This is a genomic window from Pelomonas aquatica (genome assembly GCF_026712205.1).
Classification (GTDB): domain Bacteria; phylum Pseudomonadota; class Gammaproteobacteria; order Burkholderiales; family Burkholderiaceae_C; genus Pelomonas; species Pelomonas aquatica.
The window spans coordinates 222535-269008 of record NZ_JAPPUW010000005.1 but is presented as its reverse complement, the minus strand read 5'-3'; the positions used below and the strand labels follow the sequence as shown (position 1 = coordinate 269008).

Genomic DNA, 46474 nt, shown 5'->3' with positions numbered 1-46474 from the left:
CCGCCGAGGCCAGGCCCGGCGCGCGCCTGCTGGAGCTGCAGGTCGGCCCGCTGAACGACCCCGGCCTGGCCGATAACCTCATCGAGCTGTTCAAGGAGATCACCGACCTCGGCACCATCGAACCGCTGGACGCCGGCCAGAGCTCCGACGGCATGCGCCGCTTCAAGGTGCTGACCAGCAGCGCCGACAACGACCTGCTGGACCTGTTCACCTTCCACGTCGCCCGCGACCAGGTCAAGCTCATACCGCTCGGCCCGGGCTTCGGCTTCTATGAAGGCGCCCCCGGCGCACCGCCGGCCGAGGCGCCCTCGGCCGACCCCGGCTACGGCTTCTTCGACGACGCGCCGGGCGTGCCCGTCGACGCCGCCCCGGCGCACGCGCCGGCGGCCGAGGCCAAGCCGGCGGCGGCCATCGTGCCGGCCCGTCCCGCCGCGCCCGCCAAGACCGATGCCAAGCCCGCCGGCGGCGGCATGGACCAGACCACGCTGCGCGTGTCCATCGAGAAGGTCGACCAGCTCATCAACCTCGTCGGCGAGCTCGTCATCACGCAGGCCATGCTGGCCCAGAACAGCCGCGAGCTGGACCCGGCGCTCTACCAGCAGCTCACCAGCGGCCTGGCCGACCTGGAACGCAACACGCGCGACCTGCAAGAGTCCGTCATGTCGATCCGGATGATTCCGATGTCGACCGTGTTCAACCGCTTCCCGCGCATGCTGCGCGACCTGGCCGCCAAGCTCGGCAAGAAGGTCGAGCTGGTCACGCAGGGCGAGGCCACCGAGCTGGACAAGAGCCTGGTCGAGAAGATCACCGACCCGCTGACCCACCTGGTGCGCAACAGCTGCGACCACGGCATCGAGATGCCCGAGGACCGCGTCGCCCGCGGCAAGTCCGAGCAGGGCACCATCACGCTGATCGCCTCCCACCAGGGCGGCAGCATCGTCATCGAGGTGCGCGACGACGGCCGCGGCCTGAACCGCGACAAGCTCATCAGGAAGGCCCGCGAGAAGGGCATCGACGCGCCGGACAGCATGACCGACGCCGAATGCTGGAACCTGATCTTCGCGCCCGGCTTCTCCACCGCCGAGCAGGTCACCGACGTGTCCGGCCGCGGCGTCGGCATGGACGTGGTCAAGAAGAACATCACCTCGCTCGGCGGCACGGTCGAGATCGATTCCGCCGAGGGCTATGGCATGAAGGTGTCCGTGCGCCTGCCGCTGACGCTGGCCATCATGGACGGCATGAGCGTGGGCGTTGGCGACGAGTGCTACATCCTGCCGCTGTCCTCGGTCGTCGAGTCCTTCCAGGTGCAGTCCAACACCATCAAGACCGTCGCCGGCTCCGGCCGCGTCGTCGAGGTGCGCGACGAGTACATGCCCGTCATCGAGCTCGAGAAGGTCTTCGACGTGCCGCGCTTCGACTTCGAGCATGTGTCCTCCATCATGGTCGTCGTCGAGGCCGAGGGCGGCCGCGTCGCGCTGCTCGTCGACGAGCTGCTCGGCCAGCAGCAGGTCGTCGTGAAGAACCTCGAGGCCAACTACCGCAAGGTCAACGACGTGTCCGGCGCCACCATCATGGGCGACGGCCGCGTGGCCCTGATCCTGGACGTCGGCAGCCTCGTGCGCCGCTCCCGCCACTAACCCATCACACAGCAAGGAGAGGTCTGCATGGAAGCCAGCAACGTCCCCGCCCTGCGCCAGCAAGGCGCCGTCGCCACCACCAAGGCCCACGGCCCCAAGAGCGGCGAGTACCTGACCTTTCGCCTCGGTTCCGAGGAGTACGGCATCGACATCCTGAAGGTGCAGGAGATTCGCTCCTACGAGGCGCCCACGCGCATCGCCAACGCGCCGGACTTCATCAAGGGCGTCGTCAACCTGCGCGGCGTCATCGTCCCCATCGTCGACCTGCGGCTGAAACTGGGCTGCCCGAGCGCCGAGTACAACGGCTTCACGGTCGTCATCGTGCTGAACGTGAAGAACCGCGTCGTCGGCGCGGTGGTCGATTCGGTGTCCGACGTGCTGGAACTGAACCGTGACGCGATCAAGCCCGCGCCCGAACTGAGCGCGGCCTCCGTAGACACGAGCTTCATCACCGGCATCGGCTCGGTCGGCGAGCGCATGCTGATCCTGATGGACATCGAGGGGCTGATGAGCAGCGCCGAGATGGGCCTGATGGATGCGGCCATCGCCGCCTGAGCGCGTGGCCCTGAACCCCTGACGCACCCTCGCCACGCAGCGAGGCATGCGGAGCCCTGCCCGACTAGGCTTCTGGAGAACTGCATGAGTCAACCCGTCCACTCCATCGCCCGCCAGGTCTCGATGACCGGCGCCATCGCGGTCGCGGCCGTGCTGCTGGGGGTCAGCCTCATCGTCGGCACGCTGCTCAAACGCTCAGCCAACGAACAGGTGCAGACCTGGGTGGGCGACAAGGCCTCCTCCCTGGTCGATGCGATGCAGGCCATGGACGAGGTCGCCGCCAAGCAGATCGAGCGCAGCTTCGGCTCCTTCCGGCAGGACTTCGGCCCGAGCTTCACGCTCGACGAGGCCACCGGCGACCTGCGCGACTGGGGCCCCAAGCTCAACGGCAATTTCACCCAGGTCGACAAGTTCGCGGCCGTCAACGGCGGGGTGGCCACCGTCTTCGTCGCCAAGGGCGACGACTTCGAATGCATCACCACGTCGCTGAAGAACGAGAAGGGCGAGCGGGTGATGGGCACGATGCTGGGCAAGGCCCACCCGGCCTATGTCGCGGCCGTGGCCGGCAAGCCCTACACGGGCCGCGCGCTGCTGTTCGGCCGCGCCTACATGACGCACTACGAGCCGATCAAGAGCGACGCCGGCAAGGTCGTCGGCATCCTCTTCGTCGGCTTCGACCTCGATGCCTTCGAGCAGGCCATGGACCGCATGGCCGGCAGCGCCAAGTTCTTCGAGCATGGCGGCACCTACATCGTCGCGATGTCCAAGGACGCGTCCAAGGCCCTGCTCGCGGCTCACCCGACGGCCAAGGGCAAGCTGCTCGCCAACGTCGCGCCCGGCTTCGAGAAGGTGCTGGCCGGGCAGGCCGGCAGCGAGGCCGTGCTGGACGACGTGCCCGACGTGCTCGGCAACGGCAGGAGCGACAACTTCGCCGTCGCCCGCAAGAGCGAGAAGACCGGCTACTGGGTCGTCGCCCAGGTCTCGCGCGGCGAAGCTCAGGCCGCCGGCCGCACGACGCTGTGGTTCTTCTGGGGCGCCCTGGCGTTGACGGCCGTGGGCCTGGGCTTCGGCCTGATGTGGATGATGCGGCGCTGGGTCGCCCGGCCACTGGCCTCGCTGCAAAAGGCCGTGGGCGCCATCGCCGACGGCGACCTCAGCCAGTCGGTCGGCAGCAGCCGCAACGACGAGATCGGCTCGCTGATCCAGGACACCGAGAGCATGCGCCAGCGCCTGGCCGCCACCATCGGCACGGTGCGCAATTCCGTCGACAGCATCGGCACCGCCAGCACCGAGATCGCCACCGGCAATCTCGACCTGAGCCAGCGCACCGAGCAGACCGCCAGCAATCTGCAGAACGCGGCCTCGTCGATGAGCGAGCTGACCGGCACCGTGCGCCAGACGGCCGACTCGGCCCGCACGGCCAACCAGCTCGTGCAGTCCGCCGTGTCGGCGGCCACGCGGGGCGGCGAGGTCGTCGGTCAGGTCGTCACGACGATGGACGAGATCAACGCGGCCAGCAAGAAGATCGCCGACATCATCGGCACCATCGACGGCATCGCCTTCCAGACCAACATCCTCGCGCTGAATGCGGCGGTGGAGGCGGCACGCGCCGGCGAGCAGGGCCGCGGCTTCGCGGTCGTGGCCGGCGAGGTGCGCTCCCTCGCGGGCCGCAGCGCCGAGGCGGCCAAGGAGATCAAGGCCCTGATCGGCAACAGCGTGGAGCGCGTCGAGAACGGCGCCCGCCTCGTGCAGACGGCCGGCACGACCATGGGCGAGATCGTCTCCAGCGTGCAGCGCGTGCAGGACATCATCGGCGAGATCAGCTCGGCCGCCACCGAGCAGAGCGAGGGCATCGCGTCGGTCAACACCTCGGTCGTGCAGCTGGACCAGATGACGCAGCAGAACGCGGCCCTCGTCGAGCAGTCCGCCGCCGCCGCCGAAAGCCTCAAGGAGCAGGCGCAGCGCTTGGTCGAGGCGGTGGCCGTGTTCCGTGTCGCGGGCAGCGAGCCTCACCGCGTGGCGGCACCGCGGCCCGCCGCGCCGGCGCCGGTCGTCGCCAAGGCCGCGCCGCCCAAGCCTGCCGTTGCCGCCGCGGCCAGGCCCGCAACTCCGACCGCTGGCCGCAAGCCCGCAGCAGCGCCAGTCAAGGCGAAGACCAAGCCGCCCGCGGTCGCCGCGCCGGCACCGCGCGCCAGCGCCCCGGCCGCGCCCCGCCCTGCGCCGCCGGCACCCGCGCCCGCCGACGACGGCGACTGGGAAACCTTCTGAGCGGCCTTCACGAGGCCCGGAAAGCAAAACGGGCGGCCCATGGGCCGCCCGCTTCTTCTTCCTAACCCAGCGGTCAGACGCGCTCGGCCACCCAGCCCACGACGCTGTTCAGCGCCGCGGCGACGCCGGCCGGCTGCGTGCCGCCCGCCATGGCCATGTCGGGCTTGCCGCCGCCCTTGCCGCCGACCTGCGTGGCGACGAAGTTGACCAGCTCGCCGGCCTTGACCCGGCCCACGCTGTCGGCCGTCACGCCGGCGGCGAGCTGCACCTTGTCGCCGTCCACGGCCGCCAGCACGATGGCCGCCGTCTTCAGCTTGTCCTTGAGCTTGTCCATGGTCTCGCGCAGCGTCTTGGCGTCGGCGCCTTCGAGCCTGGCGGCCAGCACCTTGATGCCCTTCACGTCCACGGCCTGGGCCAGCAGCTCGTCGCCCTGGGCCGAGGCCAGCTTGCTCTTGGCGGCGGCCAGTTCCTTCTCCAGCTGGCGGACCTGGTCGAGCACCGCGTGCAGGCGCGCGCCCAGCTCGTGCGGCGAGGTCTTCAGCGTCATCGCGGCGCCCTGCATCGCCGTCTCCAGCGACTGCAGATAGGCCAGCGCGTTGTCGCCCGTGACGGCCTCGACGCGGCGGATGCCGGCCGCGACACCACTCTCGGCGACGATCTTGAACAGGCCGATGTCGCCGGTCGCCTTCACATGCGTGCCGCCGCAGAGTTCCTTGGACGAGCCGATGCTCAGCACGCGCACGGTCTCGCCGTACTTCTCGCCGAACAGCATCATCGCGCCCGACTTCTGCGCATCGTCCAGCGCCATGACCTGGGCCGAGGCGCCGGCATTGGCCAGGATCTCGGCGTTGACGAGGCTCTCGACTTCGCGGATTTCCTCGGCCGTCATCGGCGCGTTGTGCGCGAAGTCGAAGCGGGTGCGCTCAGGCGTAACCAGCGAGCCCTTCTGCTGCACATGGGCGCCCAGCACCTCGCGCAGGGCCTTGTGCATCAGGTGGGTGGCGCTGTGGTTGCGCACGGTCCTGGCGCGGCGCTCGGCATCGACACGGGCGACGAAGACATCGCCGACCAAGACCCGGCCTTCGACGACCTGGCCGTGGTGGCCGAACACGTCGGCCTGGATCTTCAGCGTGTCCGCGACGACGACGCGCGTCGTGCCGTTGCGCAGCTCACCGGCATCGCCGACCTGGCCGCCGCTCTCGGCATAGAAGGGGGTGTGGTCGAGCACGATGACGGCGTCGTCGCCGGCCTGGGCCGCGTCGACCTGGGCGCCGTCGACATAGATCGCGGTGACCTTGCTGGTTTCGCAGACGAGGTGCTCGTAGCCGTGGAAGGCCGTCGGCGCGCCGCTGTAGGCCAGGCCCTGGGCCATCTTGAACTTGCCGGCGGCGCGGGCGCGGGCCTTCTGCTCTTCCAGCAGCTCGTTGAAGCGGGCCTCGTCCACCGTCACGCCGCGCTCGCGGCAGACGTCGGCGGTCAGGTCGACCGGGAAGCCGTAGGTGTCGTGCAGCTTGAAGGCGGTGTCGCCGTCGACGTTGCCGCCATCCTTTCCAACATTAGCCAGCGCGGCTTCGAGGATTTCCATGCCCGTGGCGATGGTCTGGAAGAAGCGCTCTTCCTCCTGCTTCAGTACATCGGTCACGCGCTTCTCGGACTGGCGCAGCTCGGGGTAGGCGTCGCCCATCTCGGCGGACAGGGCCGCCACCAGCTTGTGGAAGAAGGGGGTGCGGGCGCCCAGCTTGTAGCCATGGCGGATGGCGCGGCGGGCGATGCGGCGCAGCACATAGCCGCGGCCGGCATTGCCGGGGATGACGCCGTCCACCACCGTGAAGGAGCAGGCGCGGATGTGGTCGGCGATGACCTTCAGGCTCGGGCTGTCCTTGTCGCAGTCACCGCCGCCGGCCGCCTCGTCCACGGCCTTCTTGGCCGCGGCGAGCAGGTTCACGAAGGTGTCGATCTCGTAGTTGGAGTGCACATGCTGCAGCACCGCGGCCAGGCGTTCCAGGCCCATGCCGGTGTCCACGCTGGGCTTGGGCAGCTTGTGCATGACGCCGTCTTCGGTGCGGTTGAACTGCATGAAGACGTTGTTCCAGATCTCGATGTAGCGGTCGCCGTCCTGCTCGGCCGAGCCCGGGGGGCCGCCGGCCACGTCGGGGCCGTGGTCGTAGAAGATCTCGGTGCAGGGGCCGCAGGGGCCGGTGTCGCCCATCATCCAGAAGTTGTCGGACATGTAGCGCGCACCCTTGTTGTCGTCGATGCGCACGATGCGCTCGGCGGGCACGCCCACCACCTTGTTCCAGATCTCGTAGGCCTCGTCGTCTTCCTGGTAGACGGTGACCCAGAGCTTTTCCTTGGGCAGGCCGAAGTTGACCGTCAGCAGCTCCCAGGCATAGCTGATGGCGTCCTTCTTGAAATAGTCGCCGAAGCTGAAGTTGCCCAGCATCTCGAAGAAGGTGTGGTGGCGCGCCGTATAGCCGACGTTGTCCAGGTCGTTGTGCTTGCCGCCGGCGCGGATGCACTTCTGGCTGGTCGTCGCACGCGTGTAGGGGCGCTTGTCGAAGCCCAGGAACACGTCCTTGAACTGGTTCATGCCCGCGTTGGTGAACAGCAGCGTCGGGTCGTCGCCCGGCACGACGGGGCTGGAGGCGACGATCTGGTGCCCTTTCGACTCGAAGAACTTCAGAAAGGTCTGGCGGATCTCGGCGGCTTTCATTCCGGGGGCTTCCTGAGAAATTGACGAAATGGTCAGTGACAAAGAGGCGCGATTGTAGAGAGCGGGCCTTGCCCGCCGGGGGGTAGAGTGCCGGCCATACCTTCTGGAGATCCCCGAATGGACGCGAATTCCCCCCTGGCGGCGCTGGACGACGCCGGCCTGCTGCGCACCCAGGCCCTGATCAACGGCGAGTGGGTCGCCGGCCCCGGCAGCTTCGCCGTGACCGACCCCGCCACCGGCCGCGAACTGGCCCAGGTGCCCAACCTCGGCCGCGCCGAGACCGAGGCGGCCATCGCCGCCGCCGCCAACGCGCTGAACGCCTGGCGTTCCAAGCCCGCCAAGGAGCGCGCCGCCGTGCTGCTGCGCTGGCAGCAGCTGCTCGTCAAGCATGCCGACGACCTGGCCCGTCTGATGACGGCCGAGCAGGGCAAGCCGCTGGCCGAGGCGCGCGGCGAGGTGATCTACGGCGCGAGCTTCCTCGACTGGTTCGCCGAGGAGGGCAAGCGGGTCTATGGCGAGACCATCCCGACGACCGACCCGACCAAGCGCTACCTCGTCGTCAAGCAGGCCATGGGCGTCTGCGCGGCCATCACGCCGTGGAACTTCCCGCTGGCCATGATCACGCGCAAGGTCGCGCCGGCGCTGGCCGCGGGCTGCACCGTCATCATCAAGCCGGCCGAGGCCACGCCGCTGACCGCGCTGGCCGCGGCCGAGCTGGCGCAGCGCGCCGGCATGCCGTCCGGCGTGCTGAACGTGCTGACGGCGGACGCACAGCAGTCCATCGAGATCGGCCAGTTGCTGTGCGACAGCGACGTCGTCAGGCACCTGTCCTTCACCGGCTCCACCGAGGTCGGCCGCATCCTGATGCGCCAGTGCGCGCCGACGGTCAAGAAGCTCAGCCTGGAGCTGGGCGGCAATGCGCCCTTCATCGTCTTCGACGATGCCGACCTGGACTCCGCCGTGGACGGCGCGGTCGCCAGCAAATACCGCAACGCCGGCCAGACCTGCGTCTGCGCCAACCGCATCTATGTGCAGGCGGGCGTCTACGACGCCTTCCTGGAGAAGTTCGCGGCCAGGGTCAAGACGCTGAAGACGGGCAACGGCTTCGAGGCCGGCATCAACGTCGGCCCGCTGATCGACGACCAGGCCCTGCAGAAGGTCGAGACCCATGTGGCCGACGCGATCGCGCTGGGCGCCAAGCTGCTGACCGGCGGCAAGCGCATCGAGGGCGGCGGCGGCCACTTCTTCGAGCCCACGCTGCTGGCCGACGCGACGCCGCAGATGCTGTGCTCGCGCGAGGAGACCTTCGGCCCGGTGGCGCCGGTGTTCAGGTTCCAGACGGAAGAGGACGCCATCCGCCTCGCCAACGCGACCGAGTTCGGCCTGGCCAGCTATTTCTACAGCCGCGACATCGGCCGCATCTTCCGCGTCGGCGAGGCGCTGGAATACGGCATGGTCGGCATCAACACCGGCCTGATCTCGACGGCCGAGGTGCCCTTCGGCGGCGTCAAGCAATCCGGCCTGGGCCGCGAGGGCGGGCGCCAGGGCATCGAGGACTATGTCGAGGTCAAATACCTCTGCCTGGGTGACATCCACCGGTAGCAGGCCGCGGAAACGAAAAAACCGCGAGGCAGCTTCTGGCTGCGCTCGCGGTTGCGACACCGCCCCTCGGGCCTTTGTGCAGGCCCGAGGGTCATGCCCCCGATGGCTTACTCGAAATCTGCGCTGAAGGTCAGCGTGCTCAGGCGCGGGGCACCGAGGTAGTAGGAGGGGATGGACGTGCCCGGCGAATAGGTCACACCCGCGGCATTGGTGTAGGGGGTTGCGGCCAGCACCGTGCCCGACGACGGGTTGCGGTACTTGGTGTTGCCGAGGTTGCTGACGTTGAAGCGCAGCAACGCATTCTTCAACAGACCCAGGTTGCCCACCCTGTAACCCGCGTCCACGTCGGCCGTCGTGTAGGCCGGCGCGGCCTCGTCGTTCATCAGCGTGGCGTACTGGGAGCCCGAATACTTGCCCTTGACACGGACGTAGAACGGGCCTTGTTCGTACTGCAATGCCAGGCCAGCCAGGTAGCGCGGCGTGAGGGTGAACTGCTTGCCGGACGTCGGCAACGTGACCGTCGAGGTGACCTGCAGGTCGTCCTTGACCTTGCTCTTCTGCAACGTCAGCGAACCGTAGGCCGAGAAGCCACCGAACACGCCGCTGGCAGCTTCGAACTCCAGGCCACGCACGTTCACCTTGCCGGCGTTCATGTAGACGTTGACCAGAGTGTTGGGATCGAAGGCATTGGCCTGGCGATCCTTGAAGTCCGAGTTGAACGCAGTGACGCTGAACGACACGGCCGGCGACTGGAAGCGATAGCCCAGGTCGGTCATGACCGCGGTCTCGGCCTTGATTTCCGTCCAGGGCGTGATGACGCCGTTGACGAAGCGCAGGTTGCTGCCCGTGAACGCGAAGTTCGGCGGCGCGCGGAAGTTCTTCGCCACGTTCGTGAAGACCTGTTGGCGCCGGTCCAGGTTGAAGCGCACGCCGACCTGCGGCAGCAGTTCACTGAACGAGCGCTTGATCTGGTAGTCCTGGCTGACGCTGGTGTAGGTCGTCGCGGTGGGCGACGTGTAGGACCGCGTGAGGCCTTCGCTGGCGTAGTTGGTCACATCGCGGCTGACGTGCGGTGCGCGCACGCCCAGGGACAGCAAGCCGCGATCATCGGCAAAGCCGATCTGGTCGTTGAAGTAGGCCTGATACGACGTGCTGACGGTCTTCCAGTCACGGCCTTCGTAGCAGCTGCCGTTGGCGCGCTTGACGCAGCCCGACTGCAGCCACATGTCTGCCGGCGTGCCGTCGTCATTCAGCTGCACGGCCGGCTGGGTCTGGCGGTGCTGGGCACGCTCGTACCAGATGCCGAACTTCAGGTAGTGGCTGCCCAGCGTCGTGCTCAACTCGGCCGTCACGCCAGGACGCTGGGTCCTGGTCACGCTGGCGCGCGCCACCCGCACCGTGTCCAACTTGTCGCCGTCGCCGTTGATGTCGACTGCACCACCCACCAGGCTGTTGCCCGCAGTCCCGCCGCTGATGGGCTTGGTGCCCGTCTCGTCCAGCAGGGCCTCCGACCAGCCGCCGTTGCCGAAACCGTACCAGAAGTAGGGCTGCACCTTCAGATAAGTGTCCTGGGCGACTTTGAAGGAGCCCGAAACCGATGCGATCACGTTCTCGAACGGGTTCAGCGAGGTTTTGTAGAAGATCGGGCTCATCGCCGTTTCCGTCTGCGCGGTGCCGTTGACCGGCGCCAGACGCGGCTTGAAGGTGGTTGCGAAATCGGAGCCATAGCCGTTCGCGTTCAGCTGCGGCAGGGTCAGCGAATAGATGTTGTTGTTGATGGCACGGTTGTAGAGCACCGAGCCCAGCAGACGGTTCTCTTCGGACAGGTCCAGCGCGAAGCCGAAGTCGATGTGGTCCTTCTTCGCCTTGCCCTCGCCCTTCCATTTGTCGGCTGTGGTGTGCGAATAGCTCAGGAACACCTTGGCCATGTTGTTGGCGAAACGGCCCGAATCCGCGCGCAGATAGGTGCGCGTCATGTTCAGGCCGCCCAGGGTCTGCGAGACGCGCAGGCGGCGCGTGTCATTGGGATCACAGGTGATGATGCTGATGCTGCCACCGGAGGCGCCACCGCTGGGGGTTTCGAGTTCGGTAGACCCCTGGGCCACGGAGGTCGTGCAGACGTTTTCCGTGTCGATGAATTCCTGCGGATAGACCGCGAAGTTGCCCGAGTCGTTGACCGGAACGCCGTTCACGGTGAAGCCAAGCTGGTCCGAGTTGAAGCCGCGCACGGACAGGCCGCCGCCGAACAGGCCGGTACCGTCATAGCTGTAGGTATTGACGCCCGGCAGCAACGCGATGGCCTGGTAGGAGTTGCCGGTGGCACGGTCCTTCTCGATGGAAGCCTTGGTGACCGTGCTGCGGCCCTTGACCGAATCGTCATTGATCATCAGGCCCGAACCCAGCTTGCCGCCGGAGCCGACGACGGTGATCGTGCCCAGACGCACCTTGTCGTCCTGGGCGCGCGGCGCAGCCTGATCCTTGTCGGTGTCGGCGGCCGGCGCGGTCTGCGCATGCACGGCCGGCGCGGCCAGGGCTGCCACGGCGACACTCAGCGCCGTGCGGGCAAAGCGGGCCAATTGCTGTTCAGTCATCCCAATCACTCCTGTTGTTCGCGCGCTGCCGCGCGGCTGATGTCGAAATCGTCAAAAAACGTCACGTGACGTGTTGGCTGTCGTACTGCTCGGCGTCCAAAAAATAAACGGCCGCAACCGTGACGGAATTGTCATGACTTTCCGTGACAAAACTTTACGGGTAAGTCAGAAGCAGATTTTTTGCCCTTGACCAACGGGAAGAGGCACCCCGATGGTGCGTCGCGTACCCGCCGACAGCCCCGGTTTTCGGCCCTGGATCGCCTTGTCATCTCCTCGTAAAGCGGCTCCGGGCGCGCCAAATGCGTGCGGGCTGCGCCATCGCTGCGGACCATGCGATGCCGCTTCGTGGCTGTCGCGGATTCACGACAAACTCGCGCAATATCGCCACTTCTAAGATCGGCGCCCCGCCCGAGTCCACTCCGCCATGGCCTTTCCGTCCCCCTTCCGTTTCGGCGCCGGCATCGCCTTCGCCGCCCTGCTCGCCAGCTGCGCGACGCCGCCGCCCGCCGCCACGGCCGAGCTGACGCTGTTCTCCATCAACGACTTCCACGGCAACATCCAGCCCGCCCAGCCGACGCCGGCCATGCCGCGCGTCGCCGATCCGGCCACGGGCGAGGTCAAGGCCCAGCCGGCGGGCGGCATCGCCTATCTGGCCTCCGCGCTGGCCGAGCTGCGCGCCAGGCATCCCGACTCCCTGGTCGTCGCCGGCGGCGACCTGATCGGCGCGTCGCCGCTGATCTCCGGCCTGCTGCGCGACGAGCCGACGCTGGCGGCCCTGTCGCGGCTCGACATCAGCGCCAGCGCCCTGGGCAACCACGAGCTCGACGCCGGCCTGCCGGAGCTGCTGCGCAAGGCGCGCGGCGAATGCGGCCCGACCGAGTGCCTGTGGCCCGGCTTCAAGGGCCCCGGCTTCCCCTATCTCGGCGCCAATGTGCTGGACGCCGCCACCGGCCAGCCCCTGCTGCCCACCCACGTCATCAAGCAGGCCGCCGGCTTCAAGGTCGCCATCGCCGGCGTGGCCACGCGGGACACGCCGCAGGTCATCGTCGCGAAGGCCATCCAGGGCATCCGCTTCGCGGACGAGGCCGACACGCTGAACGCGCTGGTGCCCCGGCTCAAGGCCGAGGGCGCCCAGGTGCTCGTCACGGTCATGCACGAAGGCGGCGTGCAGGGCCCCGGCGGCGCGGCCAACGACCCGAGCCATGCCTGCCCGACGCTGGGCGGCCGCGTGCTGGACATCGCCCGCCGCCTGGACCCGGCCTACGCCATCATCATCGGCGGCCACACCCACCAGGCCTACACCTGCAAGATCGCCGGCCGCCTGGTCGTGCAGGCCGGCAGCTACGGCGGCTGGATCACCGAGAGCCGCCTCAGGCTCGACGCCGCTGGCCGGGTGCTGGACGCCCAGGCCGTCAACCATCCGGTGCTGCAGTCGGTCTACGCGCCCAACCCGGCGCTGGCGGCCCTGGTGGCCCAGGCCGCCGCACTGACCGCCGCGCAACGCAACAAGCCCGTCGCCACGCTGCAGCGCGGCGCCACGCGCCATGCCAAGCCGCCCCATGGCGACTCATCGCTGGGCAACCTGATCGCCGACAGCCAGCTCGCGTTCGCGCGCAAGCAGGGCCCGGCCGACATCGCCTTCATGAACCCGGGCGGCATCCGCGCCGACCTGACGGTGGAGGCCGGCAAGCCGACGACGATGAGCGACCTGATCGCCATCCAGCCCTTTGGCAACGACATCGTCGCGCTGACGCTGACCGGCCAGCAGCTCTGGGACATCCTGCAGCGCCAGCTGCCCCAGGGCGGTGCCGAGCCGCGCCTGCTGCAGGCCTCGTCGACGCTGCGCTACCACTGGCGCATCGGCGCCGACGGCCATGCCGAACTCGGCGAGATCCTGGTCGACGGCCAGCCGCTGAACCGCACGCGCGACTACCGCGTCGTCGTCAACAACTTCCTGGCCGAGGGCGGCGACGCCCAGGCCGGCTTCAAGCACGGCCGAGACCGCGCCCTGCTGGGCACGGACATCGACGCCCTCGTCGACCTGTTGAGCGCCAACCCCGATGCGCCGCAGCAGGCCGCGCCCGGCCGCATCGTGCGTGACCCGCCGTGACTAGGGCAAACCTGTAACTGCTTGCAGCGACCCGGCCGCAGCCGCCCGATGGGGCCGCCCTAGACTCGAAGCCGCCCGGTACCGCAGGCCGGGCGCCAGCGGGTCGGGGGAGCGATGGCGGCTTGGGACATGCAAGGCAGCGCGGATGCCGGGCACCCACCCGGGCCGTCCGGCACGAGCATCTCGGCCAGCCCGCTGATGCGCGAGGTCATGGCCCACCTGCCCTGCGGGCTGGCCGTCTTCGATGCCGAGCGCCGCCTCGTCGTCCACAACGCCGAGTTCGAGCGGCTGCTCAAGCTGCCGGCCTCGCTGTTCGAAGAGCCGCCGCTGCGCTTCGACGACCTCGTCGGCTTCCTGGCCATGCGCGGCGACTTCGGCCCGGGCGACGCCGGCCGCAGCGCCGCCGAGGCCGTGCTGGCCCTGGGCCGCGACCCGCGCGCCGAGCGCCTGGAAACCTGCCGCGTCGGCGAGCTCCCCATCGAGATCCGCACCGCACCGTTGCCGGCATCGGCATCGGTGCCGGGCGGCCTGGTGCTGACCTGCCTGGACCTCGCGCCCCAGGCCCAGGCCCGGCTGGCCGCCGAGCGCGCTTCGCAGGCCAAGACGCACTTCCTGGCCCATATGAGCCACGAGATCCGCACGCCGATGAACGCCGTGCTCGGCATGCTGCGCCTGCTGCAGAAGACGCCGCTGGACGCCCGCCAGCGCGACTACGCCGTCAAGGCCGAGGGCGCCGCGCGCGGGCTGCTCGGCCTGCTCAACGACGTCCTCGACTTCTCCAAGATCGAGGCCGGCCGCCTCGGCCTGGACCCCCACCCGACGCGGCTGGACGAACTGCTGCGCGACCTCTCCGTCATCCTCGCCGCCAACCTCGACAAGCGCGAGCTCGAACTGCTCTTCGACCTCGACCCGCAGCTGCCGCCCGTCGTCATCGCCGACGCGCTGCGCCTGCAGCAGGTGCTCGTCAACCTCGCCGGCAACGCGATCAAGTTCACCGAGGCCGGCGAAGTCGTGCTCGGCATCCGGCGCGCCGCGCAGAGCGCCTCCAGCGTGACGCTGGACTTCTCGGTGCGCGACACCGGCATCGGCATCGCGCCCGAGCAGCAGCAGCGCATCTTCTCCGGCTTCGCCCAGGCCGAGGCCTCGACCGCGCGGCGCTTCGGCGGTACCGGCCTGGGCCTGGCCATCAGTCGCCGCCTGGTGCGGCTGATGGGCGGCGACATCCATGTCGACAGCGCGCCCGGCCGCGGCAGCCGCTTCGGCTTCACGCTGAGCTTCGCGCTGCCCGAGGTCCAGGCCGAGCCGGTGCCGCGCCAGGCCCTGCGCGCCCTCGTCATCGACGACCACGCCGAGGCCCGCCGCGTCATCGGCGCCCTGGCCGGGTCGCTGGGTTGGCAGGTCAGCCTCGCCGCCGGCGGCGCGCAGGCGCTGGAACTCGCCGAAGGCCAGCCGCCCGAGGTCGTGCTGCTCGACTGGGTCATGCCCGGCATGGACGGCTGGCAGACCGCCGTGCGGCTGCGCCAGCGCCTCGGCGCCGGGCCGCTGCTGCTGATGGTCACCGGCCACGACCGCGAGCAGCTGGCCCGGCGCAGCGCCAGCGAGCAGGCCCTGCTGGATGGCTTCCTCGTCAAGCCCGTCACCGCGACGATGCTGGCCCAGGCCGTGGCCGCCGCCGCCCAGGCGCGCGGCCGCGGCGACGACGCCCCCGAACCCGCGCCGCAGCGCCTCGCGGGCCTGCAACTGCTGCTCGTCGAGGACAACCCCGGCAACCAGCAGGTCACGCGTGAGCTGCTCGAACTCGAAGGCGCCGCCGTCACGCTGGCCGGCGACGGCCAGCAGGCCCTGACCCTGCTGGCCCAGACCCGCGGCCGGCGCGGCTTCGACGCCGTGCTGATGGACGTGCAGATGCCGGTGATGGACGGCATGACCGCGACGCGGCTGATCCGCCGCCAGCTCGGCCTGGCGCTGCCCATCGTCGCGATGACCGCCGGCACGCTGTCGACCGAGCGCCAGGCCTGCCTGGACGCCGGCATGGACGAGCACCTCGGCAAGCCCTTCGACCCCGACGGCCTGGTCGCCGTGCTCAGGCGCCGCTGCGGCGAACCCCAGGGCCTGGCCGCAGCGCCGGCCCGGCCCGCGCTGCCGCCGGCCCTGCTGGCCGACGCCGGCCGCGCCGGCATCGCGCTGGCCGAGGCGCTGGCGCGCATGTCGGGCCGCGTCGAGCTGTTCGAACGCACGCTGGCCGCGCTGCACGAGCAGGACCGCAGGCTCGGCACCGTCCTCGTCGAAGGCGGCAGCGCCGCGGCGCAGGGCCTGCACGGCTTCCGCGGCCTCGCCGCGATGCTCGGCGCCGGCGGCAGCGCCGCACTGGCCGCCGAGGGCGAGCACGCCGGCCAGCCCGACGACGACTGGCGGCACCGCTTCCTGGAGCGCCGCCGCGCCGACCTGGCCGCGCTCGACCGCCTGGCCGCCGACCTCGCCGCCCACGAGAGCCTGCCCGCAGCCCCGCCGCCCGAGGCGCCCGCGGGCAGCCTCGCGGCAAGGCTGGACCAGCTCATCGAGCTGCTGGACGGCGCCGACCTCGAAGCCCTGGACCGTCACGCCGCGCTGCGCGACCAACTGCCCCAACCCCGGGCCACCGCCCTCGATACCGCGATGGCCGCGCTCGACTTCGGCGCCGCGCTGGCGCTGTGCCGCGAACTGCGCGCCCTGCTGGAGCCCCTGCCATGATTTCCATGCCCCTGAGCCGCCAGGCCCCGCCGGGCCGCCGGCCGCGCCTGCTGCTGGTTGACGACCAGCCCGCCAACATCCAGGCCCTGCACCGCGTCTTCGCGGGCGACTGCCAGGTGCTGATGGCCACCGACGGCGCGCGAGCGCTGCAGCTCTGCCGCGAGCGCCAGCCCGACCTCGTGCTGCTGGACGTACAGATGCCCGGCATGGACGGCCACGAACTCTGTGCCGAGCTCAAGGCCGACCCGCTGCTGCGCGGCATCGCCGTCATCTTCGTCACCGCGCAGCACCACCCCGACGACGAGACCCGCGGCCTGGACGCCGGCGCCGCCGACTTCATCACCAAGCCCTTCAACCCCGCCGTCGTGCGCGCCCGCGTGCGCACGCAGCTGACGCTCAAGCACCAGTCCGACCTGCTGCGCGAGCTGGCCTTCGTCGACGGCCTGACCGGCGTGCACAACCGCCGCCACTTCGACGAGCGCTTCCTGTCCGAGACGCGGCGCGCCCAGCGCACGCGCTCGCCGCTGGCCGTCGTGCTCGCCGACGTCGACCACTTCAAGCGCTACAACGACGCCCTCGGCCACCTCGCCGGCGACGACTGCCTGCGCCGCGTGGCCGCCGCGCTGCGCGCCTGCCTGCGCCGCCCCACCGACCTGCTGGCGCGCTACGGCGGCGAGGAATTCATCTGCCTGCTGCCCGACACCGACCTGGCCGGCGCCATCGGCGTGGCCCAGCAGATGGAGGACGGCCTGCGCGCCCTGGCCCTGCCCCACCCGGGCATAGCCGGCATCGTCACCGTCAGCCTGGGCGTGTCGGCCGCCGCGCAGGGCCAGGGCCTGGTGGAGGCGGCGGACAAGGCGCTCTACCTCGCCAAGGCGGCGGGCCGCGGGCGGGTGAGCTGGGTGGAGGGCTGAAAAAGGAAACGGCCCGAGACGAGGTCAGGGGCCGTTTGAAGTCTGGAGCGGGCGATGGGAATCGAACCCACGTCATGAGCTTGGGAAGCTCAGGTCCTACCATTGAACGACGCCCGCGCTGGAGGCGGATTATGACCCGGCTCGCCGGCGCCACAGAAGCTGTAGGACAAGGCCGCGACATCGCGGCAACGGCGGGCTCGCAGCGCCGGCCCGCCCTAGCATGCCGGCCATCGCAACCGCCCCCAGCAGGAGACCGACATGACCCAAGTCCGGCGCACCCTCATTTCCCTCGTCACCGCATCCCTCGTCTTCAGCGGCATGGCCCAGGCCGCGCCGACGGCGCTGATCAGCACCGAGCAGGCCGCCGCCGCGCTGCAGCCTGCCGCGCGCAGCGCCGCCCATGCGCGGCTGCAGGCCGCGCTGGACCGCGCCGACCTGGCCGCCATGCTGCAGTCGCGAGGCGTGTCGACCGACGAGATGCGCGCCCGCGTCGATGCGCTGACCGACGCCGAAGCCCAGCAGATGCTGCAGCAGATCGACGCGGCACCGGCCGGCGGCGATGTCGTCGGCGTGCTGTTCACCATCTTCATCATCCTGCTGGTGACCGACATCCTGGGCCTGACCAAGGTCTTCCCGTTCACGCGCTCGATGCGTTGACCACCGCCCGCCTGCTCATCGCCTGCGCGGCGCTGCTGCTGGGCGGTTGCGCGACGCTCGCCACGCCGCCGCAGACGGCGGCGCTGCTGGCCGCGCCGCCGTCTGGCTTGCCGCCGCGGGCCGAGCGGGCGGACGTGCCCTTCTTCGCGCAGACGCGCGACCACTGCGGCCCGGCCGCGCTCGCCACCGCGCTGGCCGACGTGCAGCTGCCGGCCGACCCCGACCGACTGGCCGACGCCGTCTTCCTGCCGTCGCGGGCCGGCAGCCTGCAACTGGAGATGCTGGGCGGCGCGCGCCGCCAGGGCGCCGTCGCGACGCGGCTGCCGCGCGAGCTGGAGGCCCTGCTGCGCGAGGTCGCGGCGGGCCACGCCGTCGTCGTGCTGCAGAACCTCGGCCTGGACTGGCTGCCGCGCTGGCATTACGCCGTCGTCGTCGGCTACGACCTGGCCGCGCGCGAGCTGATCCTGCGCAGCGGCACGACCGCGCGCGAGACGCTGCCGCTGCGCACCTTCGAATACACCTGGGCGCGCGGCGGCCGCTGGGCCATCACGGTGCTGCCGCCGGAGCGCCTGCCGGCCACGGCGACCGAGGACGATGCCCAGGAAGCCGCCGTCGGCTTCGAGCGCGCCGCGCCGCCGGCCCGCGCGGCCCTGGCCTACCGCACGCTGCTGGCGCGCTGGCCGGGCAATCTGCTGGCCGGCATCGGCCTGGGCAACACGCTGAACGCCGCCGGCGATGCGGCCGGCGCGCGCGCGGCCTTCGAGGCCGTGGCCGGGCGCCACGACAGCGCGGTGGCCTGGATCAATCTCGCCCGGCTGCGCCTGGACGCGGGCGATCGCGCCGGCGCCCGCGCGGCGGCCGAGCGCGCCGTGCGGCGCGCCGAAACGGCCGAGCCGGCCTGGCGCGATGCGGCAGGCGCCACACTTGCGGCGACAAACGCTCCTTAGCGCCTGACGGCCGCGGCTACAGTCGCGCGCATGGAGTCCGCAGCCGTTTCGCGTCCACCCGCCACGCTGTCGATTGCGTGGCGCCAGCTGTTGCGGGACTGGCGGGCCGGCGAGCTGCGCCTGCTGATGCTGGCCGTGGCGCTGGCCGTCGCGGCGCTGTGCGCGGTGGCCTTCCTGTCCGACCGGCTCGACCAGGGCCTGCGGCGCGACGCGGCCCAACTGCTCGGCGGCGATGCCGTCGTCGCCAGCGACCAGCCCACGCCGCCGACCCTCGTCGGCCTGGCCGCCGAGCTGAAGCTGACCGGCGCGCGCAGCGCCAGCTTCGCGAGCATGGCGCGCGCCGACGACGCCCAGGGCGGCGAGAGCCGGCTCGTCGCGGTCAAGGCGGTCGGCAGCGGCTACCCCTTGCGCGGCCAGATCACGCTGCACCAGGCCCTGCCCGGCCGCGGCGGCGCGCCGGCGCGCGGTGAGGTCTGGGCCGACCCGGCCGTGGCCGACGGCCTGGGCCTGAAGCTCGGCGATGCGCTGCTGCTCGGCGACGCCCGCTTCACGCTGGCCGCCCTCATCGAGACCGAGCCCGACCGCGGCGCCGGCTTCATGAACTTCGCGCCGCGCGTGATGCTGGCCGAGGCCGACCTGGCGGCCACCCACCTCGTGCAGCCGGCCAGCCGCATCACCTACCGCCTGGCCCTGGTGCCCGGGGCCGGCGCGGCGCCCGATGCGGTGCGGCGCTTCGTCGACGCGGCCGGGCAGCAGGTCGAGAAGGGCGGCCTGCGCGGCGTGCGGCTGGAGTCGCTGGAATCCGGCCGCCCCGAGATGCGCCAGACGCTGGACCGCGCCGCGCGCTTCCTGCGCCTGGTGGCGATGCTGTCGGCCCTGCTCGCGGCCGTGGCCGTGGGCCTGGCCGCGCGTGATTTCGCGGCCCGCCACCTGGATGCCTGCGCGATGCTGCGCGTGCTGGGCCAGCCGCAGCGCCGCATCGCCTGGGCCTATGCGCTGGAGTTCCTGCTCGCCGGCCTGGCCGCCAGCGCGGCCGGCGTGCTGGGCGGGCTGGGCCTGCACCAGGTCTTCGTGTCGCTGCTGGTCGGCCTCATCGACGCGAGCCTGCCGCCGCCCAGCGCCTGGCCGGCCCTGCTGGGCCTGGGCCTGGGCCTGTCGCTGCTGCTGGGCTTCGGCCTGCCGCCGGTGCTGCAGCTGGCCGCCGTGCCGCCGCTGCGCGTGATCCGCCGCGACCTGGGCGCGCCCAAGGCCGGCTCGCTGCTGGTGCTGGGCGCGGGCGTCGCGGGCCTGGGCGCCATCCTCGTCGTGCTGGCCGGCGACATGAAGCTGGGCGCCATCGCCGCGGCCGGCTTCGCGGGCGCGGTGCTGCTGTTCGCGGCGCTGGCCTGGGCGGCGGTCTGGCTGCTGCGCCGGCTGGTGCCGGTCAACGTCAGCGGCACGGGCCTGCCGCGCTGGCTGCTGCTGGCCACGCGCCAGGTCGCCGCGCGGCCGGGCTTCGCCGTCATGCAGGTGGCCTCGCTGGCCGTGGGCCTGCTGGCGCTGGCCCTGCTGGTGCTGCTGCGCACCGACCTCATAGCCAGCTGGCGCCGCGCCACGCCGGCCGCAGCGCCGGACCGCTTCGTCATCAACATCCAGCCCGACCAGGGCGAGGCCTTCCGCAAGGCGCTGGCCGACGCGGGCGTCGCCAGGTTCGACTGGTACCCGATGATCCGCGGCCGGCTGACGGCCATCGACGGCGCGGCCGTGCAGGCCGGGCGCTTCGCCGACGAGCGCGCGCAGCGCCTGGCTGAGCGCGAGTTCAACCTCAGCCACGCGGCCGAGGTGCCGGCCCACAACGACATCGTGGCCGGGCGCTGGGGCAGCGCCGCGGCGGGCGAGCTGGGCTTGAGCGTGGAGGCCGGCCTGGCCACGACGCTGGGCCTGAGGCTGGGCGATACGCTGGCCTTCGACATCGCCGGCCAGCCCGTGCAGGGCCGCATCACCAGCCTGCGCAAGGTCGACTGGTCGTCGATGCGGGTCAACTTCTTCGTGCTGTTCGAGACCGCCGCGCTGCCCGATCTGCCGTCCACGCAGATCGCCGCCTTTCGGCTGCCGGCGGGCGCCAGGCTGGACCGCGACCTGGCGCGGCGCTTCCCCAATCTGACCGTCATCGACGTCTCGGCCCAGCTCAACCAGGTGCAGGGCGTGCTGGACCAGGTCATCCAGGCCGTGCAGTTCCTGTTCGGCTTCACGCTGGCGACCGGCCTCGTCGTGCTGCTGGCGGCCGTGGGCAGCACGCGCGAGGCGCGCACGCGCGAGTTCGCGCTGATGCGGGCTCTGGGCGCACCGGCCGCGCTGCTGGCGCGGGTACAGCGCGCCGAGTTGCTGGGCGTGGGCGCGCTGGCCGGCTTCCTGGCCGGCGCCGTCGCGCTGCTGCTGGCCGCGCTGCTCGCACGCTTCGTGTTCGAGTTCGACTGGCAGCTCAAGCCCTGGGTGCCCTTCGCCGGCGCGGCCTGCGGTGCACTGCTGGCCTGGAGCGCCGGCTGGTGGAGCCTGCGCGGCGTGCTGCGGCGCCCCGTCGTGCAGACGCTGCGGGAGGCCCAGGCGGAATGAAGACGGCAGCCGCGGTGTCGGCCCGCGACGTCGGTCGCTACCTGGCGCTGTCGGCCGGCATCACCGTCGTCTACTACCTGCTGGGCCGGCTGGGCCTGCTGATGGTGCTGCCGCCCTACCAGGTGGCGCCCATCTACCCGGCCGCGGGCTGGGGCCTGGCCGTGCTGCTGGTGCTGGGCCTGCGCCATCTGCCGGCCGTGGCCCTGGGTTCCTTCATCGTGCAGGCGACGACGATGGCCGACCTGGGCCCAGCCGTGCTGCCGCTGGCCCTGAGCATCGGCTGCGGGGCGGCGGCCCAGGCGGCGGCCGGCACGCTGCTGATGCGGCGCTGGTGCGGCCGGCCCCTGCTGCTGGGCACGGCGCGCGAGGTCGGCAGCTACCTGGGCGCCGCAGCCCTGGCCGGCCTCGTCAGCCCGAGCTGCGCGACGCTGGCGCTGATGGCCACGGACGTCGTCGCGAAGGCGCAGATGGGCCTGGTCTGGACGGTGTGGTGGACCGGCGACCTGATGGGCGTGCTGATCGCGACGCCGATCACGCTGGCGCTGATCGGCCGGCCGCGCTCGGCCTGGAGCCCGCGCCGCTTCAGCGTCGGCCTGCCGATGCTGCTGACGACGCTGCTCGTCGCCCTGGGCGTGGCCGTGACGATGGAATGGGACCGCCAGCGCAACCGCGCCGACTTCACGCGCGATGCGGGCAGCGCGGCCCAGGACCTGGCCGACCGGCTGCGCGAGCCGCTGCTGACGCTGGAGGCCGTGCACGGCCTCGTCAAGCTAAAAGCCCTGCCCACGCGCGAGGAGTTCGCCCGCGCGACGCGCGGCTTCCTGACCGAGGACAGCCCGCTGCTGGCGCTGGGGCTGACGCTGCGCGTCGCGCGCGCCGACGTCGAGCGCTTCAACGCCGCGGCCGCCGCCGACGGCTTCCCCGGCGGCTTCCAGGCGCGCGACCGCGGCCGCGCCGGTGACCTGAGCGTCCCGCCCGACGAGGACATGATGGCCATCCGCCTCGTCGAGCCGCTGTCGCGCAACCTCGGCGCGCTGGGCGTGAACGTGCGCACCATCCCCGGCGCGCGCGCGGCCATCGCGCAGGCTGCGGCCCGGGGCCGGCCGGCCGCGTCGGCGGGCTTCCAGCTGTCGCAGGACAAGGAGGGCGCGGTCGGCGTCGTCCTCTACCAGCCGCTCTACCGGGGCAATGCCGTGCCGGGCGAGCAGGCACTGAGCGGCGTCGTCTTCGCGACGCTGCGACCCGACCTGCTGCTGTCGCGCCTGGCCGTGAGCTGGCCCGAGCACCTGGGCGCCTGCCTGATCGACCTGGAACCCGGCGCCGCCTACCGGCGCCTGGGCGGGCCGCCGGGTTGCGAGGCCGTGCAGCGCAGCGAGGACGCCGTCCTGCCCCTCGTCAGATTGCCGCTGGAGTTCGGCGGCCGGCACTGGGAGGTGCGCATCTACGACCTGCCGGGCTTCGTGCAGGCGCCCGGCCGCAGCTGGGCCTTCGCGCTGGTGGGCCTGATGGCCACGGCCATGGTCGGCGCGCTGCTGCTGCTGATGTCGGGGCGCACCCAGCATGTCGAAGCCCTGGTCCGCGAGCGCACCGCGGCGCTGGAACGCGAGATCGGCAACCGCACGCTGGGCGAGCAGGCGCTGCGCCAGAGCGAGCAGCGCTTTCGCAGCATCTTCGAGACGGCGCCCATCGGCATCGCCTTCACCGACCTGCACGGCAGCTTCCAGGAGGTCAACACCCATTTCTGCAAGCTCGTCGGCTACCCGGCCGAGACGCTGCTCGGGCGACGCTCCATCGACGTGACCCACGAGGACGACCGCCGCGAGGACATCCGCCTGGCCAGCCGGATGCTGCGTGGCGAGATCCCCTTCTACCGCCGCAACAAGCGCTACGTCCGGCTCGACGGCGGCATCACCCACGCCCGCGTGCTCGTCAGCCTGCTGCGCGGCGCCGACGGCCGGCCGCACCGGCTGGTCGGCGTCGTCGAGGACATCACCGACCAGCTGCGCATCGAGGAGCTGGACCGCGCCCGCGAGGCCGCCGAGGCCGCCAACCAGGCCAAGAACGAGTTCCTGTCGCGCATGAGCCATGAGCTGCGCACGCCGATGAACGCCATCCTCGGCTTCACGCAGCTGATGCAGATGGACGCGGCCGAGCCGCTCGCGCCGGCCCAGCGCGGCCGGGCCCAGCAGATCGCGCAGGCCGGCTGGCATCTGCTGGAGATGATCAACGACACGCTGGACCTGTCGCGCATCGAGGCCGGCTCGCTGCGCCTGGAGCCGGCCGTGCTGGAGCTGCCGCCGCTGCTTGCCCGCGCGCTGGCCCTGGTGCAGCACAGCGCGACCGAGCGCGGCCTGGCCATCAGCCAGCGCATCGACCCGGGCGCCGTGCGCCTGCTGGGCGACGCCACGCGGGTCACGCAGATCCTGACCAATCTGCTCAGCAACGCCGTCAAGTACAACCGCCCCGGCGGCAGCATCGGCATCGAGGCCGGCGCGCCCGAGCCCGGCTGGGTCGAGATCGCCGTGCGCGACACCGGCCTGGGCCTCAGCGAGGTGCAGCGCGCCGCCCTCTTCCAGCCCTTCAACCGCCTGGGCCGCGAGCGCAGCGGCCTGCCGGGCACCGGCATCGGCCTGGTCATCAGCCTGCGCCTGGCCGAGATGATGGGCGGCAGCCTGCGCGCCGACCCGCCGGCGGCGGGCCAGGCCCAGGGTGCCTGCTTCGTGCTGAGGCTGCCGGCCGCGGGCAGCGCCATGCCGGCCGCCGGCCAGGGCCAGCCGGACGAACCCGCCGCGCCCCGCAGCGGCCCGCACCGGCGCCTGCTCTACATCGAGGACAACCCGCTGAACGCCGAGGTCATGCGCGGCATCCTCGATCAGCGCCCGGGGCTGGAGCTGGAGGTCGCGACGACGGCCGAGGCCGGCCTGCGCGCGCTGCGGCAGCGGCCGCCGGCGCTGCTGCTGCTCGACTGGCAGCTGCCCGACGGCGACGGCCTGACCGTGCTCGGCCGGCTGCGCGAGCTGGGCCGCACGCCGCCGCCCGTCATCGTCGTCTCGGCCAATGCCCAGCCGGAACAGATCGCGCTGGCCCGCACGGCGGGCGCCCGGCACTACCTGACCAAGCCGCTGGACGTGCACGAACTGCTGGCCCTGGTCGACGAATTGTTGGCGCTGTCCGCCCCTGCGGAGCGGGCAGAATGAGCGCTCCCTTCCCCACGCGCAGCGCCCGATGAGCTCCACCGACCTCGTTCCCAGCCCCGGCGCCCAGGCCGTGCAGGCCCTGGCCCGCACCGATGCCCGCCAGTTCCTGACCTTCCGCATCGGCGAGGAGGAATACGGCCTGGACATCCTGCGCGTGCAGGAAATCCGCTCCTATGAGGCGCCCACCCGCGTCGCCAACGCGCCGGCCTTCGTCAAGGGCGTCGTCAATCTGCGCGGCGTCATCGTGCCCATCCTGGACCTGCGCCTGCGCCTCGGCCAGGCCGGCGAGTACAACGCCTTCACCGTTGTCGTCGTGCTGAACGTGGCCGGCCGCGTGGTGGGTATCGTCGTGGACTCGGTGTCCGACGTGCTGGAACTGAGCGCCGAGGAGATCAAGCCCCGCCCCGAGGTGCCGGCGGCCTTGGACGCCCGCTTCATCACCGGCCTGGGCAAGATCGGCGACCGCATGCTGATCCTGCTCGACATCGAGGCCATGATCAAAAGCCCGGATTTCGGCCTCGTCGACTGACGAATCCGCCGACGCGGCGGCCTGAAGTTAGCAGTCGCCAACTATTGCATCCGCTGAAACACTGTATTCCTGCCCTGGGTCGAAGAGGTTTAGCACTCTATAAAGCAGAGTGCTAATATCTCGTCACCGCTGCAATCCACGCGGCGGTTTCGAAGGATTCGACACGATGTCTGCCTCTTCCGCCATTGCCATCCGCGACCCCTGGGCCCTCGTGCCCTCGCTGGGCAATCTGGACGCCTACATCTCCGCCGTCAACCGCCTGCCGCTGCTGACCGCGGAGGAGGAAAGCTCGGCCGCGCGCCGCCTGCGCGAGCACGGCGACCTGGAAGCCGCCGGCCGCATGGTGCTGTCGCATCTGCGCCTGGTCGTGTCCATCTCGCGCCAGTATGTCGGCTATGGCCTGCCCCAGGGCGACCTGATCCAGGAAGGCAATGTCGGCCTGATGAAGGCCGTCAAGCGCTTCGACCCGGACCAGGGCGTGCGCCTGGTCAGCTACGCGATGCACTGGATCAAGGCCGAGATCCACGAGTACATCCTGAAGAACTGGCGCATGGTCAAGGTCGCGACGACCAAGGCCCAGCGCAAGCTGTTCTTCAACCTGCGCTCGATGAAGCACCAGCTCAAGGCCGGCCAGGACGACGCGGCGACGCACCGCAACACGCTGACCGAGGCCGAGGTCGCCCACGTCGCCAGCACGCTGAACGTGAAGCGCGAGGAAGTGCTGGAGATGGAGACCCGCATGTCGGGCGGCGACGTGGCCCTGGAGCCGCAGACCGACGACGACGGCGAGAGCTTCGCCCCCATCGCCTACCTGGCCGACGAAAGCCACGAGCCGACCCGCGTCATCGAGGCCCGCTCACGCGACACGCTGGCCGGCGACGGCATCCAGCGCGCGCTGGAGGTGCTGGACCCGCGCAGCCGCCGCATCGTCGAAGAGCGCTGGCTGAAGGTGAACGACGACGCCTCGGGCGGCATGACGCTGCACGAGCTGGCGGCCGAGTACGGCGTGTCGGCCGAGCGCATCCGCCAGATCGAGGTGGCCGCGATGAAGAAGATGAAAAAGGCGCTGACTGCGTAGCCCACCCCCTACCGGCTGACGCCGGCCCCCTCAAGGGGCACTGCCAGCGGCCCGGCAAAGCCGGTTCCGCGGCAGTCGCGCGATGAAGACAAAGGCCCCTTCACGGGGCCTTTGTCATTTTTTGGTCTCCGCCAAGAGCAGCTTGATGTCGTCGGCCAGCGGCTGGGCGCCGGCACCGTAGCGCGCATAGACGCGCACGCGGCCCTCGGTGTCGAAGATGTAGCTCGCGGCCGTGTGGTCCATCGTGTAGGTCTCGGGCGTCTTGCCCGGCACCTTGGCATAGAAGACCTTGAACTCCTTGGCCGCGGCCTGGGTCTGCTCCCCGCTGCCGCGCAGGCCGACGAAGCCGGGGTCGAAGCTGGCGAGATAGGCCTTCAGCAGCGCGGCCGTGTCGCGCTCGGGGTCGATGGTGACGAAGACGCCCTGCACCTTGTCGCCATCGGCGCCCAGGCTGCGCTTGACCTCGGCCACCTCGGCCATCGTCGTCGGGCAGACGTCGGGGCATTGCGTGTAGCCGAAGAAGACCACCAGCACCTTGCCCTTGAAATCGGCCAGCGAGCGGGCGCGGCCGTCCTGGTCGGTCAGGTTCAGCGTGCGGGCGTACTCGGCGCCGGTCAGGTCGATGCCCTTGAAGGCCGGCTTGTCGGGGCCGGCCTTCTGGCAGCCGGCGAGGGCGAGCGCGGTCAGCGCGGCAAGGGCGAGGCGGCGGGTGTTCATGGGAGGTAATGGTCGATCAACAGGGCCGCGAACAGCAGCGACAGATGCCAGATGGAGAACCAGAAGGTCCGCCGCGCGAGCATCTCCGAGTAGGCACGCCAGAGCCGGAAGGCATAGCCGCAGAAGCCCAGGCCCAGCGCGACGGCGCTGACCAGGTAGAACCAGCCGCTCATGCCGGTCAGGAAGGGCAGCAGCGTGGCCGCGAACAGCACCCAGGTGTAGAGCAGGATCTGCAGCCGCGTGTAGTCGTTGCCGTGGGTGACGGGCAGCATGGGCAGGCCGGCGCGGGCGTAGTCCTCGGCGCGGTAGAGCGCCAGCGCCCAGAAGTGCGGCGGCGTCCACAGGAAGATGATGAGGCAGAGCAGCCAGGCCTCGGGCCCGAGGTCGCCGCGCATCGCGGCCCAGCCCAACACCGGCGGCATCGCGCCCGATGCGCCGCCGATGACGATGTTCTGCGGCGTCATCGGCTTCAGGATGACGGTGTAGATGACGGCATAGCCGACGAAGGTGGCGAAGGTCAGCCACATCGTCAGCAGGTTCACGCAGACGCCCAGGATGGCCATGCCGATGCCGCACAGCAGCGCCGAGAAGGCCAGGGTCTGCGGGCGGCTGAGCTCGCCCTTGGCGGTGGCGCGCCAGGCGGTGCGCTTCATGCGCGCGTCGATGCCGTCCTCGATGAGGCAGTTGAAGGCCGCGGCGGCGCCGGCGACGAGCCAGATGCCGGCGATGGCCGCGAGCATGGTCAGCGCCTGCTGCAGCGACGGCAGGCCGGGCACGGCCAGGGCCATGCCGATGGCCGCGCAGAAGACGATGAGCTGGACGACGCGCGGCTTGGTCAGCTGGTAGAACTGCTGCCAGCGCGGGCTGTGCACGAGGGCACCGGCGGTGGACGTGGAAGCCATGGTCATGAGGGGGCGCGGCAGGCCCGTGCGAACAAGGTGGTGAGCAAGGCCAGCAGCACGGCGGCGCCTGCGGTGTGGGCCAGGGCGGCGACGATGGGCCAGTCGAGCACGACGTTGGACAAGCCCGAGGCGAGCTGCCAGCCGCCCGCCGCGAGCAAGGCCCTGGACCAGCCTGGCGCATGTGCGCGCAGCGACCAGGCCAGCGCGAGCAGGGCCGCGAAGACGGCCGCGGCGCCGAGGCGGTGGGCCATGTGGATGGCCGCCAGCGCCTCGAAGCCGAGCCAGCCGCCGTCGGCACGCTGGCCGAGCCCGCGCCAGAGCTGGAAGCCCTGGCCGAAGTCCAGATGGGGCCACCACTGGCCGCCGTGGCAGCTGGGGAATTCGTCGCAGGCCAGCACCGCGTAGTTGGTGCTGACCCAGCCGCCCAGCGCCACCTGCAGCAGCGCCAGCACGAGGAAGGCCGCCACGGCCAGGCGCAGCGCGGCGGGCAGCGCCAGCGGCCGCGGCTCGTAGGCCTCGCGCTGCCAGGCCAGCAGCATCATCAGGCCCAGGCCGAACAGCAGGTGCAGCGTGACGATGGCGGGGAAGAGCTTCATCGTGACGGTCAGCGCGCCGAAGGCCCCCTGCACGCAGACCCAGGCCAGCGTCAGCGTCGGCCACCACGGCGACGGCGCCGCTTCGCCGGCCTGGCGCCTGAGCCGCCAGCTCAGCGCGGTCATCACGACGATGAGCAGGCCCACGGCGCTGGCGAGGTAGCGGTGCAGCATCTCGATCCAGGCCTTGCCGTGCGTCACCGGGCCGGTGGGCATGGCCGCCTGCGCGGCCTCGATATGGGCATGCGCGCCGACCGGGCTGGCGGCGGCGTAGCAGCCGGGCCAGTCGGGGCAGCCCAGGCCGGAATCGGTCAGGCGCGTGAAGGCGCCGAAGACGATGAGGTCGAAGGTCAGGAACAGGGCCAGCAGCGTCAGCGCGCGCAGCCGGCCGGTGGGCGTGGCCGCGTGCGAGCGCTGGCGCCACCAGATCAGCGGGCCGAGGGCGACCGCGCCGCCGATGGCGGCGACCTGGCCGAGCGGGAGCAGCAGCTCGTTCATCGGCCTGCAGCGTCCCAGCCGGCGCTGGCGCGCAGCAGCTTGTCGAGGTCGGCCTTGAACTTCCTGGGCTCGGGCTCGCCCGGCGCGCGCAGCATCCAGCGGCCCATGGGGTCGACGACGTAGAAATGATCGGCCAGCGTCTTGCCCGCGGCGGGCTTCAGCCAGCCCTCCAGGCGCTCGCGCGGCAGGCGCAGCACGGTGACCTCGGCGCCCTTCTGCACCAGCGCGGCGAGCAGCTCGGCGCGCGGCCGCGCGTCGTCGGGAATGAGCCAGAGCTTGTCGACGCGGTCGCGCTCCTTGCCCAGCATCTCGCGCAGTTGGCGCTGCACATAGAGCTGGCGTTCGCAGGCCGCGCCGCAGGCTGCAGGCTGCACGACGGCCAGCAGCCACTGGCCATGCAGCGAAGCCGCCGTGACCGCCTGGCCCTGCAGGTCGCTCAGCGGCAGGTCGGCCGGCATCTCGACCGCCGGCGTGATCAGCTCGCCATAGGCCGAACCGTGCGGCTTGATGACGTAGAAGGTGAAGTAGGACGCGACCACGGGCGCCGCGCACAGCGCCAGCACGAGCAGCATCTTCCAGCGGCCGGCGCGCTGCCGGGTGGCGACGCGCGGGTCGGGCAGGCTGTGCACCGCGAAGCTCAGCGGTTCAGGGCTTGCGGAGCCGGGGGCGGAGGAGTTGGAACCAGACATAGAGACCGACGATCAGCGCGCAGAGCGCGAACCATTGAAAGGCGTAGCCATAGTGCTTCTGCAGGCCGAGATCCGGCGCCGGCCAGTGGCGCAGCAGGCCGTCGTCGGCACCGGCAGGCCCGGCCTGCACGACGGTGAGGGGCAGCAGCGCAAGGCCGGATTCGACGGCGAAGGCCGCAGCATCGAGATTTTGCCGGATCGCTCCGGGCCTGCCTTCGCCCAGCTCCAAAAGCCGCGACGGCGAGGCGGCCAGCCGGCCCTGCACCTCGACCTCGCCGGCTGGCGTGGCCACGGCGGGCAGCCGCTGGCGGTCGAGCGGGTCGCGCGGCGCCCAGCCGCGCTGCACGAGGATGGCCTCGCCGCGGCCGGCCAGGCGCAGCGGCGTCACGACGAAGAAGCCGGCGCGGCCGTCCATCGCGCGGTTGTCGAGCCAGATGCTGCGCTCGGCGACCCAGCGGCCGCGCAGCACGACGCGGCGATGCAGCTGCTGCTCGCCGCCCAGCTCGGCATTGGCAAGCGCCGGGCGCCCGGCCTCGGCCTCGATGGCGGCCTGCAGCGCGGTCTTCTGCGCGGCCCGGTCCAGCTGCCAGAACCCCAGGCGCGCGGTCAGCGCAGCGCCCAGCAACGCCGCCGCCGGCAACAGCCAGCCGCGACGCGTCATGCAACGACCTCGGGCGGATAATTTGCGACCATGAAATTCGTGATCCTGATCGCCTTCATCGGCATTCTCGGCGCGCTGGCGGCGGCGGGCTTCTTCATGCTGCGCAACGGCAGCCGCGACGGGCGCGGCCCCAATATGGCGCGCGCGCTGGCGGTGCGGGTCGGCGTGTCGGTGGCGCTGTTCCTGATCATCCTGCTGTGCTGGAAGCTGGGCTGGATCCACCCGACCGGGCTGCCGCTGAAATCCTGAACAGGCTTCAAGAAAAAAGCGCCGCGGCTGCGGCGCTTTGCGATGCTGGCGGTCGCCCGCTCACAACCAGTAGACGATGACGTAGAGGCCGAGCCAGACCACGTCGACGAAGTGCCAGTACCAGGCCGCGCCCTCGAAGCCGAAGTGGCGCTCGGGCGTGAAGTGGCCCTTCATCAGGCGGATGGTGATGAACAGCAGCATCAGCGCGCCCACGCAGACGTGGAAGCCGTGGAAGCCGGTCAGCATGAAGAAGGTCGAACCGTAGACGCCGGAGCTGAGCTTGAGGTTGAGCTCGGTGTAGGCGTGGTGGTACTCGAAGGCCTGGAAGCCGAGGAAGGTGGCGCCCAGCAGCACGGTGAGCCACATGAAGGCGATGGTGCGGGCGCGGTTGCCGGCGATCAGCGCGTGGTGGGCGATGGTCAGCGTGACGCCCGATGTCAGCAGCAGCGCGGTGTTCAGCGTCGGGATGGGCCAGGGGCCCATCGTGCTGAAGGCCTCGACCGTGCCGGCCGGCGCGGCGGTGAAGCCGGGCGCGGCGCTGGGCCAGATGGCCTTGAAGTCGGGCCACAGCAGCGCGTTCTCGAGACTGCCCAGCGACGGCACCGAGAACACGCGCGCCCAGTACAGCGCGCCGAAGAAGGCCGCGAAGAACATCACCTCCGAGAAGATGAACCAGCCCATGCTCCAGCGGAAGGAGAGGTCGATGCGGTCGCCGTAGAGGCCGCCCTCGCTCTCGCCGATGGCCTGGCGGAACCACTGCTGCAGCACGAAGGCCCACAGCGCGAGGCCGCCGAACAGCGAGTACATGCCCCAGTGATGGTCGTTGACCCACTGGCCCGCGCCGAGGATGACGAAGAACAGGCCGGTCGCGGCCATCACCGGGTGCCGCGAGGGCGCCGGGACGAAGTAGTACGGGGCCTTGCCCGGGGTAGTCGCTGCCGACATGTCGTTCTCCTAGTTCTGCACTCGTTCTGAACTTCTCGCGCCGAGCCTCAGGCCCCGGCCACGCCACTGCTGATGACCCAGCGGACCAGCAGCACCAGCATCAACACAAACAGGGCCGCGCCGAGCACGCCCGCAATCACCACATGCACCGGGTTGAGCCTGGCCATGTCTTTCTCGTGGTCCCGGCCCCGGCGCACGCCGAAAAAACTCCAGGCCACGGCCGAGATCGTCTGGCCCAGCGAAGCCTTGCGGTTCACGGCGTCCTTCAGATCCTGGCCCGGCTCGCTCACAGCGCGGCTCCCCTGGCCTGGGGCGCCTGGCCGAGCTTGACCGCGCCCTTGCCCGCCACCTCGAAGAAGGTGTAGGACAAGGTGATGGTCTTCACGTCCTTGGGCAGCTTGGGGTCGATGACGAAGACGACCGGCCACTGCCTGCCCTCGCCCGGCTTCAGCGTGTATTCGTTGAAGCAGAAGCACTCGAGCTTGTTGAAATGGGCCGCCGCCTGCATGGGTGCATAGCTCGGGATGGCCTGCGCGGCCATCGTGCGGTCCTGCACGTTCCTGAACTCGTAGATGACCTGGGTCAGCTCGCCCGGATGCACGCTCAGATGGCGCACGGCGGGCTTGAAGTCCCAGGGGCCGCGCGCATTGGTGTCGAACTCGACCTCGATGCTGCGGCTGTAGTCGATCTGGCCGTTGCCGTTGGCCTCGCCCTTCTCGGCCAGCAAAGTCTGCTTCTCGGACAGTGACAGCACGTTGATGCCGAGCGCGTTGCAGATGGCCTTGTAGAGCGGGACCATCGCATAGCCGAAGCCGAACATCAGCGCCACCACCACCGCCAGCTTCGCAAGCAGGTGGCGGTTGTCGCGATGCAGGGCCGCGGCGAGCGTGCGGAGCGGCATGTCAGTGGTGGGCGAACAGCGTCATCTTCACCATGAAGCCGACGCCGAAGGCCAGGGCCACGGTGAACAGGATCAATGCCAGACGGCGATTGGCCTTGCGCTGCTCGGGCGTCATCGCTCAGTCCTCAAGCGACGATCTTGGTGGCCGCGGCGTTCAGCTTGGGCGGCTCCTCGAAGGTGTGGAAGGGCGCCGGCGACGGCACTTCCCACTCCAGGCCTTCGGCGGCTTCCCAGGGCTTCTGCGCCGCCTTCTCGCCCTTGCCGCGCATCATCGGCACGACGACGAAGAGGAAGAAGTAGACCTGCATCAGCCCGAAGCCGAAGGCACCGATGGACGCGATCGCGTTGAAGTCCGCGAACTGCATCGGGTAGTCGGCATAGCGGCGCGGCATGCCGGCCAGGCCGAGGAAGTGCATCGGGAAGAAGGTCACGTTGAAGAAGATCAGCGAGCCCCAGAAGTGGATCTTGCCGCGCGTCTCCGAATACATCACGCCGGTCCACTTCGGACCCCAGTAGTAGACGCCGGCGAACAGCGCGTACAGCGAGCCGGCCACCAGCACGTAGTGGAAGTGGGCGACGACGTAGTAGGTGTCCTGCAGCTGGATGTCGATCGGCGCCATCGCGAGGATGAGGCCGGTGAAGCCGCCCATCGTGAACACGAAGATGAAGCCGACGGCGAACAGCATCGGCGTCTCGAAGGTCATCGAGCCGCGCCACATCGTCGCCAGCCAGTTGAAGATCTTCACGCCGGTCGGCACCGCGATCAGCATGGTCGCGTACATGAAGAACAGCTGGCCCGTCACCGGCATGCCGGTGGCGAACATGTGGTGGGCCCACACGATGAAGGACAGGATCGCGATGGACGCGGTCGCGTAGACCATCGACGCGTAGCCGAACAGCTTCTTGCGCGCGAAGGCCGGCACGATCTGGCTGACGATGCCGAAGGCCGGCAGGATCATGATGTAGACCTCGGGGTGGCCGAAGAACCAGAAGATGTGCTGGTACATGACCGGGTCGCCGCCGCCCGCCGGGTTGAAGAAGGCAGTGCCGAAGTGGCGGTCGGTCAGCGTCATCGTGATCGCGCCGGCGAGCACGGGCATGACGGCGATCAGCAGATAGGCCGTGATCAGCCAGGTCCACGCGAACATCGGCATCTTCATCAGCGTCATGCCGGGGGCGCGCATGTTGAGGATGGTCACGATGATGTTGATCGAGCCCATAATCGAGGACGCGCCCATGATGTGCATCGCGAAGATGCCGGCGTCCATGGACGGGCCCATCTGCAGCGTCAGCGGCGCGTAGAGCGTCCAGCCCGCGGCGGGCGCGCCGCCGGGCATGAAGAAGCTCGCCACCAGCATGATGGCCGCCGGGATCAGCAGCCAGAAGCTGAAGTTGTTCATCCGCGCGAAGGCCATGTCGCTGGCGCCGATCTGCAGCGGGATCATCCAGTTCGCGAAGCCGACGAAGGCCGGCATGATCGCACCGAACACCATGATCAGACCGTGCATGGTCGTGAACTGGTTGAAGAGCTCGGGGTTGAAGAACTGCAGGCCGGGCTGGAACAGCTCGGCGCGGATGCACAGCGCCAGGACGCCGCCCACCATCAGCATCGCGAAGGAGAACAGCAGGTAGAGCGTGCCGATGTCCTTGTGGTTGGTCGCGAACACCCAGCGGCGCCAGCCGGTGGGTGCGTGATGGTCGTGATGGTCGTCGTGGGCGTGGTCGCCGGCATGGCCGCCATGACCACCAACCGCGCCGTGGGGGGGGAGCACTGCACTCATGTGATTTCCTCTGGATTCGGCGTTCGGGCGATTACTTGCTGGCGGCCAGCACTTCGGACGGCTGCACGGTCTGGCCGGTCTTGTTGGACCAGCTGTTCTTCGTGTACGTGATCGCCGCCGCGATCTCCGTGTCCGAGAGCTTGCCCTTCCAGGCAGGCATCTGGTTGTTGTTGCGGCCGTTCAGCACGACGGTGATCTGCTTGAGCTTGTCGTCGCTGTTCACGACGGGCGAGCCATCGAGGGCCGGGAACTGGCCGGCGCCCTTGCCGTCGGGCTTGTGGCAGACCGCGCAGTTGTTCGCATAGACCTTCTCGCCGCGGGCGATCAGGGCCGCCTGCTCCCAGACCTTGCTCGGGTCGTCGGCCTTGGCGGCCATTTCCTTCTTCTTGCCATCCACCCAGGCGGTGTAGTCCGCGGCGGACAGCACCTTCACGTGGATGGGCATATAGGCATGCTCCTTGCCGCAGAGCTCGACGCACTGGCCGTAGTAGTCGCCGACCTTGTCGGCCTTGAACCAGGTGTCGCGCACGAAGCCGGGGATGGCGTCCTGCTTGATGCCGAAGGCCGGCACGCCCCATGAGTGGATGACGTCGTTGGCCGTCGTGATGATGCGGACCTTCTTGTCCACGGGCACCACCAGCGGGTTGTCGACCTTCAGCAGGTAGTTGTCGACCGGCTCGGGATGGCCGGAGTTGGAGGACTCGCGCTGGGCCAGGTCCAGCGTCGACAGGAAGCCGATGCCCTCGCCCTCGCCCTTCACGTAGTCATAGCCCCACTTCCACTGGTAGCCGGTGGTCTTGATGGTCAGGTCGGCATTGGTCGTGTCCTTCATCGCGACGACGACCTTGGTCGCCGGCAGGGCCATGCCGATGACGATCAGGAAGGGCACGACGGTCCAGGCGATCTCGACGGCCACGCTCTCGTGGAAGTTGGCCGACACCGCGCCCTTGGACTTGCGGTGCTTGAAGAGGGAATAGAACATCACGCCGAACACGGCGATGAAGATCGCCAGGCAGATGATCAGCATGAAGTTGTGCAGCCACATCTGGTCGGCCGCGATGCGCGTGGCCGGCTCGTGCAGATTGAGCTGATTGACGCCCGGGCCGCCCTTGAGGTCGTTCACCGCGAGGGCCGAGCCCGCTGCCAGGGCCGCCATCGCCGCCACGGCGGCCCGCCGGGCCCAGCCGCTTGAGGCGCTATGCACTCGTGCGTTCATCATCGTCATGGTTGTCACTTGGTTCCTGGATGAGCGGGACTCTGCCGTCGGTCAACCGCACCGCCGAGGCTGCAATTGACGCCACAAGCCGCTCGAACTGAGCCGGGGATCCGCCCCTGCCCCTCTTTGCGGCGCGCGATTTTAGCCCCCGTGATCGTGGCGATCCGGGCTGCCGGACCTAGGGAAAACCGGCGTTCATGCCTTGTCGCCTGCATGCTGCAAGGCCTTCGGCAGCCGTCGGACAGCGCGCAGGCGCTGTCCTCGGCGCGGCCTCAGCCCCCCGTGCGCCCGGCGCGCAAAGCCTTCCTCATCGCGTCGACCGGCACATGGGTTTCGGCCGCCACCGCCAGCCTCGGCGCGGCCTTGAAGGCGTGGCCGAAGACCAGCTCCAGCGTCAGCGCGAGCCGGCCCTCGCGGTCGCGCAGCCCGTCCAGCTCGGCCAGCAGCGCGGCACGCCAGGCTCGGCCGCGCAGGCCGGCGAAGCGGTCCGGCGCGGCATTGCCGCCCAGTGCGCGCAGGTCGGCCAGCAGGCTCTCGGGGCTGGCCCAGGTCAGCGTCAGCCGCTGCTGGTCCATGACCGGGTCGGCCAAGCCGGCCTTCAGCACCAGGTCACCGATGTCGTGCATGTCCCACCAGTCCGGCGCGGGCCGGCCCCAGCCGCGGCGCGCATAGAGCGGGCGCAGCTCGACGAAGCTGTCCGGCCCCAGGCAGGAGAACATCACGAAGCCGCCCACCGCCAGGCTGGCCTGCCAGCCGGCCAGCAGGGCCGGCAGGTCGGCGACGGCATGCAGGGCCATGTTGGACCACAGCAGCTCGACCTCCGGCCGCGCCGGCAGCGCGTCGACGCGGCCCGACGACGCGCCGCGCAGCTTCTGCCACCAGCCCTGGGGCCGGGCCTGGGCGGCACGCGCGGCCAGCGCGGGCTCGGCCTCGTGCCACCGCATCTCGGCGTCGGGATAGGCCAGACGCAGCAGCTCCGCGCTCGCACCCAGGGCCGGCGCTGCGTCGAGCACGCGGCCCGGCTGCAGCTTGATGAAGGGCAGGCGCTCGGCCATGCGGCGCGCGACCTCGGCATGCAGCCAGGGCGGCTGGGCCGCGGCGGCCAGGCGCCGTGCCTGGTGGCGCAGCGCGGCGGGGTCGAGGTCCTGGGGCCGCGGCCCCTTGTTTGAATTAGGGGTCGATGCCGGCTCGCTCATGGGCCGGTCAGTATATTGAGCCGATGCCCGAACGCTCCCTGATGGCCGCCAAGCCCGCACTGGTCGAGAAGGTGCTGATGCGCTGCGCCGGCCAATGCGCGGTCTGCCGCGCCTGGAGCCGGCAGACCGTCTGCGCGTCCTGCCTGGCCCTCTACGCCCGGCCGCAGCCGCGCTGCTGGACCTGTGCGGCCAGGCTGCCGCTGGAACTGATCGGCCGCCCCCGGCCGCAGTGCGGGCGCTGCCTGCAGGTGGCGCCGCCGCTGGACCGCACGGTGGCCGCGCTGGACTACCGCTTCCCCTGGGACGGCCTGCTGCAGCACTTCAAATACCACCAGGCCCTGGAGCTGCGCGAAAGCCTGCTGGAGCGCCTCAATTCGGCGCTGAGCGCCGCCGACGTGGCCGCGCCCGACTGGCTGCTGCCGGTGCCGCTGTCGAGCGAGCGCCTGCGCGAGCGCGGCTACAACCAGTCGCACGAACTGGCCAAGGCGCTGGCCAGGCGGCGCGGCCTGCGCTGCGAGCCCGGCATGCTGCTGCGCCTGCGCCACAACGGCGCCCAGGCCGACCTCAAGCTCGAAGCCCGCGCGGCCAATGTGCGCGGCGTCTTCGCCATCGAGCCGCTGGCGGCGCCCCGGCTGCGCGGCAGCAGCGTCGCGCTGCTGGACGACGTGATGACCAGCGGCGCCACGCTGTTCGAGCTGGCCGGCGTGCTGCTGCAGGCCGGCGCGATGAGCGTGCAGGCCTGGGTCGTCGCGCGCACGCCGGAACCCGGCACGGAGTGAAGCCCCTTGCCCGGTCTCGCCGCGCTGAACGCGAGCGCGTCTGGTCGGTCCCCCAAGGGGACGGCGATGCTCGCAGCATCGAGCCGCTCGCACATCGCCAGACGGGCCGGCTTGGGGCGGCCCGGCGCTCGGCCCGAATGCACTCCGTGCACCGGCGAGATACTTCCGCCCATGTTCCAGATCGTCCTCGTCCACCCCGAGATCCCGCCCAACACCGGCAATGTCATCCGCCTCGCGGCCAACACCGGCTGCACGCTGCACCTGATCGAGCCGCTGGGCTTCTCGATGGAGGACCGGCTGCTGCAGCGCGCCGGGCTGGACTATCACGAGTACGCCCGCGTGCAGCGCCATGCGGACTGGGCCGCCTTCCTCGCCGCCGAGGCGCCCGACCCGGCACGCATGTTCGCCTTCACGACACGCGGCAGCCGGCCTTTCGGCGAAATGGCCTGGCAGCCGGCCGACTGGCTGGTGTTCGGCAGCGAGACGGCCGGCCTGCCGCCCGCGCTGCGCGACGGCTTCCCGACCGCGCAGCGCGTGCGACTGCCGATGCGCGAGGGCCAGCGCAGCCTGAACCTCAGCAACAGCGTCGCGGTCGCGGTGTTCGAGGCCTGGCGGCAGAACGGCTACGGCGGCGGAAGCTGAGCTATTCCGCGCGGGCCTCGCGCCCCATCAATCGCTCGACCGCCTCACCGGCGCGCAGCCGGCCGTCCAGCAGCGCCACCATGGCCTCGGTGATCGGCATCTCGACACCGGCGGCGCGGGCCCGCGCCAGCACGGTCGGCGCGCTGTAGACGCCCTCGGCCACATGGCCGAGCCGGGCCAGGATCTGCGGCAGGCCCAGGCCCTGGGCCAGCATCAGGCCGACGCGACGGTTGCGCGACAGGTCGCCGGTGGCCGTCAGCACCAGGTCGCCGAGGCCCGACAGGCCCATGAAGGTCTCGGCCCTGGCGCCCAGGGCCAGGCCCAGGCGCAGCATCTCGGCCAGGCCGCGCGTGATCAGCGCGGCGCGCGCGTTAAGGCCGGGCGCATCCGGCGCCGATGCGCTCAGGCCGTCGCAGACGCCGACGGCGATCGCCATCACGTTCTTCACCGCGCCGCCGACTTCGACGCCCACCGGGTCGCTCGACGTGTAGACGCGCAGCCGTTCACCGTGGAAGGCCTCGACGGCCGCGCGCGCCAGGCCGGCGTCCTCGCTGGCCGCGACCAGGGCCGTCGGCCGGCCGGCCGCCACCTCCTGCGCGAAGCTCGGGCCGGACAGCACGCCAACCGACAGTTTTGGCATGGCCGGCCACAGCTCGCGCGCGATCTCGTGGCCGAGCCGGCCCGTGCCGGCCTCGAAGCCCTTGCACAGCCACAGCACGCGCTGCGTCGAAGGCAGGGCCGCCAGCGTCTCGCGCAGGCCGGACATCGGCGTCGCGACGATGGTCAGGCCCCGGGCCGCGTGGGCGATGGCCGCGCCGCGGTCGGCCGTCAGCGCCAGGGCTGAGGGCAGTTCGCTGTCGGGCAGGTAGGCGGCGTTGCGGCGGCTGACGCGCATCGCGTCGATGGCCGCCGCGTCGCGCCCCCACAGGCTGACCTCATGGCCCGCGTTGGCGGCCTGGATGGCCAGCGCCGTGCCCCAGGCCCCGGCGCCGAGCACGCTGATCTTCATCGTCGTCATGCGCGGAAGTGTCCACCAAGTAAAACGCCCCGCTCGGGGCGGGGCGTCGTCACCGGGCGAAGCTCGCTATCAGTTGACGGCCTGGCCGCCCTGGGCCGCGCGCTGGGCCTGCTGGGCCTCGAACATGGCCTGGAAGTTCACTTCGGTCAGCAGCACGGGCGGGAAGCCGGCGCGGGTGCAGACGTCCGACACGATGGCGCGCAGATAGGGGTAGACCATCTGCGGGCAGACGATGCCGAGGATGCCCTCGACCTGTTCCTGCGGCACGTTGCGGATCTCGAAGATGCCGGCCTGCTTGGCCTCGACCAGGAACAGCGTCTTGTCGCCGACCTTGGTGTTGACCGTGGCGGTCACGCAGACCTCGTAGATGCCGTCGGTGACGTTCTCGGCCGACAGCGTCAGGTTGATGTCGACCTGGGGCTGCTGCTGCTCCAGCAGGATCTGGGGCGCATTGGGCTGCTCCAGCGACAGATCCTTCAGGTACATGCGCTGGATCTGGAACACGGGCGCGCCGCTGTCGGCGGTTTGGGCGTTTTGGAGCTCGTCGGCCATGGGGCAGTTCTTTCAAACAGGAAGCCCGCTAGCGGCGTGCTGCGGGCGGCGGGGCATTATCAGCGCTCGACCGTGACAGCCCCGTGGGGGCTTGCCCGGCCTTGAAATCGGGCCTGCCGCCCGAAACCGGCTCAGACCGCGGCCTGCAGCAGCGGCAGCAGGCCGCCCTGCTGGTCCAGCGCGACGAGATCGTCGCAGCCGCCGACATGGGTGTCGCCGATGAAGATCTGCGGCACGGTGCGGCGGCCGGTCCGGCTCATCATCGCCTCGCGCTCGGCCGGGTCCAGGTCGACGCGGATCTCGTCGATCTGCTCGACGCCGCGCTGCTTCAGCAGCGTCTTGGCCCGCACGCAGTAGGGGCAGACCAGGGTCGTGTACATCTTGACGGTTGCCATCGCGATTCCCTCAGGCCGCTTTCTGCCAAAAAAACAATGAATCGAGCCAGTTTGGCGAAGGGCTGCTCATGCAGCCCTTTCGACCGGCAGGTTGGCTTCGCGCCAGGCCTTCAGGCCGCCGGCCAGCACCTGGGCCTTCTCGTAGCCCAGCTTGCGCAGCATGCCCGCGGCGCGGCCGGCACGCGCGCCCGTCGGGCACACCAGCACCAGCGGCAGGGCCTTGTTGGACGGCAGCGCCTTGTGGCCCTCGATCTGGCCGAAGGGGATGTTGCGCGCACCGGCGGCGTGGGCCTTGGCGAACTCCTCGGGCTCGCTGACGTCGATCAGCACGCCCTTCTCGCGGTTGATGAGCTGCACCGCCGCGGCCGTGCTGACGGCCGCGCCCTGCGAGCCCGACACCAGCAGGGGCCAGAGCAGCATGCCGCCGGAGGCCAAGGCGGCGAGGATCAACACCAGATTCTGAGGTTCAAGCAGGAAGTTCAAGCAAGCATCCCGTGCAGTTCAACGAAGCCAGCGATTATCGCCGGGCAGCCGGACCGTGCCGCGCCACCGGATAATCCCGCGTCCATTTGTCTCACGACTGCCCCATGTACAAGCTCGTCCTCATCCGCCACGGCGAATCGACCTGGAACCTGGAAAACCGCTTCACCGGCTGGACCGATGTGGACCTGACGCCCACCGGCGTCGAGCAGGCCAAGACCGCCGGCCGGCTGCTGAAGGAAGCCGGCTACGACTTCGACATCGCCTACACCTCGGTGCTCAAGCGCGCCGTCTGGACGCTGTGGCACTGCCTGGACCAGATGGACCGCACCTGGCTGCCGGTGCGCCACGCCTGGCGCCTGAACGAGCGCCACTACGGCGCGCTGCAGGGCCTGAACAAGGCCGACATGGCCAAGCAGTACGGCGACGAGCAGGTGCTGATCTGGCGCCGCAGCTACGACACGCCGCCGCCGGCGCTGGCAGCGACCGACCCGCGCAGCGAGCGCGGCGACCGCCGCTACGCCGGCCTGGCCGAAGGCGAGGTGCCGCTGACCGAATGCCTGAAGGACACGGTGGCCCGCGTGCTGCCGTTCTGGAACGACAGCATCGCGCCGGCCATCAGGGGCGGCGAGCGCGTGCTGATCGCGGCCCACGGCAACAGCATCCGCGCGCTGGTCAAATACCTCGACAACATCGCGGACGACGCCATCGTCGGCGTCAACATCCCCAACGGCATCCCGCTGGTCTACGAGCTGGACGCCGACCTCAAGCCCATCAAGAGCTATTACCTGGGCGACGCCGAGGCCGCCGCCAAGGCCGCGGCCGCCGTGGCGAACCAGGGCAAGGCCTGAGGGCCTGAATCCGGCACCGGCGGCCGAATCGCCATGATCCCCGGCCGCTTCGCCGCCAACCTCGACTGGCTCTATCCGGAGCGCGCCTACGTCGACCGCATCGCCGCCGCGCGGGCCGACGGCTTTGCGGCCGTCGAGATGCTGCAGCCGCATCTGCAGCACGAGGCGGAACTCGCCGCGCGGCTCGCGGGCCTGCGCGTCGCCCTCATCAACGCCCCGGCCGGCGACTGGGCGGCCGGCGAGCGCGGCCTGATGGCCCTGCCCGGCCGCGAGGACGAGTTCCGCGAACTCACGCGGTGCGGCCTCGCGCTGGCCGTTCGCCTGGGCGCACCGGTCATGCACCTGATGTCCGGCATCGCCGAGGACGGGCCCGAAACGCGCGCCACCTGGCTGGCCAATCTGCGCTGGGCCGCCGAGCAGGCGCCCGCGGGCCTCACGCTGACCGTCGAGCCCATCAACCGGCGCGACATGCCCGGCTATTTCCTGCACCGCCAGGCGCAGGCGCTGGAGCTGCTCGCCACGCTGGGCTCGCCGCGCGTGAAGCTGCAGCTCGACCTCTACCACTGCCGCGTGTCCGAAGGCGGCGAATCGCTGGGCCATCTGCGCCGCGCGCTGGACCTGGGCCTGCTCGGCCATGTGCAGCTCGCCGGCGTGGACGGCCGCCACGAGCCGCTGGCCGACGAATACGCCGCCGAGCTGGCGCTGCTGGCCGAGCGCGCCTGGCCCGGCAGCGTCGGCCTGGAGTACCGCCCGCGCGGCGACACCTCGGCCGGACTGGCCTGGCTCAGCCCAGCTTCAGGCTGACCGCGCCGCGCAGCGCCTCGCCGAGCGCGCGCCGGTCACGGCCCTCGACCATCACGGTCGGCAGCAGCTGCACGTCGATGCCCAGGCCGCGCGCCGACGCGATGCGCCACAGGCTCTGCACCAGCGTCGTGTCGCCGATGAACTGCGCCGAACTGCTGAAGCGTTCGCCGGGCTCGTGCCAGCGCAGCACGACGGGCAACAGCGGCGCGTCGACCGACACGGCCGCCTGCAGCAGGTTGGCGTGGAAGGGCAGCAGCGCCGGGCCGGCGCCGGTCGTGCCCTCGGGGAAGACGGCCACACAGTCGCCCGCCTGCAGGGCCGCGGCCGTCTGGTGCACGACGCGCAGCGCGTCGCGCTTGCTGCTGCGCTCGATGAACAGCGTGCCGACGCCCTCCACCAGCGCGCCGACCAGCGGCCAGTGCCTCACGTCGGCCTTCGACACGAAGCGCGCCTGCGGCAGCACCGCGTGCACGGCGGCGATGTCGAGCCAGGACACATGGTTGGCCACCAGCAGATGGCCGTCCGGCAGGGCCGCGCCCTCGGCCTTCAGCGCGATGCCGAGGATGCGCAGCGTCTTGAGCGACCACCACTGAATCAGCTGATGCCGCTCGGCCGCGCCCAGCAGCTCGAAGCGCCGCCTGACGATCCACAGCCCGTGCAGCACATGGGGCACGAGGCGCGCGAGGCGCCAGCTGGCGGCAAGCGCCCTCATTCGACCTCCCGCCGGGCCGCCCCAAGGGAGGTCACGCCCCCTCGGGGGGCAGCACGCGAAGCGGGCGTGGGGGCCCTCATTCAGCCTCGTAGGCGAGGTGGCCGGCAACCAGCGTGCAGCGCACGCGCGCCGGCAGCTCGAAGCCGCTGCGCGAGAACTCGAAAGGCGTGTGCTTGCCCTGGCTGGCCAGCCGCTCGGGCGCGACGGCCCAGCTCGCGCCGGCATCGAAGACGCAGACATCGGCCACGCCGCCCTCGACGAGGCGGCCCGCGCTGGCGGCCAGCGAACCCAGCGCACTGCCCAGCACGCGCACCGGCTCGGCCGTGACAACGGCCAGCGCGCGCGGCAGCGGCAGGCCGGCGTCGCGCGCCCAGCGCATGGCCAGGCTCAGCAGCAGCTCCAGGCCCGTCGCGCCCGGCGTGGCCTCGGCGAAGGGCACGGCCTTCTCGTCGACGGTGACGGGCATGTGGTCGGACACCAGCGCGTCGATGCTGCCGTCGGCCAGGCCGGCCCGCAGCGCGTCGCGGTCGCGGCCCTGGCGCAGCGGCGGCGTCAGCCGCATGGCCGAGTCGAAGTAGCCGATGTCCACGTCGCTCAGGTGCAGGGAGTTGATGGACACGTCGGCCGTGACGGGCAGGCCCTCGCGCTTGGCCGCGCGCACCAGCTCCACGCCGGCGGCGCTGCTGAGGCGGCAGATGTGCACGCGGGCGCCGGTCGTGCGGACCAGCTCGAAGAGGGTGTGCAGCGCAATCGTCTCGGCCGCGACGGGCACGCCGGACAGGCCCAGCCGCGTGGCGACCGAGCCGCTGGCGGCCACGCCGCCGCTCAGGTACGCATCCTGCGGGCGCAGCCAGACGGTGTAGCCATAGGTGGCCGCGTACTGCAGCGCGCGGCTCAGCACCATGGTGTCGCGGATGGGCGCCTCGGCCTGCGAGAAGCCGATGCAGCCGGCCTCGGTCAGCTCGGCCATCTCGGTCAGCGCGGCACCTTCGAGCTGGCGCGTCAGCGCGCCCAGCGGGAAGAGGCGGCAGCGGCTGAGCTTGCGGGCGCGGAACTTCAGCATCTCGACGAGGCCGGGCTCGTCCAGCACCGGGTCGGTGTCGGGCGGGCAGACCAGGCTGGTCACGCCGCCGGCGGCGGCGGCGGCGAGCTCGCTTTCCAGCAGGCCCTCGTGCTCGTGGCCGGGCTCGCGCAGCCGCGCGCACAGATCGACCAGGCCGGGCGCGACGACGAGGCCGGCCGCATCGATGGTGCGCTCCGCGGCGAACTCGCCGACATCGCCGAGCTTGACGATGCGGCCGTTGGCGACGGCGAGGTCGCCGACGCGGTCGAGGTTGGATGCCGGGTCGATCAGCCGGCCGCCTTTGATGAGTATCTTCATGCTTCGTTTCCAGCAAGGATGGCCATCACGGCCATGCGCACGGCGATGCCGAAGGTGACCTGCGGCAGGATGACGCTGCTCTTGCCGTCCGCCACTTCGGACGCGATCTCGACGCCACGGTTGATCGGCCCCGGGTGCATGACGATGGCGTCGGGCTTGGCCAGCGCGAGCTTGTCAGGCGTGAGGCCGAAGTGCTTGAAGAACTCGCCGCTGCTGGGCAGCATCGCGCCGTTCATGCGCTCGTTCTGCAGGCGCAGCATGATGACGACGTCGGCGTCCTTCACGCCCTCGGCCATGTCGTGGCAGACGCGCACGCCCATGTCGCGCAGGTCACCGGGCACCAGGGTCTTGGGGCCGACCGCGCGGATCTCGGGCACGCCGAGGATGTTGAGCGCGTGGATGTCGCTGCGCGCGACGCGCGAGTGCACGATGTCGCCGACGATGGCCACCGTCAGGTTCCGGAAGTCCTTCTTGAAGTGCCGGATCGTGTACATGTCCAGCAGGCCCTGCGTCGGGTGGGCATGGCGGCCGTCGCCGGCGTTGACGACGTGCACATGCGGCGCGCAGTGCTGGGCGATCAGGTGGGGCGCGCCGCTCTCGCTGTGGCGCACGACGAACATGTCGGCGTGCATCGCGCTGAGGTTGGCGACCGTGTCGAGCAGGGTCTCGCCCTTGGCCGTGGAGCTGCGCGCGATGTCGAGGTTGATGACGTCGGCGGACAGGCGCTTGGCGGCGATCTCGAAGGTCGTGCGGGTGCGCGTGCTGTTCTCGAAGAACAGGTTGAACACCGACTTGCCGCGCAGCAGCGGCACCTTCTTGACCTCGCGGTCGTTGACCGACAGGAAGCTGCCGGCCGTGTCCAGGATCTGCTCGATGACCGCGCGCGGCAGGCCTTCGACGGACAGCAGATGGATCAGCTCCCCGTGCTTGTTGAGCTGGGGGTTGCGTTTGCTGAGCATCACTTCACCTCGAAGCTGAAGGTGCCGCTCTCGTTGCGGGCGAGACGCAGGCTTTGTTCGGACGACAGCGTCACGCGCGCAGCCGAGAAGGCCGGCTCGATGGGCAGCTGGCGCCCGCCGCGGTCCACCAGCACGGCGAGCTGCACGCGCGCCGGGCGGCCGAAGTCGAACAGCTCGTTGAGCACCGCCCGCGTCGTTCGGCCGGTGTAGAGCACGTCGTCGATGAGCAGGATGTCACGGCCGTTGACCTCGAAGGGCAGCGTCGTGTGGTCGGCACCTCCTTTTCCGGACACCAGGCCGCGCGAGCCGAAGTCGTCGCGGTGCAGCGCGCTGGAGATGGTGCCGGAGGCCAGCCCCAGGTCGGCCGCCAGGCGCTCGGCCAGCCAGGCGCCGCCGCTCCAGATGCCCACCAGGGCGGTGTCGGGCGTCAGCAGGCGCTGCACCCCTTTCTTGAGTTCGAGGTACAGGGCCTCGGCATCGAGCAGCAATTCAGTCATGGGTGTTCTCGGAAAAACTGTTCAAGGATCAGCGCGGCGGCGGCGGCATCCACGTCGTGCGCACCTTGGCCTTCGGCCTCCACGCTGGTGTAGCGCTCGTCCACCTCGAAGACCGGCAGGTGGTAGCGCCCGGCCAGGCGGCGGCCGAAGTTCTGCGCCTTGGCCGTCATCTCGTGCGGCGCGCCGTCTGGGTGGCGCGGCACGCCGATGACGAGGGCGTCGGGCTGCCAGGTCTGGATGAGGGCCGCGATGGCGTCGAAGTCGCCGCCCTTGAGCGTGCCGCGCGGCTCGGCCGCGCCGAGCAGGCGCGTGCCGCTGGCCACGCCGATGCGGCGCAGGCCGAAATCAAAAGCAAGAAAGGATTGAAGGCGGGACGCGTCAGCCACGACGGCCATCACGCATGCCCCTCGTCCGACGCCAGCGTCGGACGGTCCCCCAAGGGGACGCACGCCGGCTCGGGAGCGGCCCAGCGCTCGGCGCTCACGCATGCCCCGCATCGGAGCTGAGCATCCGCGGGTCGATGCCCAGCAGGCCCAGGGCCTTCTCGTAGCGCTGCTCGACCGGCGTGTCGAAGATGATCTCCGGCGCCGCGTCGACGGTCAGCCAGCCGTTGCGGCCGATCTCTTCCTCCAGCTGGCCGGCGGCCCAGCCGCTGTAGCCCAGCGTGACGAGCAGCTTCTTGGGGCCGGCGCCGTTGGACAGCGCCTCCAGCACGTCGCGGCTGGTGGTCATCTCCAGGCCGCCGGGCACGGCCAGCGTCGCGTTGTAGTGGCCGCCCTCCTCGTCCAGCGGCTCGTGCAGCACGAAGCCGCGGTCGGTCTGCACCGGGCCGCCGTAGAAGACCGGCGTCTCGGCCAGCGGGTCGGCCGGCGGGCTCAGCTCGACCTTCTCGAACAGATGGCCCAGCGTCAGCGAGATGGGCTTGTTGATGACGAG

General features: G+C 70.8%; 42 protein-coding genes and 1 tRNA gene (1 of these 43 cut by a window edge). 18 read left to right on the top strand and 25 right to left on the bottom strand.

The window, feature by feature from the left end; all coding sequences use genetic code 11:
* From NYP07_RS07550 to NYP07_RS07540, 3 genes are all read left to right on the top strand, one after another.
* Window positions 1–1637: chemotaxis protein CheA (locus tag NYP07_RS07550; protein ID WP_268149003.1), on the top strand; the 1637-nt coding region annotated here is incomplete at its 5' end.
* A 27-nt stretch (window positions 1638–1664) separates the two neighbouring features.
* Entirely contained in the window at window positions 1665–2192 is a 528-nt protein-coding gene (locus tag NYP07_RS07545; RefSeq protein ID WP_268149001.1) for a chemotaxis protein CheW, read from the top strand.
* Window positions 2193–2276: 84 nt separating this feature from the next.
* Entirely contained in the window at window positions 2277–4460 is a 2184-nt protein-coding gene (locus NYP07_RS07540; protein WP_268148999.1) for a methyl-accepting chemotaxis protein, read from the top strand.
* A 73-nt stretch (window positions 4461–4533) separates the two neighbouring features.
* On the opposite strand, the gene alaS is transcribed toward NYP07_RS07540, so the two are convergent.
* A complete protein-coding gene (gene alaS, locus NYP07_RS07535; protein WP_268148997.1) occupies window positions 4534–7173 on the bottom strand; it encodes an alanine--tRNA ligase in 2640 nt (879 codons plus the stop codon).
* Between the two features lie 117 nt (window positions 7174–7290).
* Here alaS and NYP07_RS07530 point away from each other — a divergent pair, with 117 nt between their 5' ends.
* The gene (locus NYP07_RS07530; RefSeq protein WP_268148995.1) at window positions 7291–8775 is read left to right on the top strand and encodes an NAD-dependent succinate-semialdehyde dehydrogenase; all 1485 of its coding nucleotides are present in this window, start codon (window positions 7291–7293) and stop codon (window positions 8773–8775) included.
* Between the two features lie 107 nt (window positions 8776–8882).
* Here NYP07_RS07530 and NYP07_RS07525 read toward each other — a convergent pair whose 3' ends face one another.
* The gene (locus NYP07_RS07525; protein ID WP_268148993.1) at window positions 8883–11366 is read right to left on the bottom strand and encodes a TonB-dependent receptor; all 2484 of its coding nucleotides are present in this window, start codon (window positions 11364–11366) and stop codon (window positions 8883–8885) included.
* Between the two features lie 424 nt (window positions 11367–11790).
* On the opposite strand from NYP07_RS07525, the gene NYP07_RS07520 reads away from it, so the two are divergent.
* The 3 genes from NYP07_RS07520 to NYP07_RS07510 all read left to right on the top strand — a co-directional run bounded on the left by NYP07_RS07520 (window position 11791) and on the right by NYP07_RS07510 (window position 17120).
* Window positions 11791–13476, top strand: coding sequence for a bifunctional metallophosphatase/5'-nucleotidase (locus NYP07_RS07520; protein WP_268148991.1), 1686 nt, complete (start codon window positions 11791–11793; stop codon window positions 13474–13476).
* Window positions 13477–13605: 129 nt separating this feature from the next.
* The gene (locus NYP07_RS07515; protein ID WP_268148989.1) at window positions 13606–16206 is read left to right on the top strand and encodes a response regulator; all 2601 of its coding nucleotides are present in this window, start codon (window positions 13606–13608) and stop codon (window positions 16204–16206) included.
* Window positions 16203–17120, top strand: a complete 918-nt coding sequence (locus tag NYP07_RS07510; RefSeq protein WP_268148987.1) for a diguanylate cyclase — start codon at window positions 16203–16205, stop codon at window positions 17118–17120. Before NYP07_RS07515 ends, NYP07_RS07510 begins: the two co-directional genes overlap by 4 nt.
* Before the next feature lie 43 nt (window positions 17121–17163).
* Here NYP07_RS07510 and NYP07_RS07505 read toward each other — a convergent pair.
* Window positions 17164–17237, bottom strand: a tRNA-Gly gene (locus NYP07_RS07505).
* A gap of 141 nt (window positions 17238–17378) precedes the next feature.
* Here NYP07_RS07505 and NYP07_RS07500 point away from each other — a divergent pair.
* From NYP07_RS07500 to rpoH, 6 genes are all read left to right on the top strand, one after another.
* On the top strand, window positions 17379–17777 hold the full coding sequence (locus NYP07_RS07500) for a PA2779 family protein (protein WP_268148985.1): 399 nt from the start codon (window positions 17379–17381) through the stop codon (window positions 17775–17777).
* The gene (locus tag NYP07_RS07495; protein ID WP_268148983.1) at window positions 17774–18724 is read left to right on the top strand and encodes a PA2778 family cysteine peptidase; all 951 of its coding nucleotides are present in this window, start codon (window positions 17774–17776) and stop codon (window positions 18722–18724) included. The genes NYP07_RS07500 and NYP07_RS07495 overlap by 4 nt, the downstream gene beginning before the upstream one ends.
* Before the next feature lie 30 nt (window positions 18725–18754).
* Entirely contained in the window at window positions 18755–21316 is a 2562-nt protein-coding gene (locus NYP07_RS07490) for an ABC transporter permease (RefSeq protein ID WP_268148981.1), read from the top strand.
* Window positions 21313–24513, top strand: coding sequence for a PAS domain S-box protein (locus NYP07_RS07485; protein WP_268148979.1), 3201 nt, complete (start codon window positions 21313–21315; stop codon window positions 24511–24513). The genes NYP07_RS07490 and NYP07_RS07485 overlap by 4 nt, the downstream gene beginning before the upstream one ends.
* Before the next feature lie 28 nt (window positions 24514–24541).
* A complete protein-coding gene (locus tag NYP07_RS07480) occupies window positions 24542–25042 on the top strand; it encodes a chemotaxis protein CheW (RefSeq protein WP_268148977.1) in 501 nt (166 codons plus the stop codon).
* 166 nt (window positions 25043–25208) lie between these two features.
* Window positions 25209–26120 carry an RNA polymerase sigma factor RpoH gene (gene rpoH / locus NYP07_RS07475; RefSeq protein WP_268148975.1) on the top strand — a complete coding sequence of 304 codons (912 nt, stop codon included), beginning with the start codon at window positions 25209–25211 and terminating at the stop codon, window positions 26118–26120.
* A 114-nt stretch (window positions 26121–26234) separates the two neighbouring features.
* Here rpoH and NYP07_RS07470 read toward each other — a convergent pair whose 3' ends face one another.
* Genes NYP07_RS07470 through NYP07_RS07450 form a run of 5 tightly spaced genes read right to left on the bottom strand, consistent with a single transcriptional unit; the run spans window position 26235 to window position 30180 of the window.
* Window positions 26235–26837, bottom strand: coding sequence for an SCO family protein (locus NYP07_RS07470; protein ID WP_268148973.1), 603 nt, complete (start codon window positions 26835–26837; stop codon window positions 26235–26237).
* Entirely contained in the window at window positions 26834–27745 is a 912-nt protein-coding gene (gene cyoE / locus NYP07_RS07465; RefSeq protein WP_268148971.1) for a heme o synthase, read from the bottom strand. The genes NYP07_RS07470 and cyoE overlap by 4 nt, the downstream gene beginning before the upstream one ends.
* Window positions 27742–28830 carry a COX15/CtaA family protein gene (locus NYP07_RS07460; protein ID WP_268148969.1) on the bottom strand — a complete coding sequence of 363 codons (1089 nt, stop codon included), beginning with the start codon at window positions 28828–28830 and terminating at the stop codon, window positions 27742–27744. Before NYP07_RS07460 ends, cyoE begins: the two co-directional genes overlap by 4 nt.
* A complete protein-coding gene (locus NYP07_RS07455; RefSeq protein ID WP_268148967.1) occupies window positions 28827–29519 on the bottom strand; it encodes an SCO family protein in 693 nt (230 codons plus the stop codon). The genes NYP07_RS07460 and NYP07_RS07455 overlap by 4 nt, the downstream gene beginning before the upstream one ends.
* The gene (locus NYP07_RS07450) at window positions 29476–30180 is read right to left on the bottom strand and encodes an SURF1 family protein (RefSeq protein ID WP_268148965.1); all 705 of its coding nucleotides are present in this window, start codon (window positions 30178–30180) and stop codon (window positions 29476–29478) included. The genes NYP07_RS07455 and NYP07_RS07450 overlap by 44 nt, the downstream gene beginning before the upstream one ends.
* A gap of 30 nt (window positions 30181–30210) precedes the next feature.
* Between NYP07_RS07450 and NYP07_RS07445 the strand changes: the two genes are divergently transcribed.
* Complete coding sequence (locus NYP07_RS07445; RefSeq protein WP_268148963.1) at window positions 30211–30429, top strand: DUF2909 domain-containing protein; 219 nt, start codon at window positions 30211–30213, stop codon at window positions 30427–30429.
* A 60-nt stretch (window positions 30430–30489) separates the two neighbouring features.
* Here the strand turns inward: NYP07_RS07445 and NYP07_RS07440 are convergent, their stop codons facing one another.
* From NYP07_RS07440 to NYP07_RS07410, 7 genes are all read right to left on the bottom strand, one after another.
* On the bottom strand, window positions 30490–31374 hold the full coding sequence (locus tag NYP07_RS07440) for a cytochrome c oxidase subunit 3 (RefSeq protein ID WP_268148961.1): 885 nt from the start codon (window positions 31372–31374) through the stop codon (window positions 30490–30492).
* Window positions 31375–31421: 47 nt separating this feature from the next.
* Entirely contained in the window at window positions 31422–31664 is a 243-nt protein-coding gene (locus tag NYP07_RS07435; protein ID WP_268148959.1) for a DUF2970 domain-containing protein, read from the bottom strand.
* Entirely contained in the window at window positions 31661–32275 is a 615-nt protein-coding gene (locus NYP07_RS07430; protein ID WP_268148957.1) for a cytochrome c oxidase assembly protein, read from the bottom strand. The genes NYP07_RS07435 and NYP07_RS07430 overlap by 4 nt, the downstream gene beginning before the upstream one ends.
* 1 nt (window position 32276) lies before the next feature.
* On the bottom strand, window positions 32277–32390 hold the full coding sequence (locus NYP07_RS07425) for a cytochrome oxidase small assembly protein (protein WP_268148955.1): 114 nt from the start codon (window positions 32388–32390) through the stop codon (window positions 32277–32279).
* A gap of 10 nt (window positions 32391–32400) precedes the next feature.
* The gene (gene ctaD / locus NYP07_RS07420) at window positions 32401–34056 is read right to left on the bottom strand and encodes a cytochrome c oxidase subunit I (protein WP_268148953.1); all 1656 of its coding nucleotides are present in this window, start codon (window positions 34054–34056) and stop codon (window positions 32401–32403) included.
* A 31-nt stretch (window positions 34057–34087) separates the two neighbouring features.
* Window positions 34088–35272 (bottom strand): cytochrome c oxidase subunit II, encoded by a 1185-nt coding sequence (coxB, locus tag NYP07_RS07415; protein ID WP_378990397.1) that lies wholly within the window; start codon window positions 35270–35272, stop codon window positions 34088–34090.
* 272 nt (window positions 35273–35544) lie between these two features.
* Complete coding sequence (locus tag NYP07_RS07410) at window positions 35545–36468, bottom strand: class I SAM-dependent methyltransferase (protein ID WP_268148949.1); 924 nt, start codon at window positions 36466–36468, stop codon at window positions 35545–35547.
* Between the two features lie 23 nt (window positions 36469–36491).
* Between NYP07_RS07410 and NYP07_RS07405 the strand changes: the two genes are divergently transcribed.
* Both NYP07_RS07405 and trmL read left to right on the top strand, forming a co-directional pair.
* The gene (locus NYP07_RS07405; RefSeq protein ID WP_268148947.1) at window positions 36492–37247 is read left to right on the top strand and encodes a ComF family protein; all 756 of its coding nucleotides are present in this window, start codon (window positions 36492–36494) and stop codon (window positions 37245–37247) included.
* A gap of 171 nt (window positions 37248–37418) precedes the next feature.
* On the top strand, window positions 37419–37889 hold the full coding sequence (trmL, locus tag NYP07_RS07400; RefSeq protein ID WP_268148945.1) for a tRNA (uridine(34)/cytosine(34)/5-carboxymethylaminomethyluridine(34)-2'-O)-methyltransferase TrmL: 471 nt from the start codon (window positions 37419–37421) through the stop codon (window positions 37887–37889).
* A 1-nt stretch (window position 37890) separates the two neighbouring features.
* Here the strand turns inward: trmL and NYP07_RS07395 are convergent, their stop codons facing one another.
* From NYP07_RS07395 to NYP07_RS07380, 4 genes are all read right to left on the bottom strand, one after another.
* The gene (locus NYP07_RS07395; RefSeq protein ID WP_268149039.1) at window positions 37891–38898 is read right to left on the bottom strand and encodes an NAD(P)H-dependent glycerol-3-phosphate dehydrogenase; all 1008 of its coding nucleotides are present in this window, start codon (window positions 38896–38898) and stop codon (window positions 37891–37893) included.
* Window positions 38899–38976: 78 nt separating this feature from the next.
* Window positions 38977–39459: a protein-export chaperone SecB gene (gene secB, locus NYP07_RS07390; protein ID WP_268148943.1), complete on the bottom strand. Its 483-nt coding sequence runs from the start codon at window positions 39457–39459 to the stop codon at window positions 38977–38979.
* 131 nt (window positions 39460–39590) lie between these two features.
* Window positions 39591–39854 carry a glutaredoxin 3 gene (grxC, locus tag NYP07_RS07385; protein WP_268148941.1) on the bottom strand — a complete coding sequence of 88 codons (264 nt, stop codon included), beginning with the start codon at window positions 39852–39854 and terminating at the stop codon, window positions 39591–39593.
* A gap of 66 nt (window positions 39855–39920) precedes the next feature.
* Window positions 39921–40274 (bottom strand): rhodanese-like domain-containing protein, encoded by a 354-nt coding sequence (locus NYP07_RS07380; protein ID WP_378990399.1) that lies wholly within the window; start codon window positions 40272–40274, stop codon window positions 39921–39923.
* A gap of 167 nt (window positions 40275–40441) precedes the next feature.
* Between NYP07_RS07380 and gpmA the strand changes: the two genes are divergently transcribed.
* Together gpmA and NYP07_RS07370 are read left to right on the top strand one after the other, a co-directional pair.
* Complete coding sequence (gpmA, locus tag NYP07_RS07375; protein ID WP_268148937.1) at window positions 40442–41185, top strand: 2,3-diphosphoglycerate-dependent phosphoglycerate mutase; 744 nt, start codon at window positions 40442–40444, stop codon at window positions 41183–41185.
* Between the two features lie 33 nt (window positions 41186–41218).
* Entirely contained in the window at window positions 41219–41989 is a 771-nt protein-coding gene (locus NYP07_RS07370) for a hydroxypyruvate isomerase family protein (RefSeq protein ID WP_276597031.1), read from the top strand.
* Here the strand turns inward: NYP07_RS07370 and NYP07_RS07365 are convergent.
* From NYP07_RS07365 to NYP07_RS07340, 6 genes are all read right to left on the bottom strand, one after another.
* Window positions 41970–42701 carry a lysophospholipid acyltransferase family protein gene (locus NYP07_RS07365; RefSeq protein WP_268148935.1) on the bottom strand — a complete coding sequence of 244 codons (732 nt, stop codon included), beginning with the start codon at window positions 42699–42701 and terminating at the stop codon, window positions 41970–41972. The genes NYP07_RS07370 and NYP07_RS07365 overlap by 20 nt on opposite strands.
* Before the next feature lie 76 nt (window positions 42702–42777).
* Window positions 42778–44082, bottom strand: a complete 1305-nt coding sequence (locus NYP07_RS07360; protein WP_268148933.1) for a dihydroorotase — start codon at window positions 44080–44082, stop codon at window positions 42778–42780.
* Window positions 44079–45041, bottom strand: a complete 963-nt coding sequence (locus NYP07_RS07355; RefSeq protein WP_268148931.1) for an aspartate carbamoyltransferase catalytic subunit — start codon at window positions 45039–45041, stop codon at window positions 44079–44081. Before NYP07_RS07355 ends, NYP07_RS07360 begins: the two co-directional genes overlap by 4 nt.
* Window positions 45041–45538, bottom strand: coding sequence for a bifunctional pyr operon transcriptional regulator/uracil phosphoribosyltransferase PyrR (pyrR, locus tag NYP07_RS07350; RefSeq protein WP_268148929.1), 498 nt, complete (start codon window positions 45536–45538; stop codon window positions 45041–45043). Before pyrR ends, NYP07_RS07355 begins: the two co-directional genes overlap by 1 nt.
* Window positions 45535–45933, bottom strand: a complete 399-nt coding sequence (ruvX, locus tag NYP07_RS07345; RefSeq protein ID WP_268148928.1) for a Holliday junction resolvase RuvX — start codon at window positions 45931–45933, stop codon at window positions 45535–45537. Before ruvX ends, pyrR begins: the two co-directional genes overlap by 4 nt.
* Before the next feature lie 85 nt (window positions 45934–46018).
* Window positions 46019–46474, bottom strand: partial view of a YqgE/AlgH family protein gene (locus tag NYP07_RS07340; RefSeq protein WP_268148926.1) — the 3' portion only. It continues 123 nt past the right edge of the window; only the last 456 of its 579 coding nucleotides appear in the window; its start codon lies beyond the right edge, outside the window; its stop codon occupies window positions 46019–46021.

Bases quoted from the DNA above. Each gene is read 5' to 3' on its own strand.
- NYP07_RS07430 (WP_268148957.1), bottom strand. From the start codon at position 32,275: ATGCCGCTCCGCACGCTCGCCGCGGCCCTGCATCGCGACAACCGCCAC.
- NYP07_RS07490 (WP_268148981.1), top strand. From the start codon at position 18,755: ATGGAGTCCGCAGCCGTTTCGCGTCCACCCGCCACGCTGTCGATTGCG.
- NYP07_RS07540 (WP_268148999.1), top strand. From the start codon at position 2,277: ATGAGTCAACCCGTCCACTCCATCGCCCGCCAGGTCTCGATGACCGGC.
- NYP07_RS07410 (WP_268148949.1), bottom strand. From the start codon at position 36,468: ATGAGCGAGCCGGCATCGACCCCTAATTCAAACAAGGGGCCGCGGCCC.
- ruvX (WP_268148928.1), bottom strand. From the start codon at position 45,933: ATGGCCGTCGTGGCTGACGCGTCCCGCCTTCAATCCTTTCTTGCTTTT.
- NYP07_RS07440 (WP_268148961.1), bottom strand. From the start codon at position 31,374: ATGTCGGCAGCGACTACCCCGGGCAAGGCCCCGTACTACTTCGTCCCG.
- NYP07_RS07360 (WP_268148933.1), bottom strand. From the start codon at position 44,082: ATGAAGATACTCATCAAAGGCGGCCGGCTGATCGACCCGGCATCCAAC.
- NYP07_RS07485 (WP_268148979.1), top strand. From the start codon at position 21,313: ATGAAGACGGCAGCCGCGGTGTCGGCCCGCGACGTCGGTCGCTACCTG.
- NYP07_RS07480 (WP_268148977.1), top strand. From the start codon at position 24,542: ATGAGCTCCACCGACCTCGTTCCCAGCCCCGGCGCCCAGGCCGTGCAG.
- pyrR (WP_268148929.1), bottom strand. From the start codon at position 45,538: ATGACTGAATTGCTGCTCGATGCCGAGGCCCTGTACCTCGAACTCAAG.
- NYP07_RS07455 (WP_268148967.1), bottom strand. From the start codon at position 29,519: ATGTCTGGTTCCAACTCCTCCGCCCCCGGCTCCGCAAGCCCTGAACCG.
- gpmA (WP_268148937.1), top strand. From the start codon at position 40,442: ATGTACAAGCTCGTCCTCATCCGCCACGGCGAATCGACCTGGAACCTG.
- NYP07_RS07450 (WP_268148965.1), bottom strand. From the start codon at position 30,180: ATGACGCGTCGCGGCTGGCTGTTGCCGGCGGCGGCGTTGCTGGGCGCT.
- NYP07_RS07405 (WP_268148947.1), top strand. From the start codon at position 36,492: ATGCCCGAACGCTCCCTGATGGCCGCCAAGCCCGCACTGGTCGAGAAG.
- NYP07_RS07365 (WP_268148935.1), bottom strand. From the start codon at position 42,701: ATGAGGGCGCTTGCCGCCAGCTGGCGCCTCGCGCGCCTCGTGCCCCAT.
- NYP07_RS07525 (WP_268148993.1), bottom strand. From the start codon at position 11,366: ATGACTGAACAGCAATTGGCCCGCTTTGCCCGCACGGCGCTGAGTGTC.
- trmL (WP_268148945.1), top strand. From the start codon at position 37,419: ATGTTCCAGATCGTCCTCGTCCACCCCGAGATCCCGCCCAACACCGGC.
- NYP07_RS07515 (WP_268148989.1), top strand. From the start codon at position 13,606: ATGCAAGGCAGCGCGGATGCCGGGCACCCACCCGGGCCGTCCGGCACG.
- alaS (WP_268148997.1), bottom strand. From the start codon at position 7,173: ATGAAAGCCGCCGAGATCCGCCAGACCTTTCTGAAGTTCTTCGAGTCG.
- NYP07_RS07520 (WP_268148991.1), top strand. From the start codon at position 11,791: ATGGCCTTTCCGTCCCCCTTCCGTTTCGGCGCCGGCATCGCCTTCGCC.
- rpoH (WP_268148975.1), top strand. From the start codon at position 25,209: ATGTCTGCCTCTTCCGCCATTGCCATCCGCGACCCCTGGGCCCTCGTG.
- NYP07_RS07380 (WP_378990399.1), bottom strand. From the start codon at position 40,274: ATGCTGCTCTGGCCCCTGCTGGTGTCGGGCTCGCAGGGCGCGGCCGTC.
- NYP07_RS07500 (WP_268148985.1), top strand. From the start codon at position 17,379: ATGACCCAAGTCCGGCGCACCCTCATTTCCCTCGTCACCGCATCCCTC.
- secB (WP_268148943.1), bottom strand. From the start codon at position 39,459: ATGGCCGACGAGCTCCAAAACGCCCAAACCGCCGACAGCGGCGCGCCC.
- ctaD (WP_268148953.1), bottom strand. From the start codon at position 34,056: ATGAGTGCAGTGCTCCCCCCCCACGGCGCGGTTGGTGGTCATGGCGGC.
- cyoE (WP_268148971.1), bottom strand. From the start codon at position 27,745: ATGACCATGGCTTCCACGTCCACCGCCGGTGCCCTCGTGCACAGCCCG.
- NYP07_RS07355 (WP_268148931.1), bottom strand. From the start codon at position 45,041: ATGCTCAGCAAACGCAACCCCCAGCTCAACAAGCACGGGGAGCTGATC.
- grxC (WP_268148941.1), bottom strand. From the start codon at position 39,854: ATGGCAACCGTCAAGATGTACACGACCCTGGTCTGCCCCTACTGCGTG.
- coxB (WP_378990397.1), bottom strand. From the start codon at position 35,272: ATGAACGCACGAGTGCATAGCGCCTCAAGCGGCTGGGCCCGGCGGGCC.
- NYP07_RS07460 (WP_268148969.1), bottom strand. From the start codon at position 28,830: ATGAACGAGCTGCTGCTCCCGCTCGGCCAGGTCGCCGCCATCGGCGGC.
- NYP07_RS07470 (WP_268148973.1), bottom strand. From the start codon at position 26,837: ATGAACACCCGCCGCCTCGCCCTTGCCGCGCTGACCGCGCTCGCCCTC.
- NYP07_RS07445 (WP_268148963.1), top strand. From the start codon at position 30,211: ATGAAATTCGTGATCCTGATCGCCTTCATCGGCATTCTCGGCGCGCTG.
- NYP07_RS07370 (WP_276597031.1), top strand. From the start codon at position 41,219: ATGATCCCCGGCCGCTTCGCCGCCAACCTCGACTGGCTCTATCCGGAG.
- NYP07_RS07545 (WP_268149001.1), top strand. From the start codon at position 1,665: ATGGAAGCCAGCAACGTCCCCGCCCTGCGCCAGCAAGGCGCCGTCGCC.
- NYP07_RS07530 (WP_268148995.1), top strand. From the start codon at position 7,291: ATGGACGCGAATTCCCCCCTGGCGGCGCTGGACGACGCCGGCCTGCTG.
- NYP07_RS07395 (WP_268149039.1), bottom strand. From the start codon at position 38,898: ATGAAGATCAGCGTGCTCGGCGCCGGGGCCTGGGGCACGGCGCTGGCC.
- NYP07_RS07510 (WP_268148987.1), top strand. From the start codon at position 16,203: ATGATTTCCATGCCCCTGAGCCGCCAGGCCCCGCCGGGCCGCCGGCCG.
- NYP07_RS07425 (WP_268148955.1), bottom strand. From the start codon at position 32,390: ATGACGCCCGAGCAGCGCAAGGCCAATCGCCGTCTGGCATTGATCCTG.